Here is a 55263-nt window from a genome sequence, read left to right on the forward strand (position 1 = left end):
GCGCAGCACGAAGCGAGAGCACCGCGTGTGCCGCACGTGCGACGTGTGCCGCAACGCGCCGCGAAAGCACCGCGCGTGCCACAGGCGCAGCGTGTGCCGCAGGCACCACCTGTGCCACAACGCGTGCCGCAAGTGCGGCGCGAAGCGACAGCACCGTACGTACCAGAGGCACGACCTGTGCCGCACCGCGAAGCGCAAGCGCAGCGTGTGCCGTACGTGCGACGTGTGCCGCAATGCGCAGCGAAAGCACTGCGCGTGCCCCAAGCACTGCGCGTTGCGCAGGCGGAGCGCGTTGCGCAAGCGCAGCAGGTGCCGCAGCGCGCAGCGAGAGCGCCGCGCGTGGCACAGGTGCAGCGCGAAGCGAAAGCACTGCACGTGGCGCAAGCGCAGCGTGTGCCACACGCGCGACGTGTGCGCGCAGCGAAAGCACCGCACGTGCCGCAAGCGCAGCCCGTTGCACAGCCTGTGCCGCAGGCACCCCCTGTGCCGCACCGCGCAGCGAGAGCTCCGCACGTACCGCCCGCGTAGCGGCCTCTCATTTCGCGTCCCGGCGGTCGGCCGCCATGCCCGCGGCGTCGAGGAGGGCGCTGCCGACGATCAGGTCGGCGCCGCCGAAGCCGGGGTCGTCGAGGCGGGTGCCGTCGTCGACGGCGAAGAGCAGGCGTTCCTCGCCCTGGCGGTAGGCGGTGCCGACGGGCGGGCTGGCCGCGTGGACGGCGAGCAGGGCGACCAGGTAGGCGAGTTCCTCGCCGTCCTCGGCGAGTTCGGTGCCGCGGGCGCGGGCGTCGGCGAGCAGGCCGGAGAGTCGGCGGGGGGCGTCGGCGGGCAGGTCGAGCAGGTCGAGGGCGGTCTCCAGCTGGGCTTCGGAGAACCGGCTGTCGTCGGGGGTGGCGACCAGGTCGGGTTCGGGCAGTTCGGCGCCGAGGTGCTCGCGTTCGACGGGCGGGGTGAGCAGCAGGTCGACGAGGTCGCTGACCCGGACGGAGACGGGGGTGCGCAGTCCGGTGCCGCGGGCGAAGAACGCGTCGGTGGGCCGGGTGGCGTCCGCGAGCGGCAGGGTGAGGACGGGGGCGAGGAGTTGACCGTACAGGTCGATGCCGGTGCGGGCGGTGGGGGCGGAGAACGCCTGCCGGTCCTGTTCGGCGCGGAACAGCGGGCCGGCTTCCAGCAGGCGGGTCTGGAGCTGGGTGTGCCGGCGGATGCAGTCCTTGACGATGTCGACGAGTTCGGCGGCGCGCCGCTTGTGCTCGGCGTCGGTGCTCTCGTCGCGGGCCTTGCGGATGTTGGTGAGGATGGCGTTCTCGTGCCGGTACCGGTCGGCGATGTGGTCGAGCGCCTCGTCGATCAGGTCGGGGACGGTCTCCATCCAGTCCACCGCGCGGACGTTGCGGCGGGTGGCCTCCAGGGCGCGGCGCAGCGTCTCGGCGTACTGGACGGTGCGGTAGCGGGCCTGTTCGGCGGCGAGTTGGGCGTCGGCGAGGCGGCCGCGGCGGATCAGGACTTCGAGTTTGACCTCGGCGGCGATCTGAGCGCTCGTCACGTCGGTGTCGAGGGCGCCGACCAGGACGTTGACGGCCTCGTCGGTGGTGCGCAGGTAGACGCCGCCGTCCTGGCCGGGGACTTCCTCGATCAGTTTGAAGTCGTAGTCGCGGCGGGTGTATTCGCCGTCGGGGCCGAAGGTGCCGTAGACGGCGCGGAAGCCGCGGTCGACGCTGCCGACGTTGATGAGCGATTCGAGGACCCAGCGGGCCACCCGTTCGTGCTCGGTGACGGCGCGTGAGGGGTTCTGGGCGGCGATCCGGGGCTGGAGGCGGCTGAGGACTATGTCGCGGTCGGCGCCGGTGTCGAAGTCCATGTTGAGGGTGACCAGGTCGATGGCGGCGAGGCCGATCTCGGCCATCGTGTACGAGGCGTACTCGCCGGCCAGGTTGACCTTGCGGCTGTCGAGGTCGTGCAGCGGCGCGGTGCAGGCGAGCGCCTTGAGCCGGCGGGCGAGTCCCTCGTCGGCGGCCGGTCCGGGGGCGGGCCTGGTGGGCTGGTCTGCGATGGCGGTCACGGGGGACAAGATTAGGGCTTTCCGTGGACAGGTCCGAAACGCCCCCTTTGGGAGGAGCTGTTCCAGCGTGTTGAACACGTTCAAATTCAGGTCTAGAGTCCTTCTCGCGACACCGCGTGCCGTCTCCGGCACCCGCGTCATGAGGGGGGAGTCCCCATGTCCGACATCGCCACCGCCCCGAGCGGTTCCACCACCGCCGACCCCGGGCCCGCAGCCGCCGCCGACACCGCGCTCGTCCGACGCCGCATCAGGCGCTGGCTGTGGCTGTTCATCGTCTGCCTGGCGCTCAGCGGGCTGACCGCGTTCCCGTTGCAGACCGAGACCGGCCTGCTGGTGCGCTTCATGGACGCCAGCGGCCTCGACGGGGTGCTGCCGGCCCTGGACGCCTGGGTCGAGCGGGTCGGCGACGGCGTCGCCGACGGCTACGGCAACCACCCGTTCCTCGCCTACGGCACCGACTGGCTGGCCTTCGCGCACCTGGTGATCGCGGCCGCCTTCTGGGGCCCGCTGCGCGACCCGGTCCGCAACGTGTGGGTGATCCGCTGGGCGATGATCGCCTGCGGCGCCGTCATTCCGCTGGCGCTGATCTGCGGTCCGCTGCGCGGGATCCCGCTGTTCTGGCAATTCGTCGACATGTCGTTCGGTGTCTTCGGCGTCATTCCGCTGCTGGTGGTGCACCGGCTGATCCGTGCCCTGGAGTGGGACCAGGCCGTCCGCACCCACCACGACTTCGCCCGGGTCGTCCCCTCCCCCTGATCCGCCCCGCACGCGCGAAGGGCCACCCGCCGCACGCGCGAAGGGCCACCCGCTGCCTCGGCAGCCGGTGGCCCGTCCCGCTCCCGCTCCCGCGCGGGCGCCGTCAGCCCGCGGCGGCGGGCTCCGGCAGGCTCACCCGGCCGTCGTGCAGTTCGATCACCCGGTCGGCCTGGGCCATCAGGGTCTGGTCGTGGGTGGCGACCAGGGCGGTGACGCCCTGCGAGTGGACGACCGCACGCAGCAGCTCCATCACGGCCAGGCCGGTCTCCGAGTCGAGCTGGCCGGTGGGCTCGTCCGCGATGATCAGCGCGGGGTCGTTGGCCAGCGCCCGGGCGATCGCCACCCGCTGCTGCTGGCCGCCGGAGAGTTCGGTGGGCCGCTGCCCGGCGTGGTCGGCCAGCCCGACCAGGGCCAGCAGGGTGCGCACCCGCTCCTCGCGTTCGGCGGCGGGCAGCCGGCGCAGCCGCATCGGGACGCCGACGTTCTCGGCGGCGGTCAGCGTCGGCAGCAGGCCGAAGGACTGGAAGACGAAGCCGATCCGGTCCCGGCGCAGCGCGAGCCGGCCGTTCTCGTCGAGGCCGGCCAGGTCGGTGCCGTCCAGCGAGATCCGCCCGCTGGACGGCGAGTCGAGGCCGCCGACCAGGTTCAGCAGCGTGGTCTTGCCGGAGCCGGAGCGGCCCTTGAGGGCGGTGAGCTCGCCGCGCGCGGCGGTGAAGGAGACGCCGCGCAGTGCGTGCACGGTCCGCTCGCCGGTGCCGAAGCTGCGCCACAGCTCCTCGACCACCACCATCGGCGTGGACATGTCGGTCTCGGTCATCCCTGCGGCCCCCCGGGTGCGGTGCGGTGTGAAGGAAAGGGATCGATTCTGCTCACCCCAACTACGGTTCGCGCAAGCCCCTTCCGCTGCTCGATCAAATCTGACAGAGTCGTCCGCCATCCGGTACCGGCTGACCGGAATGGGGGGAACGGGGAACATGCTCGGCTTTGTCCTGCGTCGACTGCGCGGGCGGCTGCCGCTCGCCGCCGCGGTGCTCTTCACGGTGCTGATCGCCACAACGGCGCTGACCACACTGGTCGCCTTCAACCGCACGGTCGCCGAAGCGGGCCTGCGGCGCAACCTCGACGGCGGCAGCCGGCCGGTGGTGCAGCTGAGCGCCGACCACACCGTGGACACCCGGGCGGCGGACGACGCGAAGGCCGCCGCGCTCGGCGCCGAGCTGTTCGACGGGCTGCCGGTCACCACCCGCTCGCTCGCGCTGAGCCGCTCCTACGGGCTGCCCGGCGCGCAGAACGCCGCCAAGGAACCGGACCTGACGGTGCTGGCCGGGATCGACCACGAGCAGGTCCGGCTGACGGCCGGCCAGTGGCCGACCGCCGAGGGCTCCGCCGCCGGCCCCGGCACCGCCGGGACGGTCCGGGCGGCCGTGCCGAAGAGCACCCTGAGCCGGCTCGGCCTGGCCGAGGACGCGCTGCCCGCGCAGGTCACCCTCTCCGACCGGTTCGGCGGCCTCCCGCTGACGGTGCAGGTCACCGGCGTCTACCAGGTCGCCGACCGGGACGCCCCGTACTGGCGGCTCGACCCGCTGGGCGGCCGCGAGATCCAGGTCCAGGGCTTCACCACGTACGGGCCGATGCTGGTGGACGACGGCGTGTTCACCGCCGGCCTGCTGCCGCAGGGCCGCCGGGGCGCGCAGCTCACCGCCGACTTCTCCGCCGCCGACCCGGAGCGCGTCGAACGGGTCCGCGCCCGCGCCGACCGCCTGCCGGAACTCGCCAAGCGACTCAGCCCCGACCTCCAGCAGCAGACCGAACTGCCCGCCCTGCTCGGCGAGTTGAGCTCGGCGATGCTGGTCGCCCGGTCCAGTCTGCTGATCGGCGCACTGCAGCTCGCGGTGCTCGCCGGGGCCGCGCTGCTGCTGGTGGTGCACCTGGTCGCGGAGCGGCAGTCCGGGGAGAACGCGCTGCTCGTCTCGCGCGGCGCGACCCGCGGCCGGCTGGCCGCCTGGACGGCCGTCGAGGCGCTGCTGCTGGCGCTGCCCGCCGCCGTCCTCGCCCCGCTGCTGACCGGGCCGCTGCTGCGGCTGCTCACCTCGTACGGCCCGCTCGCCGGGCTGCCGCTGGCGCAGACCGACACCGCCGTGCGGTGGCCGGTGGCCGCGCTGTGCGCGCTGGCCTGCGTGGTGCTGGTCGCGCTGCCGCCGGTGCTGCGGCGCGGCGGCGAGCGGATGGTCTCCCGCCGGCAGGCCGTGGTCGGCACGGTGGCCCGCTCCGGCGCCGACCTGACGCTGCTCGTCCTCGCCGTGATCGCCTACCAGCAGTTGGACGCCCGCACCGGCGGCCTGTCGACGAACGCCTCCGGGCAGCTGGGCATCGACCCGGTGCTGGTCGCCGCCCCCACCCTGGCGCTGTGCGCCGGGACGCTGCTGGTGCTGCGGCTGCTGCCGTTCGCGGCCCGGGTCGGGGCCCTGCTGGCCGCCCGCGGCCGCGGCCTCGGTCCGGCGCTCGGCGGCTGGCAGCTGGCCCGCCGCCCGGGCCGGGCGAACGGCCCGGTGCTGCTGCTGGTGCTGGCCGTCGCCACCGGCGTGCTGGCGCTCGGCCAGCACGCGGCCTGGCGCGACTCGCAGCGCGACCAGGCCGACTTCGCCGCGGCGGGCGGCCTGCGCATCCAGGCCTCCGCGCTGCCCCCGATGGGCCAGGGCGGCCGGTACGCGGCACTGCCCGGCGGCGACCGGCTGCTGCCGGTGGCCGGGTTCGACCAGTGGCTGCCCGGCGACAAGAAGGGCCGGGTGATCCTCACCGACACCGCCCGCGCCGCCGCCGAACTGCGGGTGCGGCCCGACCTGTTCGACCAGCGGCCGGTCGGCGAGCTGTTCGCGCCGCTGGCCGACCCGCAGCCGGCCGGTCTGCCGCTGCCCGGCACGCCCGCCCGCATCGACCTCACCCTGGCCGTCCAGCTCGACGAGCCCGTCCGGGACCCGGCCATGCCCGCCTGGGCGGTGAGCCCGCCGACCGCCCCCGACCTGTGGCTGCAGCTGCGCGACCGCTTCGGGGCCGGCTACCGCGTCCTGGTGCAGGACCTGCCGACCAACGGCGAGCGGACCGTCTCGGTGAACCTGGACCGGCTGACCGCCGCCCCGCTCGGCTCGGTCGCCGCGCCGGTGACCCTGACCGGCATCGACCTCAGCTACGGCCGCAGCGCCGGCCAGACCTCCGGGCAGGTGACGATCCGCCGCCTCGCCGTCTCCGACACCGTCGCCGGAACGGCCGCGCCCGTCCCCGCGCCGGCCGGCTCCTGGACCGCCGCGCCCGGCTCCCCCGCCCAGGTGGCCCCCGGCCCCGACGGCGAGCACCTGGTGACCGTCGTCTACCACCCGGCCGCCGACGGCGCGGACCGGCGCGACGCCAAGCGCGCCCTGGTCTACCCGCCCGGCGGCGCCGTCTCCGGCCCGGAGGTCAAGGGCCTGGCGACCCGCGCCTACCTGACCGCCGCCGGCGCCCGGGTCGGCGACCTGATCAAGGTCCAGGTCGGCAACACCCCCCTGCCGGTCCGGATCACCGAACAGGTCACGGCACTGCCCGTGTACGGCGACAGCGCGCTGCTGCTCGACCTGCCCGGCACCGCCCGCTGGCTGAACGACCGGGGCGGCGACCTGCCGTACGTCTCCGAGTGGTGGCTGCCCGCCGCCGGGCCCGACGACCGCGCCCCGGCCGAGGCCGCCGCCGCGCTGCGCTCCGGGCCGGTCGCCCAGCAGCTGACGCTGCGCGAGGACGACGCCGCCGCCCGCTCGGGCGACCCGCTGAGCGCCGCCCCGCAGAGCGTGCTGGCCGCGCTGGCGCTGGCCGCCGCCGTCCTCGCCACCATCGGCTTCACCGCCGCCGCGGCCGCCTCCGCGAGCGAACGGGCCGCCGAGTCGGCGGTGCTGCTCGCGCTCGGCACGCCCCGACGGGTACTGCGCCGCACCGCCACCGCCGAACAGGTCGTGCTGGTCGGCATCGGCACCGGCGTCGGACTGCTGCTCGGGGCCGTGCTGGCCCACCTGGTGGTGCCGCTGGTGGTGCTGACCCCGGCGGCCCGACCGCCGATACCCGACGTCCTGGTGGGGCTGCCGCTCGGCCAGGTGCTGGCCCTGGCGGCCGGGACCGCCGCCCTGCCGCTGCTGTCCGCCGTCCTGGTCGGCGGCCGCCGCCGGGACGTCGCCGCCCGGCTCCGGTTCCAGGAGGAGAAATGAGCGCCCCCGCCCCTTGGGTCCGCACCCGGCTGCGCACCGGCCCGCTGGCCGCCCTGCTCACCGCCGCCCTGGCCTTCGCCGTGGTCTTCCTGTCCGCCGCCCTCCCCCTCGCCCAGGACCGGGGCGCGGACGCCGCACTGCGCGGCTTCCTGCACACGGCCGGCTCGACCGCCACCAGCGTGGAGGTCACCGCGGGCCTCCCGCTCGGCGGCGACCCCGCGGCGCAGCTGGACGACACCGAGGAGCGCATCCGCGCCACCGTCGACCCGGTGCTCCCGCTCGACCCGGGCGGCACGGTGTACGGACGCCGGGGCAGCATGGCGCGCTCGCTGGGCGACCCCGCCCTGGACCGGCCCGAAGGCGTCGAGCCCGAGTTCGCCGTGCAGTACCAGCACGGGGCCGAGCAGCACCTGCGGCTGACGTCCGGTCAGTGGCCCGGCGCCGTGCCGGCCGGCGACCCGATCCCGGTCGCGCTGTCGGAGGCCACCGCCAGGACCATCGGCGTCGAGGTCGGGAAGGTCTACGACGGCGGCAAGTCGGTGCTGGACCGCAACCCGCAGAGGCCGCGCCCGGACCGGATCAAGGTGGTCGGCCTGTACGCCGTCGACGACCGGGCGGACCCGTTCTGGGACCGGTTCGGCTGCGCGCTCATCGCGTGCATGAACCTCACTCCCCCCAAGGGCCCCGGTGACCGCCCGGAGCAGTACTGGTACGCCGTCGCGCTGACCGGGCCGCAGAGCGTGGCCCGGATCGGCGACTGGAGCCTCAACGTCGAGGACTACTGGCGGCTGCCGGTGCGGGTGGACGCGCTGCGCGCCGACCGCCTGAAGCAGACCTCCTTCGACCTGGCCACCGTCACCACCGGCCCGGTGGCCGTCAAGCTGACCACCGGCCTCGGCCGGCCCGGCGTGCGGGTCGTCTCGCCGCTGCGGACCCTGATCGACAACGCCTGGAAGCGGCAGGCCGCCATCGACGCGCTGGGCTACGTCGGCCCGGTCGGCGCGGCCGGGGTCGCCGCCGTGGTGCTCTGCCTCGCGGCGGCGCTGACCGCCGAGCGGCGCACCACCGAGCTGCGGCTGCTGCGGGCCCGCGGCGCCGCGATCGGCGGGATCTGGCAACGGCTGCTCGGCGAGGGCGCGTTGACGGTGCTGCCGGCCGCCGGGCTGGGCGCGCTGCTGGCCTTCGTCCTGCTGCCCACGCCGCGCTGGCTGCCCGCCACCGTCGCGGCCGCCTCGGTCGGGCTGCTCGCGCTGCTGGCCTTCCCGGTCCGCGCCGCGCTGATGCTCCGCGCGAAGGCCGGCGCCGCGCCGTCCGGCCGCCGCCGCCTGCTGGCCGAACTCGCCGTGCTGGTCGCCACCGTGGCGGCCGCCGCCCAGGTCGCCCGGCGCGGCGTGTCGCCCGCCGGCGAGGGGGTCGACCCGCTGCTGGTGACCGCGCCGCTGCTGTTCGCGCTGACCGGCGCGCTGCTGCTGGCCCGCCTCCAGCCCGCGCTGATCGGCGTGCTGGCCCGCTGGGCGGCGCGCCGCCCCGGCGCGATCGGCTTCCTCGGCCTGGCCCGGGCCGCCCGGGGCAGCGGCTCGCGCTCGCGCCCCTCGGTGCTGCCGCTGCTCGCCCTGGTGCTCGCGGTGACCTGCGGCGCGGTCGGCGCGACCGTGCTGGACACGGTGGCCGCCAAGCGCGCCACCGTCGCCCGGTACGCCATCGGCGGCGACGCCCTGGTCGGCGCCGGATCGACCAACACGCTGCCGGACTCCTTCCTCGCCGCCGCCGACCGGCTGCCGGGCGTGGACGTCTCGCTGCCGGTCTGGCTCACCGACGACGTGGTGCTGCTGGCCGACAACGGCGGCTCCGTCCGCGTCAACGTGGTGGTCGCCGACCCGGTCAAGTACGCGAAGGTCGCCGACGTCGCCGGGCGCGGCCGGTTCGACCCGGCGCCGCTGGCGGCCGCCGAACCCGGCAAGCCGGTGCCCGTCGTCGTCAGCAGCGACCTGCCGGAGGGCGAGTTCAGCCTGCGGCTGGCCGGCGGCGAGGCCGTCCGGGTGCGCACCGCGGGCGTCGCCGACGGCACCCCCGCCAAGAACGGCGCGAGCGGCACCACCGTGCTGCTGCCGCTCGGCTCGGTCACCGACCTGATGCCGCGCTTCGGCCGGCCCACCGAGTGGCTGGCCACCGGCGACGTCGACGACGCCCGGCTGCGCGCCCTGGCCGTCGAGCTGCTCGGGCCGGCCGCCGTCGGCACCCAGCCCGGCCACGTGGTGCGCACCCGCGCCGGGGAGGTCGCCGAGCTGGGCCGCGACCCGCTGCAGGCCTCCGCCGAACGCCGGTTCTGGGCGTCGGTCGGCGCCACCGCGCTGTTCGCGCTGCTGTCCGTGCTGCTCACCCTGTTCCGGGCCGGGCCGGAGCGCGCCGCGACGCTGGCCCGGCTGCGCACCATGGGCCTGCGGCCCCGGCAGGGCCTGGCGCTGATCCTCGCGGAGGCGCTGCCGCAGGCCCTGGTCGCCGCCCTCGGCGGCGCGTTGACGGCCGTCGCCTGCGTGCTGCTGATCGGCCCGGCCGTCGACATCGGACCGCTGGTCGGCGCCACGACCACCACCGGGCTGCGGCTGACCGCCGCACCGATCCTCCAACAGGCCCTCGGGCTGGCGCTGTTGGCCGCCCTCGCGGTGCTGGCCGAGACCGCCGTCACCGCCCGTCGGCAGATCACCACCGAGCTACGAGCGGGAGACAACCGATGAGCACTCCGCCCCCGAGCCTGGACGAGCTGCAACGCAAGGCACTGGCCGCCAGCGCGCCCCGCACCGTCTCGGCCGACCTGGCGATCAGCTGCGAGCGCCTGGTGCGGATCTTCTCCTCCGACGGGATCGAGGTCCAGGCGCTCCAGGGCCTGGACCTGACGGTCGACCGGGGCGACCTGGTGGCCCTGGTCGGCGCGTCCGGCAGCGGCAAGTCCACCCTGCTGAACGTCCTCGCCGGCCTGGACGCGCCCACCGCGGGCAGCGCCACCGTGGCCGGCTGCGACCTGCTCGCCATGACCGCCAAGGAGCGGCTGCGCTACCGCCGCGAGGTGGTCGGCTTCATCTGGCAGCAGACCGCCCGCAACCTGCTGCCGTTCCTGACCGCCGCGCAGAACGTCGCCCTGCCGATGCAGCTGCGCTCCGGCCACCGCGCCGCCCGGAAGCAGCGCGCCCGGGTCGACGAGCTGCTGGAGGCGCTGGACATCGGCGACCTGGGCGGGCGCCGCCCGTCCGAGCTCTCCGGCGGCCAGCAGCAGCGCGTCGCCATCGCGGTCGCGCTGGCCAACGACCCGGCGGTGCTGCTCGCGGACGAGCCCACCGGCGAGCTCGACTCGGAGACCGCCGTCGGCATCTTCGAGGCGTTCCGAACCGTCAACCGCGACCTCGGCACCACCGTCGTCGTGGTCACCCACGACCCGATGGTGGCCGGCGAGGTCCGCCGCACCGTCGCCATCCGCGACGGCCGCACCAGCAGCGAGGTGCTGCGCCGCACCGTCACCGACGAACACGGCCAGGAGACCGTCAGCGAGCGCGAGTACGTGATGCTCGACCGCACCGGCCGGGTCCAGCTGCCCGCCAAGTTCCTCGCCGCCCTCGGCATGGAGCACCGGGTCGCCGCCGACCTGGCGGCCGACCACATCGAGCTCCGCCCGGACGACACCGACTGACGCCTCAGCCGCCGGCCGGCGCCGCCAGCAGGCGGCGCAGCGCCGTCGGGGTGTGGCCGAGGTGGCGGCGGGCGGTGCGGGTGAGGTGCGCCTGGTCGGCGTAGCCGAGGTCGGCGGCGAGCGCGGCCAGGCCGGTCTCGCCGGCCTCCAGGCGGTCGAGGGCACTGGCCAGGCGGACGCGGTGGCGGTAGTGCGTGACGGAGACGCCGAGCTCGCGGGGGAAGGCCCGGCTGAGCCGGTACGGGGAGGCGCCCACCAGTTCGGCCAGTGCGAGCAGCGTGCCGGAGGCCGGGTGGTCGGCGGCGATCGCCTCGCGGGCGGCGGCGACCAGGGCCCGGTCCTTCGCGGCGGCGGGCCGCTCGTCCGCGCAGGGCGCCGGCCCGGTCGCCGTCCGGGTGACGGTGGCGGCCAGCAGGGCGAGCAACTGCTCGGTGAGCGCGTAGTCGACGTCGCCGTCGCGCGCGGCCCGCAGCGCCCGGCGGTGGGCCAGGTCGAGCGGCGGGTCGACGTAGAACGAGCCCTTCCGGGGCCGGTCGGCGTCCCCGGCGAGGGTGCGCCAGAGCGCGGGCGTGACGGTGATCGCCGTGCAGTGGTCGCCGCCCGCCGGGTGCGCGAAGGCCTCCTCCTCGCCGGGCGCCCCGAGGTAGCCGAGGCTCGGGTCGAGGTCGGCGGCCGTCCCGCCGGATCTGCGGCGGAAGCGGCCGCGGCGGACCAGCACCACCCGGTGGCCGCCGTGCACCTCGGGCGGTGACCAACGGGTGTGGTCGCTGCGGCAGGCGACGGCGCTGAGGTCGAAGTCGGGCCTGGATGCGACGGTTCGGACGGAGAGCACCGCCGCACGGTACCCGGCGGGTCCGACAACCGGCGGCCCTCGCAAGGATGTTCAAGACCCGGGCGGGCGGGGTGCGGCAGGCTCCTCTCCGAGGCCGCGAACGGCCTTTCCATTGTGAGGAGTTACCCGTGTCCGTTCTTACCCGACTCGCCTCCGTCGCGCTGGACTGCGCCGATCCGGTGGCGCTCGCCGCGTTCTACCAGCAGGCCACCGGCTGGCAGCTCACCGACAGCAGCGAGGAGTACGCCGCCCTCCAGGCCGGCCCCGACGGCCCCGGCCTGTCCTTCGTCCGCGTCCCCGACCACCGCGCCCCGCAGTGGCCCGAGGGCGACAAGCAGCAGCACCTCGACTTCACCGTCGCCGACCTCGCCACCGCCGTCCCCCACCTGCTCGCCCTCGGCGCCAAGCGGCCCGAGTTCCAGCCCGGCGGCGACGACTGGACGGTCCTCACCGACCCGGAGGGCCACCCGTTCTGCCTGATCCCGGCCGCCTGAGGCGAGTTCGAAGGCGCCGCGGACGCTGACCGGGCCGCTCTTCCCGGCGGGCGGGCGGCCCGGGTTGCTCGCCGTCGGGTGGCGTGAACCAGGACACCGCGAGTCCGGTCAGGCGGCGGCCTGCCGGAATCGGGGTGTCCTGGCGTGGTGGGGGCGTGGCGGCGGCCGGCGGGGGCGTCAGATCTCCGGTTCCCACGCGAACAGCCGGTCGAACAGCTCCGGGTCGCCGGTGAGCTTCAACTCCCGTACCGGGATGCGGCAGTAGAACATCAGCAGCAGGTCGCTCGCCGTGCCCTCGGCGCTCGCGGTGGGGGTGGCGTCCGCCGGGACGGGGACCAGGGTGGAGCCGGCAGCGGAGAGGGCGTTGCGCCAGGAGCGGCCCTCGGTGGCGTGGTAGTCGGCGGTGGACGGCTCGTGCGGCCAGGCCTCGGTGGTGGTGCAGATGGTGGCGAGGAACTCCGTCACGCCGTCGATCGCGATGTCGGTCGGTATCGGCTCGGCGAAGCCCGCGGCGAACTGCGCGTCCCAGGTGTGCATGGTGATCTCGTGCAGCTGGCGGCGGGCGACGGCGGCGCTGTTCAGCGGGCTCTGCGACTTGCCCCACCAGCCCCAGCAGGTGCGGTCGGGCCCGGCCTCGCGCAGCGCGTCGAGCAGCAGCTCGGCGGACTCGGCGAGCCAGCCGACCAGGGCCTCGCGCTCCTCGGGGGCGCTCGCCGGGCCGATCGGGTCCAGCTTGCGGGTGGCGGCCGGACCGGCGGCGACCGTCGCGGCCCAGGCGCGACGGCCCACGCCGATGTGCTCGGCGAGGTCGCGCAGCGTCCAGCCCGGGCAGGAGGGCACCGGCGCGTCGAGGTCGGGCGCGGCGGCGATCGCGGCGCGGAAGGCCGTCGCGCGGTCGTCGATCAGGCGCAGCAGCTCGTCGAAACCGGGGGCCGCGAAGTCAGAAGTGTGTTCCACGCCGGGAGTTGTACCAGCCGCGCCCGCCCGCCGACCAGTGGTTTTCTCCCGGGCGCGGGCGGTCACCAGCGCATCCGGACGTCCTCCGCCCAGCCCAGCAGCCCGTGCACCGCGACGCGGTGGCCCTCGTCGGTGCGGATGCTGCCCCGGTAGTGGCCGAAGCACTGGTCGGTGCGGTTGGCGAGCAGCCCGGCCTCGGTGCGCACCCGGCGGTCGTGGAACGGGGTGAAGGTGAGGTCGACCTGGTCGCTGCCGGGGGTGGTGATCCGCCAGGGGGCGAGCGGGTCGGCGGGGTCGTACGCCCAGTCGAGCTCGCTGCCGATCTTGCTGAGTCGGCCGTCCACGCAGAGCGCGTTCTCGGTGGAGCCGGTGCCGACCGTCCACTGCCCGCCGAACTGGAGCCCGACGACGTGCCCGTCGGTGCGGCCGGACGCGGCGCCCCAGTTCCAGCCGAGCGAGCGCGGCCAGCGGCCCCGGCCGTGGTCGAGCACGCCCCAGGCGTCCTCGTCGAACGCGTAGCTGCGGTCGCCGAGGCGGACGGTGCCGGTGGCGGGGCGGGCGGTGTGCTTGGAGGTGTACTGGAAGCGCTTCCCGTCCCAGGGGACCACCACGGACAGCGTCTCGTGCCCGTCCGGCAGCGCGACCAGCAGATCCACTTCGAGCGGCCGCAGGTCGGCGGTGAGGGCGCGGGCGGAGAGCCGGGTGCCGCCCTTCTCGTGACGGATCGCCACCCGGACCTGCCGGCGGCTCGGCCGCTCGGGCCCGACCACGACGTCCGCGCCGTGCGGCCCGCCGGAGCCGGCGACGCCCTCCGGCAGCGTGCCGCGCCGCAGCGGCGATCCGGGGGCGAGGGCGGTGCGTTCGTGGTCCTCCAGCACGCCGTGGGCGTCCCAGGCCAGGAAGTGCACCGCGTCGAGGGTGAGGAAGTCCAGGTCGCTGACGGTCAGCGCGACCAGGTGCGTGGGCGTGGTGACGCACCAGTACTCGAACCGCTTGGTCCGCCCCCATCCCCGCAGGTTGGCGCGGTGCAGCGGGGTCCGCGACCAGCCGACCGCGGCGGGGTCGAGCCGCCCGTCGGGCCGGCACAGATCGACGGGCTCGGTGATCTCACGCTCATGGGTCGCCATCCGCGCACCCTACTGCCCCGGACGTCGGCGGGCACAGGCTCGGCCCCGCGGCCCGACTCACGGGCGGCGGGGCCGAGTTGTACGCGGCGGGGCCGAGTGGCGTGCGGCGGGCTACTTCGCGGCCGCGCCCTCCGCGACGGCCGGCTCGGTGGGCACCGCCCTGAGGGTGGCGGCGCGGCGGACGCCGGGGATGGCGAGGGTGACCAGGCCGGCCAGCACGGCCGCCCCGGCGCCGATCAGGAAGGCGGTGCGGAAGCCGCTCTCCGACGGCAGTGCGTGGCCGTGGAAGTCGGTGGTCAGGTGCGCCAGCACCACGCCGATGACGGCCGAGGAGGTGGAGGTGCCGATGGAGCGCATCAGCGCGTTCAGGCCGTTGGCGGCGGCGGTCTCGGAGGCCGGGACGGCGCCCATGATCAGTGCGGGCATGGCCGCGTAGGCGAACGCGATGCCGCCGCTGATCAGGCAGGAGAACACCAGCACGCCCCAGGCGTGGCCCATCAGGGCGAGCGCGGCGAGGTAGCCGGCGGTGATGATCACGGCGCCGACCAGCAGCGAGACCTTGGGGCCCTTGGCGCGCGACAGCTTGGCGGAGATCGGCGACAGCAGCATCATCACCAGGCCGGCGGGGGCCATCCACAGGCCCGCCTGCACCATGGACTGGCCGAGGCCGTAGCCGGTGCTGGTGGGCAGCTGGAGCAGCTGCGGGGAGACCAGGCTCATCGCGTACATCGCGAAGCCGATCACCACGGAGGCCAGGTTGGTCATCAGCACCTGGCGGCGGGCGCTGGTGCGCAGGTCGACCAGCGGCTGTTCGGTGCGCAGCTCCCACCAGCCCCAGACCGGCAGGACGACGGCGGCGACGGCGAACATGCCGAGCGTGGAGCCGGAGGCCCAGCCCCAGTCGCCGCCCTTGGAGACGCCGAGCAGCAGGGCGACCAGGCCGATGGTGAGGCCGACGGTGCCGACCACGTCGAAGCGTCCGCCGGAGCGCACCGGCGATTCGGGGACGAGCACGACGACGGCGCCGGCGATCAGCACGCCGAGCGCGGCGGAGATCCAGAACAGCGCGTGCCAGTTGATGTTCTCGGCGATGACGGCCGACAGCGGCAGGCCGAACGCGCCGCCTATGCCGAGCGAGGAGCTCATCAGCGCCATCGAGGAACCGAGCTTCTGCGGCGGCAGTTCGTCGCGCATGATGCTGATGCCGAGCGGGATGACGCCGGCGCCGACGCCCTGCAGGGCGCGGCCGACGATCATCGGCGCGAGGGAGTCGCTGAGGCCGCAGACCATCGAGCCGACGACCAGCAGGGCGAGGCTGATCAGCAGCACCCTGCGCTTGCCGTACATGTCGCCGAGTCGGCCGAGCACCGGGGTGGCGACCGCGCCGGCCAGCAGGGTGGCGGTGATCGCCCAGGACGCGTTGGCGGCGGTGGTGTGGAGCAGCTGCGGCAGTTCGGGGATCAGCGGGACGACCAGGGTCTGCATCAGCGAGACCACGATGCCCGCGCCGGCGAGCACTCCGACGACGGGGCCGGTGCGTGCCTGACTCATGGGGTTCTTCTCTTCTCTGACTGGATATGCATGATGCACATAATGTGTACCATACATATTTACTGCTCGCGGGATATGCTGCCGAACAGTGACGCCCGGGACGGAGGAGCATGCGGCACACCGAGGAACTCGCCCTGATCGAGCGGGAGATCATGCTGCTCGGCCGCCATCAGGTGCTCACCGCGGCCCGCGTCTCCAGCGGCCCCGAGAGTCTCGACCGCAGCGCCTACACCCTGCTCAGCCGGATCGAGACCGAGGGCCCGCTCACCATCGGCCAGCTCGCCGAGGCGTTCGGCCTGGACACCTCCACCGTCAACCGGCAGACCGCCGCCATGCTGCGGGCGGGCCTGGTCGACCGCATCCCCGACCCGGACGGCGGGGTGGCCCGCAAGCTGCGCATCACCGAGGACGGGCTGCGCCGCCTGCACCACGACCGCGACTACTCGCTGCGCGGGCTGGCCAAGGTGGTCGACGACTGGTCGGCCGAGGACCTCGCCGCGTTCGCCGCGATACTGGAGCGCTTCAACCGCGACATCGAGAAGATCCAGGGCCGCCCCTGGCCGCGCGCCTGACGCCCGCCCGTCCGCACCGCGGCGCCCGAGCCCGCGCGTCAATTCGCGCCGCCGGACGCTCCCCCGACCGCGTTGCACCCCGCCGCCCCCCGAGCGGGCCGACCGGTGCGGCAGCGTCCGGGAACCGGCGGGTAAAACCTGTCACCGGGCACCCGGCAGCCGCCCCCGGGCGAAACGATCAGGCCCTACGATCGCCCCAGGAGCGGGTGCCCGGGGCCCCGGGTCGGACCGCGCGGGAAAGGGCGGACGAGGCGAAGTGGCCGAAACGGTGATTGATCTCAACGCGGACCTCGGCGAGGGCTTCGGCCGCTGGAGCCTCACCGACGACGAGGCCCTGCTCTCGGTGGTCACCAGCGCCAACGTCGCCTGCGGCTTCCACGCCGGCGACCCGTCCACCATGCGCCGGGTGTGCGCGCTGGCCGCCGAGCGCGGGGTGCGGATCGGCGCCCAGATCTCCTACCGCGACCTCGCCGGATTCGGCCGCCGCGCCATGGACGTCCCGCCGGAGGAGCTCGCCGACGAGGTCGCGTACCAGATCGGCGCCCTCCAGGTGTTCGCCCGCGCGGCCGGCTCCCGGGTGTCGTACGTGAAGCCGCACGGCGCCCTCTACAACCGGGTGGTGCACGACAACGAGCAGGCGGAGGCGGTGGTTTCGGGCGTCCTGCGCTCCGGCGCGATCAGCGACGGCCCGCTGCCGCTGCTCGGCCTGCCCGGCTCCCGGCTGCTGGCCGTCGCGGAGGGCGTGGGCCTGCCGGTCGTCACCGAGGCGTTCGCCGACCGCGCCTACACCTGGGCCGGCACCCTGGTGCCGCGCCGCGACCCCGACGCCGTGGTGCACGACCCGGAGACGGTCATCGCCCGCGCCGTCGGCATCGCCCGCGACGGCGTCGTCACCGCCGTCGGCGGCGAGCCGATCGCCGTCCGGGCCCGCTCGCTCTGCGTCCACGGCGACACCCCCGGCGCGGCCCAACTCGCCTGGCGGATCAGGGGCGCGCTGGCCTCGGCGGGCCTCCGGGTGGAGGCCTTCAGCTGACCGGCGGCCCGCCCCGGAAAATTTCTCGAACCGGTGCCGCCGCACGCGCCCGCAACGGCCCCTTCCCCGCCCTCCACGGCACCCGCACACACCCGCCACCACCACCCGCGAGCGTGGCGGCGACCCCCCTCGCAAACCCCGCGCGCCGGGGCCCACAAGCCTCCTCCGCATGGCCTCTGACCTGGTGTTTTCCCGGATTTCGCCTAGGGTTGGGGCACTGCCGGAGACGTCGGAGGGGACACCATGACGCACGCGTACGACGCCAGCTCGATCGAGGTGCTGGAGGGGTGGGAAGCGGTCCGCAAGCGGCCCGGGATGTACATCGGATCGACCGGCGAGCGCGGACTGCACCACCTGCTGGACGAGGTGGCCGATTCGGCGATGAACGAGGTGCTGGCCGGACGCGCCCGCCGGGTGGAGGTCGTCCTGCTGGCCGACGGAAGCGTGCGGGTCGACCACGACGGCACCTACCGGGAGGGCCTGGAGCGGCAGTTGACGGTCATGGCATCCCACTACTGGCTCCGCTGGGACCGCCACTCGATCGGCATGGGCGTCAGCCTGTTCGTGGTCAACGCGCTGTGCGACCGGCTGGTCGCCGAGGAGCGGCGCGACGGCGTGACGATCCGCCAGGAGTACGCCCGCGGCGAGCCGGTCGCCGCGCTGCACCCGACGGGCCCGGCGGAGGACACCGGGACGACGATCACCTTCCGTCCCGACCCGGAGATCTTCGAGACGGTCACGTTCGACCACGCCACGCTGGCCGAGCGCCTCCGCGAACTCGCCCTGCTGAACCGCGAATTGGACCTGACCCTGACCGACGCCCGGGGCGACGCCCCGCACACCGAGCGCTTCCACGCCCCGGACGGCGTCCGCGAGTTCCTCGCCCACCTCGGCGCCGACCCCGCGCAGGCCGTGGTCGTCGAGCGCGCGGACCACCGGATGGGCGGGACGATGGAGATCGCCCTCGCCCCGGCCGGCGACGCCGAACCAAAGCTGGCGCAGTTCGCCAACTCCCGCCCGACGCGCGGCGGGACGCACGTGGCGGGCTTCCGCGACGGCGTGACGGCGGCGCTCGGGGCCAACGCCCGGGTGACGGCGGTCGTCTCGGTGAAGCTGGACGCGCCGTCCTTCGAGGGCAGCGTCCGCGACGTCCTCGGCAACCCCGAGGTCCGGACCTGCGTCGCCGAGGCCGTCCGACAGGCCCTGGAGGCCCGGCACCCGTGACGCACCACGGCCGCCCCGCACGGAGCGGGGCGGCCGTTCCCGTGCCCGTGCCCGTGCGAGCCTCAGACCGCGGAGCGGGTGACCCGGCGGAAGGCGAACCACACCAGGACGGCGGAGGCCGCCAACAGCAGCCCGGTCTCGACCAGTTGCATCGGCAGCAGGTGCGAGAGCGGGTGGATGCGGCTCCACGCGGAGGTGGCGCCGTCGCACTCGGCGTACTGGCGCAGGCAGTCGGTGGACGAGATCCTGGTGCCGTCCGGGAACTGGAGGCCCGACTCGACCAGCCAGGCGCCCCGCTCCGGGCGCATCCCGGGCGCGTGGCCCGGGCCGACGGGCGACGTCACGGTCGTCAGCGGCACGAAGTGCACCCGGATGTTGCGCACCAGCAGCTCCGCCAGGGCGACCACCGCGCCGGTGGCCAGCACGGCCGGCACGGTGCGGCGCAGCAGCGCGCCCAGCGCGGCGCCGACGGCCAGCGCGAACAGCGACCAGGCGAGCGGCGCCAGGCCCAGCGAGGCGTAGCTGAAGCCCGGGAACGCCCCCGCGTAGGGCGACCAGCCGTTGCGCACGTCGCTGTTCCAGACCCAGCTGACCAGCGCCGACAGCACCCCGACGGACACCAGCACCAGCAGCGCGGGCGCCAGCAGCCGGGCCCGCAGCCAGCGGGCGGGGGCGACCGACTGGGCCAGCACCGTACGGATGGTGCCGCGCTCGTACTCCTCGGCGAGCAGCGGTGCGCCGAGGGTCATGCCGACCAGCAGCGGGACGCCGAACATGGCGGGTTGCAGCGCACCGGTGAACCAGGAAGTGAGTGTCTCGCCGAACGGGGTGTCCTCCCGGCAGCGGGGGTTCTGCCAGCCCCCGACCGTGGAGCACTCCATGCGATTCGCCCAGTCGTGCAGCGTGCTGAGCCGCCAGTGCGTGTACAGCAGGGCGATGCCGACGACCAGCAGCACGCCGCCGTACACGCGGGCGGTGAGGCGGGTCTGCCGCCAGGCAAGCCAGGCGGGTCCGCGCAGCCGCAGCCGCTCGGGCCGGGACGGGGCGGGCGCGGGGTCCGCGACGTGGTCGCGGGTCAGGTCGGCGGTGCTCATGCGGCGGCCTCGCTCGTGGTCGTGGGCGTCCGGTCGGTGGCGGGGTTGCGCAGGTAGGCGAGCAGCAGTTCCTCGAAGCGGGGGCGGCTCGCCTCCCACGGCCCGGGCACCGGCCCGGCCGTGCGCAGCAGCCCGGTGGCCTGCCGGCCGGAGACCCGCCACTCCACCGCCTCGCCGGGCGGCCGGGCGGTGTCGGCCAGGCCGGTCACCAGCCGGTGGCCGTCGAGGATCTCGTCGAGGTCGCCGGCCAGCCGGATCCGTCCGGACTGCACCAGCAGCAGGTGGTCGGCGACGCCCTCCAGTTCGGCCATGACGTGCGAGGAGATCACCACGGTGGTGCCGTTGGCCTCGACCTCGGACATCAGGATGCCGGTCAGCTCGTGCCGGGCCAGCGGGTCCATGTCGGCCAACGGCTCGTCCAGCAGCAGCAGTTCGGCGCGCTTGCCGAGTGCGAGGGCGAGCGCGACCCGGCTGCGCTGGCCGCCGGAGAGCGTGCCGACCCTGGCGCGCGGGTCCAACTCGGCGAGCTCGACGACGCGTTGGGCTGCCGCCCGGTCCCAGCCCGGGTTCAGCTCGGCGCCCATCCTGAGCGTGTCGTCGACGGTGAACGAGCGGTACAGCGGCTTGTCCTGGGTCACGTACGCGACCTTCGCGCGCTGCGCGGCGGTCACCTCGCCGGCGCCGGCGGCCCCCAGTACCCGCAACTCGCCCTCGGACGGGGCGAACAGGCGCGCGGCCAGGCCCAACAGGGTGCTCTTTCCGGCCCCGTTGGGGCCGACCAGTCCGCAGATCCGCCCGGCCGGCACGGTGAACGCGCAGTCGCGCAGCGCCCACTTCCCCCGCCGGTAGCTCTTGCCCAACTCCACTGCCTCAAGCGCGATTCGGCTGTCCGTCACGCGTCCCCACCCTCCGGTCGATTCCTTCACGTCGTTGCCGCTGCCTCAGGCCGGGCCGGCGTCGAAGCCCTGCTCCAGCACGTCCGCCATCAGTGCGGCGATGTCCTCGCGGTCCAGCCCGGCGCTCCTCGCCCGGCCCACCCAGGCGGTCAACTCGGCCCGCAGCGGCCCGTCCTGGGCGGCCTCGGGCCGGGCGAGCGAGCGGAGCACGAACGTCCCGAGCCCCGGGCGGGGCTCCACCAGCCCCTCGCGTTCGAGTTCACGGTAGGCCTTCAGCACGGTGTTGGGATTCACCGCCGTCCGTTCCACCACTTCCCGGGCGGTCGGGAGCTTGTCTCCGGGCTGGAGCACGCCGAGCCGCAACGCCTGCTTGGTCTGCTGCACGATCTGCTGGTAGGTCGGGACGCCGCCGCGCCGGTCCAGGCGGTACTCGATCACGCCGAAACCACCCTTTCACTAATTGATTAGTGAAAGGGTGGTGCAAGCCTGCCGGTCCGTCAAGTTCCCTGTTGGGAGCGGGTGTTCCGGCCGAATAAGCGGTTGCCGCCCACCGCGCCGGGGTGCTCTGCTCGCCCCCATGGACATCCGCCTGCGCACCGAACGGCTCACCCTGCGCCGCCTCTCCCCCGCCGACCTGCCCGCCGTCACCGCGCTCTGCGGCGACCCGGAGGTGATGCGGCACCTGGAGGACGGCCGCCCGCTGACGCCCGCGCAGGTCGCCGAGGAGGTGCTGCCGGCCCTGCTGCACGACTACCGGCGGCTGCCGGACGGGCTCGGCTGCTGGGCGCTGGCCACGCCCGAGCGGCCGTTCCTCGGCTGGGCCGCGCTGCGCCCCGCCCACTCGGTGGGGCTGGAGACCGGCCCGGACGGCGGGCTGGAACTCGGCTACCGACTGCTGCCCGCCGCCTGGGGCCGGGGCTACGCGACGGAGGCGGCCGCGGCACTGGTGCGCGTCGCGTTCGCCGAACTGGGCGCGCACCGGGTGGTGGGCACCACCATGGCGGTGAACTCCGCCTCCCGCCGGGTGCTGGAGCGGGCCGGACTGCGCCACGTCCGGACGTTCTTCGAGGACTGGCCGGACCCGATCCCGGGCTCCGAACACGGCGACGTGGTCTACGAGCTGACCCGCGCGCAGTGGACGGCGGGGCAGCACGGCTGAGCGTCCCGTCCCACCCGCGCCGCCAGTCCGACAAGCTGCGAATCGTCCGGTATGCCCGGTTGCGAAGTCCCCGACACCTGGTGCCCCTATCATGCGGCCCACACCGGACCGCGCCCCCGAGCCGCCGGGCCGCCCCACGAGCGAACAGGACTGACGCCATGCTGAACCACCGAGCGATATCCGCGGGGGTTGTCCGGTGATCGACTGGTTCCACGGCGCCGTCCTCGGCCTGCTCCAGGGCCTGACCGAGTTCCTGCCGGTCTCCTCCAGCGCCCACCTGCGGGTGTTCTCCGCCCTGCTCGGCTGGGACGACCCGGGCGCGGCCTTCACGGCCGTGACGCAGCTGGGCACCGAGTCCGCAGTGCTGATCTACTTCCGCCGCGACATCGGCGCGATCATCAAGGCCTGGACGCTGTCGCTGTTCAAGGCCGAGTGGCGGCGCGACCAGAACGCCAGGCTCGGCTGGTACGTGATCGTCGGCACGCTGCCGATCGGCATCATCGGCAAGCTGTTCCAGGACACCATCGAGACCACCCTGCGCGACCTGCGGCTGATCGGCACCACGCTGATCGTCTTCGGCCTGATCCTCGCCGTCGCCGACCGCTCCCGCGCGGTCCGCAACGCCCGCCCGATCAGCTCGCTGACCTTCCCGCACGCGCTGATCTACGGCGCCGCCCAGTCGCTGGCCCTGATCCCGGGCGTCTCCCGTTCCGGCGGCACCATCAGCGCGGGCCTGTTCCTCGGCTACAGCCGGGAGGCGGCCGCCCGCTACTCGTTCCTGCTCGCCATCCCGGCGGTGCTCGCCTCCGGCGGCCTCGAACTGCTCAAGATCGGCGAGGGCCCGGCCCCCGCCTGGGGCCCGACCATCCTGGCCACGCTGATCGCCTTCGCGGTCGGCTACGCGGCCATCGCCTGGTTCCTGAAGTACATCTCGCACAACAGCTTCATGCCGTTCGTGATCTACCGCGTCCTGCTCGGCATCACGATCATCGCCCTCGTCGCCACCGGCACCCTCACCCCCGACGCCGGCGCGGTGCACTGACCCCCCACCCCACCGCAGGGGCGGACGACCCGCCCGCCCCTGCGCGCCCCCGTCATTCCGGGTTCGCCCACTCCTCGCGGAGCACGCCGAACAGCACCCGGTCGTAGCGCCTGCCGTCCAGCAGCACGGCCTCCCGGCGGCGGCCCTCCTCGCGGAAGCCCAGGCGGACGAAGGCGCGCACGGCGCGCTCGTTGCCGCTCCAGGTGTCCAGCTCCACCCGGTGCAGCGGGAACGCGCGGAAGAGGTGGTCCGCCAGCACGCGCACCGCGTCGCTGCCGTGGCCGCTCCCCCAGAACTCCCGCTCGCCGATGGTGATGCCCAGCGTGGCCGAGCCGCCGAGCAGGTCCACCTCCCGGTAGTCGGCCATGCCGATCACCCGCCCGCCAGCCAGCTCCTCGACCGTCAGCATGGCCGACTCCCGGGGGTCCAGGCGCAGCATGGTGTCGAAGCCGCGGCCGATCGCCTCCGCCGTGACGGGGCCGAAGCCCGGGTCGCCGGCCGTGGCCCAGTGCACCACCTCGGGGTCGTTGCGCCACCGGAGATGGTGCTCCGCGTCCTCGGCGCGCAGCGCGCGCAGCCGTGTCAGTCTTCCTTCGAACATCGCGCCACCCTAACGGCCGTCCACCGGACCCGACATGCCATTTTCTTCCTTGCCATTCGATCATTTGTGCGATTGGATCCGGTGCCATGACGCTCGCTTGGAAACTGGTCGTGGACAGCGCCGACGCCTCCTCCCTCGCCGCATTCTGGGCCGCCGCCCTGGAGTACGAGGTCGAGAACCCCACCGCGCTGATCGACTCGCTGCTCGCCGCGGGCCGCCTGCCCGCCGCCGCCGTCCTCGAACTCCCCGACGGCCGCAAGGAGTTCCGCGGCTACGCGGCCGTCCGCCACCCCGAGGACCCGTTCGACCCGTTCAGCGGCACCGGCCAGGGCCGCCGCATCCTGTTCCAGAACGTGCCGGAGCCCAAGTCCGGCAAGAACCGCCTGCACCTCGACATCCACTCCGGCGGGCAGCTGGACGCCACCGTCGCCCGCCTGGAGTCCCTCGGCGCCACCCGCGTCCAGGAGCACGACCAGGGCCCGATCGGCCACTGGTGGATCATGCTCGACCCGGAGGGCAACGAGTTCTGCGTCGCCTGACGGCGGCTCGTCACGCCTCCGCCCGGCCGCCCGCCAACCGGTCCCCCAGCGGGGTGCGGTGGTAGAGGACGCGGCGGCCGAGGCGGGTGCGGTCGACCAGGCCGGTGTCGCGCAGGACGGCCAGGTGGCCGCCGACGGTGCCGACGGACTGGCCCATCAGGGCAGCGAGTTCGCTGGTGGTGGCCGGGACGTCCAAGTGGCGGAGGATCACCGTGCGGCCGGCGCCGATCAGCCGGGCCAGCGCCCGGTCGTCGCCGCCCACCGCCCCGCCGGGGACGCCCGTGCCGCGCGCCGGGTACACCAGCGCGTGCGGGCGGCCCGGCGCCTGGCACAGCCAGGAGCTGCGGTGGGCGCTGACCGGGACGAACAGCATCCCGTCCGGCCCGATCCGGTGGTCCGGCCCGGGCCGGTCGCTGAACCGGATGGCGTCGGCGCCGACCCACGCGCTGCGACGGCTCATCAGGTGCAGGGCGCGCGGCCAGCCGTGCGCGGCCAGCAGGCCGGCCCGGTGCGTGACGTCCCGCTGCAGGACGGCCCGCCGGGCGGGCCACTCGGCGGCCAGGTGGGTGTCCCAGACCGCCCGGAACAGCGCGGCGGCCCGCGCCCCGTGGCCGCGCCCGGTCAGCCAGTCCAGGTGCCGGTCGCCCTCCCAGCAGTGCGCCAGCGACAGCCGCAGGCTCTCCCCGACGGCCTCGTCCGGCACCCGCGCCACCTCGGCGAGCTCGGACTCCAGGGTGGTCTCCATCCCGCCGCCGGGCGGCAGCGTCAGATGGTCCGGCAGGTACTTGGTGGCCGAGACCAGCGCGACCAGCCCCCGCGCGTACGAATCCGCCCGCAGCCGGGCGTGGAACTCCACCCGGTGCCGGGCGTGCCACTCGGGATGCCAGGATTCGCCTGCGGGACGGGCGAGTTGGACGATCGTGGCCAGGGTCTCCGCGAACGGCGACAGCGCGAACCGGGAGCGCGACAGCGCCCGCGAGTCCAGCCTCAGCAGCACCACGGCAATCCCCGCCCCTCCCCCGGCTTTCGGCGCACGGCGAAACAATAGAGGCCCGGCGACGCGGGCCCGCACACTCCGCGGGTGCTTCCACCACTCCTTCACCACTCCGGCTTCCGCTGGTTCTTCACCGGCCGCGCGATCTCCCTGCTCGGCAGCGCGATGGCACCGGTGGCACTGGCGTTCGCGGTGCTCGACGGCTCCGGCCGGGCCGCCGACCTGGGCGTCGTGCTCGCCCTGCGGACCCTGCCGCTGCTGGCGTTCCTGCTGCTCGGCGGCGCGGTCGCCGACCGCCTGCCGCGCCGCACCGTCCTGCTCACCACCCACCTCGGGGCGGGCCTCACCCAGGGCCTGGTCGCCGGGCTGCTGCTCACCGGCCACTACGCGCTCGGGCCGGTCGCCGCCCTGGAGTTCCTCAACGGCCTGCTCACGGCGTTCATCTCCCCCGCCCTGGTCGGGGTACTGCCCGAACTCGTCCCGCGCGACCAACTGCGGCCCGCCAACGCCCTGTTGGGCATCGTCGGCAACGGCAGCAAGGTGTTCGGCCCCGCCCTGGCCGGGCTGCTGGTGGCGGGCGCGGGCCCCGGCTGGGCGGTGGCGGGCGACGCGCTGAGCTACCTGCCCGCCGCGCTCTGCCTGTCCCGGCTGCCCGCCGGCCGGATCGCCGCCCGGCGCACCGCCCTGCTGCCGCAGCTGCGCGCCGGCTGGGCGGCGTTCCGGGGCACCCGCTGGATCTGGTGGACCACCTGGTCGTACTGCGCCACCAACCTGCTGCTCACCGGCCCGTGGCAGATCCTCGGCCCGCAGCTGTCCGGCCCCGCGCTGTGGGGCGCCCTGCTCGCCGCCCGCGGCGCCGGCCTGCTGCTGGCCGGCGCCGCGCTCTACCGCCTCGCCCTGCCCCGGCTGCTCGCGGCCGGCCAACTCGCTGGCCTGGTACTGCCGTTGCCACTGCTCGCGCTCGGCCTGCACGCCCCCTTCCCCTGGGTCCTGGCCGCGGCCCTCGCCGCCGGGCTGGGCAGTGCCCTCGCCGCCACCGCCTGGGACACCTCGCTCCAGGAGCACCTGCCGTCCGCGGTGCTGTCCCGGGTCGCCGCGCACGCCGACGTCTTCTCCTACCTGGCCATCCCACTGGGCCAGTTGGCCTGCGGCCCGCTCGCCACGCACTACGGCCCGACCGCCGTCGCCACCATCGCCGCCCTCGCCCAGACCGCCCCCGCCCTGCTGCCCCTGCTCGCCCGGTCCGTCCGCACCCTGCCGCACGGCGCTGCCGCAGCATGACGTTCCGCCAGACGATCCGGAACCCCGTGCAGGCCTGCGGCCCGCTCGCCTCGCACGCCGACGTCTTCCCCCACCTGGCCGTCCCACTGGGCCAGTTGGCCTGCGGCCCGCTCGCCGCGCACTACGGCCCGACCGCCGTCGCCACCATCGCCGCCCTCGCCCAGACCGCACCCGCCCTGCTGCCCCTGCTCGCCCGGTCCGTCCGCACCCTGCCGCACGGCGCTGCCGCAGCATGACGTTCCGCCAGGCGATGCGGAACCCGGTGCGGGCCTGCGGCCCGCTCGCCGCGCACGCCGACGTCTTCTCCTACCTGGCCGTCCCACTGGGCCAGTTGGCCTGCGGCCCGCTCGCCGCGCACTACGGCCCGACCGCCGTCGCCACCATCGCCGCCCTCGCCCAGACCGCACCCGCCCTGCTGCCCCTGCTCGCCCGGCCCGTCCGCACCCTGCCGCACGGCGCTGCCGCAGCATGAGGAAAGGTCAGGCGATCCGGAAGCCGGTGCAGGCGATGGACCGGTAGTGCGTGGTGTCCGTGACGTGCAGGAACAGCACCGTCCAGTCGCCGGGCGCGTCGGCGAACCCGGTCGCGGGCAGCGAGCTGCCGTCCGCCGCCCAGCTCCGGAAGTCGTCCGGGTAGGTGAGGACGACGGGCTGCTCGCCGATCGCGACGGGACGGCTGGTGGCGACCGGCGGCGGACCAGCGGCGCCGGTCGGCGCCTTGAGCGCCACCGAGACGTAGTACGGCGCTCCCGTACCGGCGGCGGACTCCAGCCGGAGGTCCACCGTCGCCGGCCTGCCCGCCGCGGGGCGCCCGTCGCCCCCGGCGCCGATCCCGAACCGGAAGCCGGGGACCGCCTCCTCCCCCGGGTGGCCGCACGCCCCCTCCCGGCTCGACCACGCGTCGCCGTTCGCCCCGTCCAGCCGGACGTACGGCGGCGGGCCCCCCGGCGTGGGCTGGGAGGCGGCGGTCGGCACCCCGGCGCCCTGGCCCTTCGGCCCGCCGGCCGGCTCCTCGTCGAAGGCCCCGCCCGCCCACAGGATGCCGAACGTGGCGAGCACCGACGCCGCCACCCCGACCGCCGTCCCGGCCTTCCAACTCTCCTTCTCCCAGAGCGCCCTGAACGACGGCTCCGCCACCGGCACGGTCGTCGGGTACGGCAGCGGCCACCCGGCCACGGCCTGGTACGCCGGGTCCTCGGGCAGCACCGTCCGCACGGCGGAGCGCGCGACGACCTCCCGCAGGCCGGGCCGCGCGGCGGGGTCGGGGGCGAGGCAGGCGTCGAGCAGTTCGGCCAGCTCGTATTCGACGCCGAACAGGTCCGCGACCCGGCGGTCGATCTCCGTCGCGGCGCCGCTGCCGAACGGCGGGCGGCCGGTGGCCGCGTGGGCGACGGTCGCGCCGAGGGCGAAGACGTCGGCGGCGGGGGTGTTTCGGCCGCCCGCGAGCACCTCAGGCGCGGTGAACGCGGGCGTCCCGGGGGCGTGGGCGAGGCCGAAGTCGACGAGTTGCGGGCCCTGCGCGGACAGGACGACGTTCTGCGGTTTCAGGTCGCGGTGGGTGACCCCGTGGGCGTGCACGGCCGCCAGGCCCTCGGCCATCGCGGCGAGCAGCCCGAGGCAGGTCCGGGAGGGCAGTGGGCCCCGGTCGGCCACGGCCTGGGCGAGGGTCGGCCCGGCCACGTACTCGGTGGCCAGCCACAGCGGCGGGGAGTCGGCGTCGAGCGAGGCGTCGACCAGGTGGGCGATGTACGGGCCGCGCACCGAGCGGACGGTCTCCGCGTCGCGGCGCAACCGGGCGAGCACGTCCGGGTGTTCGAGGATCTCCGCCGTCAGCACCTTGATCGCCGCCAGCCGTCCGCCGGGCGATCTGCCCAGGTACACCTGGCCCAGGTCGCCGGCGCCGAGCCGGGCGAGGAGAGCATAGGGGCCGATGTGCGTCGGATCGTTCGGACACAGCTCCATGGACCAGACTCTCGCACTGCGGGCCCGCCCTCACCCGGCGAATCCGGAAAACTACCGTCGGTTGGAGCGGCGGCGCACCAGCAGGGCGATGACGGTGCCGAGCACGGCGACGGCGACCAGCCCGCCGAGCACGATCGTGGTGGTGCTCTCCTCGTCGTCGTCCGGCTTCCCGGCGGCGACCGCGTCGGCGGAGGCGCTGGGCGACGACGTGGCGGTGGCGGTGGCGGAGACCGACTGGGTGGCACCGGCACTCGGGCCGGACGGCCCGGGGGCGGGCACCGGGGTGGCTCCGGCGGCGGCCGGGCGCAGCGCCAGGGCGGGTGCGGGGTGCTCGGGCTTGGCGTCGCCCTGCGGGAGCTCGATCCACCGGTCGGTGCGGCCGTCCGCGTAGTCGACCAGGGTCTTGAACACCACTGGTCCGGCGGCGGGGAGTTGGCGGACCTTCACGCTGTACTCGGCGGGCGCGCCGGGCGCGAGGGCGGGCCCGGCGACCGTCCAGCCGTCGGCGGTGGGGGTGAGCTTCCAGCCGTCGGGGATCTTGTCGGGGGTGATGTCGGCGGGGGTGAGCCCGGCGGGCAGCGTGACCTTGACGTCGGTGATGCCCGCCGTGGAGGACTCGCCCTCGACGGAGAAGGCGACGGTGGCGTCGACGGCGAGCGCCTGCGCCGTCGAGGAGTTGACCTCGACGTGGGCGGCGGCGGTGCCGGCCGCTCCGAGGACCAGCCCGAGGCCGAGCAGGGTGGTCAGGGCGGGGCGGGACGCTCGCAGTCTCAGCATGGACATGACTCTAGCGGTCGCGGGCCGTCAGACGGCCGCGAACTGCCGCATGGACCTCGGCTTCCTCGGCGGGATCCGCCGCCAGCCGCCGCAGCCGCTCCAGGACCCGGGCGTCGCCGGTGGTGGTGACGTGGGTGGCGGCGAGCTCCCGGGTGGACTCCTCGCAGTCCCACAGGCACTCGACGGCCGGCCCCTCCCCGAAGTAGGGGTCGGTGACGGCCAGCGCCTGGGCGGCCCGGCCGCGCAGCTCCGAGGAGACCGCTTCGCCGTAGACATGCCGCAGCGCGGGCACGGCGGCGTGCGCACGCAGCCGGCCGATGCCGTCGACGAGGCTGCCGATCCCGGTGCCGGTGACGCCGTTCAGCGAGATCCACTGATGGAGTGCGGCGACCACCAGCGGGGCGTCGCAGGCCTCGCCGGCGTCGGCGAGGAGGCGGACGGCGGCCTGGCCGAGGGCGCTGTCGGCACTGCCGGTGGCCGGGTCGGCCCAGCGGCGGGCGTGCGCGAGCGCCTCGGGACCTCGCATCCGGCCGAGCAGTTCCAGCGCGGTGGCGACGATCCGGTGGTCCAGGTCCGCGGCGGCGGCCTCGATGTACCGGGCGGCGGCCGGGTCCCGTTGCTCCACCAGGTGCCGCAGCGCGGCGCAGCGGGCGCCGGCCGGGCCGCCGGCGGCGGCGTCGCGCAGCAGCGGCGCGTCCTCCGGCCGGACCACGGCGGTCAGGCAGCGGGCGGCCGCGGCGGCGCGCCGGGCGAGGGCGCCGGGCTCGGCGCTCTCGCCCTGGTCGGCCCAGGCGAGCACGTCGGCGGTGGACCAGCCGGGCGTCACGCCCTGGCGGTTGAGCTGCCGCTGCCACAGGTCGAAGGGTGACTGCTCGCTCGCGGTGGCGACCCTCGGGTGGTGCAGGGCCCACAGCCGCCAGACCCGCGGCTCGTACGCGGCGCGGATGGCTTCGCGCAGTTCGGCGTCGCCCTCCGGGTCGGCCGGGAAGCGGCTCAGGACGGCGGGAGCGAGGGCGAGCAGGGCCTCGTCGGTGTCGCGCAGGGCGAGTTCGTCGAGGGCCCAGGCCCAGTTGGTCCCGGTGGTGGTGTAGGCGCGCAGCAGGTCGAGGGCGTCGCGGCGGCCGTAGCCGGCGAGGTGGCCGAGCACGGCGAGGGCGAGGCCGGTGCGGGCCTCGTCGGTGTCGGTGGCGTCCTCGGGAGACGTGAGGTGGAGTTCGAGGCCGGTGAGGGGGGCCTCCAACTCCATGTAGAGCCGCGCGTAGTACAAGGAGCGGTTCTCGACCTGCCAGTCGGCGCGGGGGTCGTTGGTCACGCAGCTCTCGACGGCGGCGATCGCCTCGTCGCGGTCTGCGGCCAACGCATGCAGCTGCCCGTCCCCGCGGCCTCTCTGAAGGAGGCCGAGGAGGCTGGCGCTGGGCGCTATCACTGGCTCGAACATGAGGTCAGCATCCGTTGCGGCGGTCGTCGTGGCAACGGGATTTCCGTCGCCGGGGTCGGTTGGCACAGCTCAGGCGCCCGGGCGCCGGAATCACCGAAGGTTACCGCCTGGGGGGCCGGTCCGCACACAGGGCAACGGATTTCCGCAGGTGCGGCCGTATCGAGACGGGTCCGTCCGTACCGGATCGACCGGTTCCGGACGGCGGGCCGCTCGGACCGGCCCGGGGGTGCGCCGGCCGCTCGGACCGGCCCGCGGACGGGCCGGCCGCTCAGACCGGCCCGGGGGCCGGCGGGGCGGGCAGCGCGGTGCGGATCCGGTCGCGCAGCTCGGCGACCTCCGGCCGGCCCCGGTGGCGGGCGGCGAGCCGGTCCATCGCGCGCAGCCGGTCCCAGGTGCGCCGGGAGGAGGTCAGCTCGATCGAGTCGAGCACCCGGTGCGCCTGCGCGACGGCCGCCTCGGGCTCGCCGGCGATCCAGTGCGCGGAGGCCAGCGTGATCCGGTCGAGCAGCGCCGAGCGCTCCCGGCCGGTGCGCTGCCGCAGCCGGACGGCCTGCTCCGCGTGGTGCAGCGCCGCCGGGACGGCGCCGGCGTCGTGCTCGGCGAGGGTGCGGTGGGCCAGCGCCTGCATGCCGTGCAGCTCGGCCTCGTCGAACAGGGACATCCAGCCGGGGGCGGGCCGGCCGGCGTCGTCCCGGACGAAGTGCTCCTCCGCCTCGCCGAGCGCCCGGCGGGTGGCCTCGGAGCGGCCGAGCGAGGCCAGCGCCCAGGCCTCGACGGTGCACAGCATGGCCCGGGAGCGGGGCGGCGCGCCGTCGGCGGGGCGGGTGCCGGCGCGGGCCAGCCGCATCAGGTCGAGGGCCTCGTCGGCCCGGCCGAGGTGGAGCATCTGGCGGGCGGCGCGGGAGACCGCCTCGGCGGCCCGGGGGCGGTCGCCCGCCTCCCGGGCGGCCTGCGCGGCGATCGCGAAGTAGCGCTGCGCGGTGGGTTCCAGGCCGACGTCGTGGGACATCCAGCCGACCAGCACCGCGAGGTTGGCGGCCACCGCCCAGAGCCGGCGCTCCAGCGCGGCGGGGTGGCGGTGGGTGAGCAGCCCGCCGACCTCGTTGAGCTGGCCGACCACGGCCTTGCGCTGGAGTCCGCCGCCGCGCGAGGCGTCCCAGGCCCGGAAGACCTCCACCGAGCGCTCCAGGGCGGCGACCTCGTCGCTGCCGACCGGGCCCGGCTCGTACGCCCCGGTCAGCGGCCCGGCGCCGCCCCGGCTCTCCGGGGGCCGGGCGGCGGCCTCGGCGACCGCGCCGCCGGTCAGCCAGTCGTGCAGGTTGTCGGCGATCACCGCGCCGGCCGCGAGGGCCGCGGAGGCGCCGACCAGTCCGCGTCTGTTCAGCATCAGGTCCATTCCCGTGAACTCGGTGAGGACCGCGGCCGTCCGGTCCGGCGCCCCGGGTTCCGTCGGCGCTGCCGCCGTGCTGCCGGACCGGGCGGGTCGGTGCCGTTCGAGACCCAGGTCCTCGGTGGTGACGACACGGCCGAGCCGCTCCGTGAACACGGCGGCCAGCACCCTCGGCACCGGATCGCGCGGGATCTCGCCCTGTTCGATCCAGCGCCTGACCCGGGAGGTGTCGGTGGACAGCTGCTGCTCGCCCAGTGCCGCGCCCCGCCGGTTGACCAGCCGCGCCAACTCGCCCTTGGACCAGCCGGTCAGGGCGAAGTGGTCGGCCAGCCTGGTGTTCGGCCCCCTGCTCAACTACAGCCCCCAGGTGATCGGCTGGCCCCGACAGTAGTGGCACTGGCACATGCCGAGCGACCATTCGCCAGGGTTCGCCAGGGTGCGCTATGTGGTGTGCCAGTACCGATCGGGTGTCAGGTAGGTATGCGCCACCCCGACCTCGCGTCGGAACAGTCCCCGACCGGCCCGGATGTCGACCCGACGGCCCGTCAGGAGCCGTTCCGCAGCGTGTGGTCCAGGGGGTGGCGCGACCGGGTGGCGCGGGGGCGCCGGGCATGGCACGGACGGTCGGAGCGGACGCATTTCCCCAGGGTGCGGCCGGTTCGGCGGGCCGGTCTCCGTGCCCGGCGCCCCCGCTCCACCCGGCGGCCCGACGCCAGCACGTCCGGGCCCCGTGAAGCTTTGCCGCCGGTCAAGGAAGGACCCTCACCCGCCCATGTACTCCACAGCCAGCACCGGTACTCGCCCGTCCGCCCCGACCGGGGTGGACGTGGCGGCCGCGCGCCCGCCACGCTCCGGTCTGCGCCCCCCGACCGCCGGCGCGGGCCGTCCCGCACCGCGCACCGTGGAGCTGCGCGACCCGCGCGGGCGCACCACCCTGGTGACCCGTCCGCTGCCGGAGCAGGCCGGGCGGCTGGGCCGTCCGCTGCCCGGGCGGGGCGTGGAGGCGTTCGTGGACCGGGTGGATCCGGCCGCGCTGCAGACCCCGGCGGTGCGTGCGGTGCTCGCCAACGTCGCGCGGATATGTCCCGCGTTCCTGCCCCGGCAGGTGCTGCGCGAGGGCAGTCGGCACATCCTGGTCGCGGGCACCATCGGCCGCGCCCCGGTGGTGGCCAAGTGCCTGGCGCCGGGCGCGCTGCGCGGCCCGCAGGCGGCGCAGCTGATCGACCGCTTCCACCACGAGGTGGCGGTGTACCGGGCGTTCGTCCGGCACCGCCCGCCGGTGCGGCTGCCCCGGCTGGTGGCGGCGGACCACGACCGCTGCGTGCTGGTGCTGGAGCGGGTGCCGGGCCGTCCGGCGGCCCGCGAGCGGCACCCGGCGAACGCGCCGACGCCGGGCGAGGTGCGGGCGATCCTCGGCGCGGTGCGCACGCTGAACCTGTGGCGGCCGCCGACGGACGTGTTCGACCAGCCGCTGGACTACCAGCGCGAGATCGGCCGGTTCCATTCGCTGGGCCTGCTCACCGACCGGGACGCGGGCGATCTGCGGGCGCTGCTGCACGGCCTGTCCTCGGTGCCGCGCCAGCTCTGCCACGGCGACGCGCTGCTCGGCAACATGCTGCTGGCGCCGACCGGCCCGGTGCTGCTGGACTGGGAGCAGGCCGGCTGGTACCTGCCGGGCTACGACCTGGCGGTTCTGTGGAGCGTGCTGTCGGGAGACTCGGCGGCCCGTCGGCAGATCAGCCAACTCGCGCAGTCCGGCGGCACCTTGGCCCGAGACGCGTTCCTGGTCAACCTGACCCTGGTGCTGATGCGGGAACTGCGCATCCACGACCTGCCGGGCGCGGGCGAGGAGCAGCGGATCATGATCCGCCGGCTCTACGACGACGCCTCGCTGGCCCGCCGCGCGGTCCGCGCGGCGGTCGGCACCCGCTGACGCCGGCCCGGTCAGACCCGTCCGAGCAGGGCTTCGCCGAGGGCGTCCAGGACGGCGTCCTCGGCGGGCAGGTGGGTGCGCAGGGCGAGGGTGTCGCGCAGGTGGCGTTCCAGCGGGTGGCGGCGGTCGAGACCGGCGCTGCCGGTCAGGGCGAGCGCCTGCTGGACGGTCTCGGCGGCGGTGCGGGCCGTCAACAGCTGGACGGCGGGGGCGCGTTCGGCCGCCGCCGGGTCGGCGTCGGTGCGGGTGGCGAGGCCGTGCACGAGTTCCTCGGCGCCGGTGAGCCGGGCGTCGAGCTCGCCGAGCGGGCGGCGGTGCGTACCGCTGCCGCGCAGCCGGCCGGCGGACCAGTCGAGGGCGGCCCGGGCGGTGCCCAGCAGGACGGCGGCGAGGGCGAGTTGGCGCCAGGCGGCGGCGAGCGGGTCGGCGGCCGGGGCGGGCGTGCGGGGCAGCAGGGCGGCGTCGGTGCCGACCCGGGTGCCGTCCAGCAGGACGTCGTGTCCGGCGGCGGCGCGCAGGCCGAGCTGGTCGGCGGCGGGGTCGATCTCTAGTCCGGGGCTGTCGGCGCGGATCAGGAACAGGCCGCTGCGGGGCCGGGGTTCGTCGGTGCGGGCCTCGACGGCGAGCCAGGCCAGCGCTTCGGCGCCGGGACACTGCGCGGCCCGGCCGGTGAGCTCCCAGGCGTCGCCGCCCCGGCGGGCGGTGACGGCGATCGGCCGGTCGGGCCGGGCCCGCAGGGTGCCGACCAGGGCGGGGCCGCGGCGGGATTCGGTCAGCAGCCGCCGGTACAGCGCGGCCGGCCAGGGCGCGCTGCGGGCCTGTTCGGCGTGGTGCAGCAGGGTGTGCGCGGTGAGCAGCGCGACGGAGGCGTCGCCGCGGCCGAGCCGGGCCAACACCCGTACGGTGTCGGCGAGTCCGGCGCCCGGCCCGCCGTAGCGGCCGCCGACGGTGAGGGTGAGCAGTCCGGCTTCGTGGACGGCTTCGACGCCCTGGTAGGGGAAGGTCCCGTCGCGGTCGTGCTCGGCGGCGCGGGCGGCGAGCAGGTCGACCACCCGGGGCAGCCGGCCGAGCGCCCGTTCGAGGGCGGTGGCCGGCCGTTCGGCGACGGTGTCGGCGTTGACGGGGGTGTGCGCGGGGGTTCGGGGCATGGCGGCGGTCCTCCGGGCGGGCGCGGTCGGTCGGGCGGTTCCTGGACTCGGGGTCGGTCAGGAAGCCGGACAGGCCGCGCCGGCGGTGCGCCGGAGGTCCACGTGCAGGCGTCGGGTGAGCAGCAGCGGCCGGGGCATGCGCCTAGTCCTGCTGGAACATCTCCGCCGGAAGCGGCTTCAGGAGCTGGTAGAGGTCGTCCGAAATCGGTCGGTCCCAGGAGGCGATGGTGACCTGGACGTCGTCGCTGCGCCCGAACTGGGAGCAGTACAGGCGCCCTTCGCTGACCTTGACCTTCCGGACGATCAGCAGGTCGTCGCCGAGCATGACCGGGAAGTCCTCGGCGGAGACGAAGTCGACCGGCTCGTCGTTCTCCAGGGCGGCGAGCAGTTGGCGGACCTCGAAGGGCACGCCGTCCTCGCTGTCGCGGGCGGGCGAGCCCTGCGGGACGTTGCCGATCAGCATGGCCGGGCCGCGGCCGCCGAGCAGGTCGTAGCGCAGGAAAATGCCTTGGCAGGAGCCGTCCGGAGCGGACATGATCATGGCCCCGAAGAGACCGGGCCAGTCGCCCGGATCCATTGCCAGGACGTCGAAGTCCGGGCCGGCGGGCTGTCCGGAGCGACGGCGGAGAAATGACATGGGCCCATCGTACGTGCCCGGTGGGCCGGGGCCGGTGAGTGGGTCCGCGATCAGGCCGGGATCTACGCTCAGGGACCAATGTTGACTCTGAGCAACCGTCCGGGCTACGTTCGGTTCAGCACGACGGCCGCCCCGGGCGAGATCCATTGGGTGCGGCTTGTCGCAGCGTGCCTTGCGCGCATTCCCTCACTGCGCACGCGGTCGTGTTGAACTCACAAGCACCATTTGCTGATTCAATGGGTCTTCGCCGTTGCGGGAGCCTGCGGACGACACAGCAGGCGTTGAGCGGTGGACAGTCCGGTCGAATTGGCACACAAAGCCATATGGAACACCGAGCCAGGTCCGCGGGGCCCTTCTGCCGTCGCGTTCGCGGACCTTGCCCGGATCACCGCCGCGTGGGGGCGTGCGGAATCCGGGTTTCGGTCCTGTCGGGAAGTAGCTCTTCCCGGCCGGGCCTGCTCCCGTTGCGACGGTGGCCGCACTCTGTGCGGTCGAGGGTGGGAGGGCCCGTCATCGGCGCCGGTGACGGGCAGCACAAGCGGGCGCCGTGCCAGACCGCGTGGGGGCGGTCGGCACGGCGTCTGCCTGCTCTTACTCTCTGGCAGGCTTGTCGGACAGTCAACAAGTTTCGGCCCATCAGAACTCTTTTGTAACCTCGGCGTATGCCCGCTCGTCACCTTCTGGAGCGGTTTCGACAGGTGCGGAACAGGGCAGTCCGGGCGTACCGGTCACCGGTGGAACGGCCGAAATCCGTTCATGGACGGCCGAATTCGACCTCGGGGGGGCCGATTGCGCCCCGCCGCCCCCGAGTTGGGCCCGCGGTGTGCCGACGTCAGCCCTGCGCCTGCCGCTCGGGGTCGAATTCGCCGTCCCGGGCGCCGAGGACGAAGGCCCGCCATTCGGCGGGGGTGAAGATCAGCGCCGGCCCGTCCGGCTCCGCGCCGTTGCGCATCGCGATGTAGCCGTCGACGAAGGCGATCTGCACGCCGTTCGGGTCGTCGTTCGCGGACTGCCACTCGGCTCCGCTCACGTCCAGCTCGATCTTGCGCCGGTCCTCCGCCTGTGCCGCCACCGTGGTGCTCCCTCCGCTTGTCTGCTTCGAGCGGCCAGCCTAGCCAGCTCGGGCCTCCGGGTCGGCCGATCGGGCCGGGTCTGCCCCGCGGGTGGTCGAGATGGTCCGATCCGGCCGTGTCCGGCCGACACCTGTGCTAAAGGCGGGCCGATGAGGTCCGTTCGAGGTAGGGATGGGTGACGAGCAGTCAGCCACGCACCGGGGAGCAGCCGATGGACCAGCGGGACGGCAGCCGCGCCGACGTCATCCCGATCACCACCGCGCCGTCCGCCCCGTCCGCGGGGTCCGCCACCGGCACGCTGCCCGCTCCGACGCCGACGGTGCCCCGGCCGTCGCGGCCCGCCGGGCACGGCCGGGTGGGGGTGGTGCTGGTGTCGCACAGCCACGAGGTCGCGGACGCGGTGCGGGCGCTGGCCCTGGCGGTGGCCGAGTCGGAGGACCCGGCTCCGGTGGTCGCCACCGGCGGCTCGATCGCGGACGGCCTGGGCACCAGCGCGGTGCTGGTGGCGACGGCGGCCCGCCGGGTCGACCAGGGCCACGGGGTGGCGGTGCTGTGCGACCTGGACGGCGCGGTGGAGACGGTGCTGGCGCTGCTGGCCGACGCGGACGAGCACGGCCTGCCGTTCCCGGTGCGGTTCGCGGACGCGCCGTTCGTGGAGGGCGCGGTGGCCGCGGTGGCGACGGCGACGGCGGGCGGGGACCTGGCGGCGGTGCTGGACGCGGCGGAGGAGACCGGGCGTCGTCCGAAGCGTTGAGGGGTGTCTCGGCCGGTCGTCGTACGAGATGTGGCCGATGGGACGGTTTGGGCTCGAACGGGTGGGTTTTCGGTCCGCGGCGCGGGTGGCCGCGGCTAGAGTCTGGCGCATCGGCCCGGTGGGGGGATCCCCGGGCCCGGCGGAGGGGTGGTGTGCGCGATGCGAGTGGTGATCACCGGCGGGGCCGGGTTCATCGGGGCCAATCTGGCAAGGGAGTTGGCGTCCCGGCCGGAGGTGTCGGAGGTCCGGGTGGTGGACGACCTGTCCACCGGCAGCAAGGCCAACCTGGCGGGCGTGGACGCCGCCCTGTTCGAGGGCACGATCCTCGATCCGGCGCTGCTGGACGCGGCGTTCGCCGGGGCGGACGCGGTGGTCCACCTGGCGGCGCTGCCCTCGGTGCCGCGTTCGGTGGCGGCGCCGCTGGCCAGCCACCACGCGAACGCGACCGGCACCCTGGAGGTGCTGGAGGCGGCCCGCCGGGCCGGCGGGCTGTACGTGGCGGCGGCGTCCTCCTCCTCGGTGTACGGCGCCAATCGCGAACTGCCCAAGCGCGAGTCGATGCGCACCGCGCCGATGAGCCCCTACGCGGTGTCCAAGCTCGCCACCGAGGCGTACCTCGGCGCGTACCACCACTGCTACGGCCTGGGCGTGCTCCCGCTGCGCTTCTTCAACGTCTTCGGCCCGCTCCAGCCGGCCGGCCACGCCTACGCCGCCGTCGTCCCCGCGTTCCTGGACGCGGCGCTGCACGGCCGCCCGGTGTCGGTGCACGGGGACGGCCTCCAGAGCCGCGACTTCACCTACGTCGGCACGGTCGCGCAGGTGCTCGCCGAGGCGGTGCTGCGCCGGGTGGTCAGCGCCGAGCCGGTCAACCTGGCGTTCGGCACCCGCACCACCCTGCTGGAGCTGATCGACCTGCTCGGCGAGGCGCTCGGCGAGCCGGTCGCCGCCGCACACGTCGACCCGAGGCCGGGGGACGTGCGCGATTCGCAGGCCGACAACTCCCGCCTGCGCGAGCTGTTCCCCGACGTCCGGCCCGTCCCGCTGCCCGAGGGCCTGCGGCGCACCGCGGCCTGGTTCCGCACGATCTGACGCGAACCCCCGCCCCGGGGCGCGACCTCGCGCGCCCCGGGGGTGCGGCTACGCGCCGGCCGGGGCGAAGTGCGCCGCGCTGTTTCCGGCCAGCGCCAACGCGATCCGCTCCCGCACGGACGCGTCGAGGTCGGGCAGCGCGTCCGGGTGGAACCAGCCGACCTCCAGCGACTCGTCGTCGTTCACGCACGCCTCCCCCGCCAACGGGCGGCAGCGGAAGGTCAGTTCGAGGTACTGGCAGACGTCCCCGTTGGGGTACTCCACCACCGGCGAGACGGTCACCGAGACCAGCGCCTGCGGCTCCACCGTCACCCCGGTCTCCTCCAGGCACTCCCGGACCGCCGCATCGGCCGGCTGCTCCCCGGGATCGATGATCCCCCCGACCAGCGCCCACGCCCCGTTGTCCGCCCGCCGCCCGAGCAGCACCCGCCCGTCCTCGTCCACCACCACCATCGTCACGGCCGACAACCACAACGCCCGCTGCCCCACAAGCTCGCGCAGCTCCGCCAGAAACACCGGAATTCCCATGTCCCCGACCCTATGCGACGCTCTGGGGGCCGATGGCGCGCCCTCGGGCGCGGTCAGCCGGTCGCGGTGAACAGGCCGTTGAGCTCCGGGTGGTCGACGGCCCGCTCCAACGAGCGGTAGCCGCCGGCGCCGTACAGTTCGCGGGCCGCGTCCCGGGCCACGGCGTAGGCGGCCTGCGCCACCCCCGAGCCGAGGCTGACCCGGGCCACGCCCAGGGCGCCCAGCTCGCCCACCGGCAAACTGCCCGGCCCGGCCATGATGTTGAGGGGGACGGTCAGCGCCGCGGCCAGCTCCTCGATGACGTCCGGGTCGGTGACGCCCGGCACGAAGATCCCGTCCGCTCCGGCGTCGATGTAGGACCGCGCTCGCGCCAGCGTGTCCTCCAGCCGAGTGGCGGGGTCTCCCAGCCCGAACAGGTAGGTGTCGATCCGGGCGTTGACGAACAGGTCGACGCCCGCGCGCCGCGCCGCACCGCGGGCGGCCGCGAGCCGGCCGACCAGCGTGCCCGGCGGGCGGGTGCCGTCCTCGATGTTGACGCCCACCGCGCCGGCCTCCACCACCCGCGCCACCGTCTCCGCGACCTCGGCGGGGCTCTCCCCGTACCCGCCCTCGATGTCGACGGTCACGGGGACGGCGACCGCTGCCGCGATGCGGGCGACGACCTCCAGCACCGGACCCCGGGCGACCCGGTCCCCGTCCGGTGCGCCGAGGGACCACGCCACCCCGGCGCTGGTGGTGGCCACCGCGGGCGCGCCCGCGGCTTCCACGAGGCGCGCACTGGCGACGTCCCAGGCGTTCGCGAGCGCGAGCGGGCGGGCGGGGGTGTGCAGGGAACGGAACAGCGAGGACTTGTCTGCGGTGACCATGCCCCCGATCCCACCAGCGCGCGAGGCCGCTGTCCGGCGGAAATCGGACACGGCCGTGGGGTCTCGCCCTGCCCTCCGGGCGCCGGCTACCGGGTGGGCATGGGCCGGGCCGGGCAGCCGATGACGGTGGTGTGCGGGGGGACGTCGTGGGTGACGACGGCGCCGGCGCCGACGAAGGCGGCGGGGGCGACGGTGCGGCCCTGGAGGACGACGGCGTTGGAGCCCACGGTGGCGTCGTCGTGGAGGTGGACCGCGCCGGAGACGTTCGCGCCGGGGTAGACGGTGACGCGGGCGCCGAGGCGGGCGTCGTGGCCGACGGTGGCGTTGTAGTGGACCTGGCTGTGCGGGCCGAGGGTGACGCTGCTGGAGAGGTGGGCGCCGCCCATCACCAGGCAGCCGGGGGCGAGTTCGGTCTCGGGGGCGATGATCGCCCTGGGGTGCACCAGCGTGGTGGCCCGCCCGCCCGCCGCGTCCAGCAGCGCGGCCAGCCGGGCCCGTACGGCCGGGTCGGCGATGCCGATCAAGTACGGTGCGCCGGGCGGCAGTTCGGCGGGCTCGCGGACGGGCAGCCCGCGCACCTGCCGGCCCGCCGCCCGGTCGTCCAGGAATCCGGCGACCGGTACTCCCGCCGCGAGCGCGACGTCCAGCGCCTCCCGCCCGACTCCGCCCGCACCCGCGATCCACAGCATGCCGTCCCCACTTCCCGGTCGTCCCACCGCCGGACCCTACGGCAGAGCGGGCGGCCGCGGGGGTGGGCCGCTGCCGCCCGGCCGAATCGTTTCGCCTCGGCGCGTCAGCGGGGTACCTCCTCCCGGGCCGCCCGGGGGGCGGCCGCGGTGGCCTGACGCGGCAGCACCACGCGCGCGGCGGGTGCGGCGGCGGTCTCGGTGGGGATCGGGAAGCCGGGGTTGACGCCCCCGGCGGCGGTGATGCCGGTGGGGCGCAGCAGCATCCTGGCGGTGCCGGCGAGGATCCGCAGGTCGAGCAGCAGGGTGCGGTGTTCGATGTACCAGAGGTCGAGTTCGATGCGTTCGGGCCAGCTGATGGAGTTGCGGCCGCGGATCTGCGCCCAGCCGGTGAGGCCGGGGCGCAGCGCGAGCCGGCCGCGCTGGCGGGGCGAGTAGTGGACGACCTGTTCGGGCAGGGTGGGGCGGGGGCCGATGACGGCCATGTCGCCGCGGACGACGTTCCACAGTTGCGGGAGTTCGTCGAGGCTGGTGCGGCGCAGGAGTGCGCCGAGGCGGGTGATGCGCGGGGCGTCGGGTTCGTCCTCGTGGCGTTTGTCGCGCATGGTGCGGAACTTGAGGATGCGGAACTCCTGGCCGTGGCGGCCGGAGCGGGTCTGGCGGAAGATCACCGGTCCGCCCATGGTGGCGCGGATCAGGAGGGCGATCACCAGGCCGAGCGGGACGGCGATGATCCCGGCCAGTGCGGTGACCGCGAGGTCCCCCCCTCGCTTCATTTCTCCCCCAACTGGGTTGCTGCGTGGTGGTGTGGTGGGCCCCGTGCGGGGCGGGTCGCGGGCACGCCGGACGCGCCGGGCTGCGGGCGGGCGTGACGTGCCGCGGTGCTCAGGTGCGGGTGGTGCGAGGTGCGCTGAGGTGCTCGGGTGCCGGTGGTGCGGTGGCGCCGGTTCAGTCGGTGGTCCAGGGCAGGCCGCGTCGGCGGGCGACGGCGGCGTAGGTCTCCAGGGAGATCCGGGCGACGGTGCGCTGGTCGAACTGTTCGCGGGCGCGGCGGCGGGCGGCCGTGCCCAGGCGGTTCCGCAGGGCCGGCTCGGTGAGGAGCCGGTCGAGTGTGCCGGTCAGGGCGGCCGGGTCGGCCGCGGGGGTGAGCAGCAGGTGCTGGTCGTGGGTGCCGATCTCGCGGCAGCCGCGGATGTCGCTGAGCACCATGGGCAGGCCGCTGGCGGCGGCCTCCATGCCGGAGCGGGAGAAGCCTTCCCGGTGGGAGGGCAGCACAAAGATGTCGAGTGCGGCGTACAGCGCGGGCATGTCGTCGCGGCTGCCGAGGAATTCGACTCCGGCTTCGGCGGCGCGCAGCGCGTCGGGCTTGTCGGGGTCGTCGGGTCCGATCCAGACGAAGCGGGCTCGGCCGGCGAGTGCGCGGGCGGCTTCGGCGTATTCGCGGATGCCCTTCTCGGCGACCCGCCGGCCGACGCCGCCGACCAGCAACTCCTCGTCCCGTACGCCGAGTTGTCGGCGGACGGCGGTGCGCAGCGCGTCCCGTCGCGGTCCGGGTGCGGGGAAGCGGTCGAGGTCGACGCCGTTGCCAACGACCCGGGCGCGGTGGGCGGGGACGCCCCAGCGGGCGAGGGTGTGGTGGTCCTCGGCGTTCTGGTACAGCTCGGCGTGCGAGAACCGGGCGGCGAACGCTTCGGCGCCGAGCACCAGCAGGCGTTTGGCGAGCGGGTCGTGGGCCTGGGCCCAGAGTCCGTGGCAGGTGTTGACGACGACGGGCACCCGGGCGAGCCGGCCGAGGACGCGGCCGAGGACGCCGGTCTTCGGGTTGTGGGTGTGCAGCACGTCGGGGCGGATCTCGCGCAGCGCGGCGAGCAGTTCGCGGGCGGCGGCGAGGTCGGCGGCGGGCTGCCAGGCGCGGGTGAGCGAGGCCAGGGTGCGGTGCTCGACGCCGAGTTGTTCGATCTGCGGCCGGTGGGGGCCGGGGGCGCTGAGGCCGTAGGTGGTCAGGCCGTGTTCGACGTCCACGGCCAGTTCGGTGGCCAGCAGCAGGTGCAGCGACATGTCGACGGTGGTGAGGTGGGCGACCCGCAGCGGCCGTCCGCCCTCGCCGCGCAGGCGCCGGGGCGGGGGCTGCTCAGGCACGGGCGCCCACCGCCTTCGCGGTGGCGACGATCCGGGCGTAGGCGCGTTCGGGGATCAGCCGGCCGTACAGCTTGGCGCGGAAGAAGTCGATCGGGTCGGTGCGGCGGACGGGTACCCGGTGGAGCCGGACGGGGTCGCCGCCGGGCAGGTTGCGGCCGACCTGTCCGGTGGCGCTGGTGCGGAAGCGGGCCCGCAGCGCGTGCTCCATGTGCGGGACGGGCGTCCCCCAGGTGTAGGCGAAGTGGCGCGGGCGGGTGCCGAGGTGTTCCTCGACGTCGTCGCCGCAGGCGTCGAGTTCGCCGCTGGTGAGCAGCGCGGGCCGGGCGTGGCTGCGGGTGTGGTTGGCGACGGTGCACAGCCCGGAGGCGGCCATTTCGCGCAGCTGGTCCCAGGTCAGCCCGGTGGCGGGGGCGCCTTTGGCGGTGGAGCCCTCCCAGCGCATCGGTCCGCCGACCATGCCGCTGGCCAGGTAGACGGTGAACGGCAGGCCGCGTTCCTTGAGGATCGGCCAGGCGGTGTCGTAGGTGTCGGCGAAGCCGTCGTCGAAGGTGAGGACGGTGCTGGGGGTGCGCAGGCCGGCGTCGAGCCGGTCGGTGGCGGTGTCCAGCGGGACGACCCGGCCGGGCGGGAGTTCGGCGAGCAGGTCGGCCTGGGCGGTGAACTCGGCGGTGGCGAGGTCGAGTTCGTCGGTGGTGCCGCCGCCGATCCGGTGGTAGATGAGGACGGTGGCGCCCTCGCCGGGTGTCCGGCCGGCCGCGCGGGCCAGCTGCTGTTTGACCTTCGTCCTGATGCCTGTGGCCGTGCCTGTGCCGGTGTTCGTGCCGGTGGCGACGGTGCTCGCCATGACGTCCCCCTCGCGGTGCCCCCGCACCGGAAACCGTGATCACGGTGCCCCCGCACCGGACCCTGACTGCTCCCCCGGCCCGCGGCGTGCGCGGGCGATGCGTTTCACAGTAGGGGGAAGTGTGGTGCCACTGCCGCGGAAACGTGAAAGAAGTGCGGAGGTAGGCCGAAAATCAGCCCATCCGACCGGTGCTGCCCGTTTGATGAACGTTTCCGGTCACCCGACCGGATTCCGCCCCGGCCACCGCGGAACGCTCAGGACGCGGCGTCGCGCCCGGGCCGCAGCAGGGCCAGGCCGACCCGGGCGAGCAGCAGCACCCCGGTGGCCAGGCAGCCGGCCACCGCCATCACCCACGCGGGGCCGTCGCCGTCCGGGACGAGCACGGCGACCAGGATGCCGAGCACCACGCAGCCCGCGCCGACCAGGGACAGCAGCAACCGGTGGCGCCGCAGGGCGCAGCCGCCGAACACGTGGGACCAGCGCGTAGCGGGCCGGTCACTGGGGGTGTCTGCCATGCCCTCCACGGTAACCCGGCCCCGGGCGGCGGGCCACGGACCTTCGGCCCTGGTCAGCGGCCGCCCCGCCGTGCCACGGCCCCCCTTCGGGGCTCCCCGGCGGCGGGTTCCGGTCGGGCCCGGTCGGCCGTTCGGACGGGTTCCGGACGCCCGGCCGGAGCCGGATGCGAAATCTCGCCGTCCGCCGTACAACCATCCCGCCATGTCGATGGTCTCCACTACATTGAGCGATCCAGGAGCCGTCCGACGAGCGGGATTGGGAGTACCCGCCGCGGGCTAGATCACTCGGGAGCGGAGCCGCCGCGCCCGGGGTCGGAGGCCGGGCTCCGCCTGCCGACGGGACCGCCACGCCGCATGCCGGCGACCGAGGGGGGAACCGTGTCGTACGCCACCACCGCCGCCGCCGTCTGCGCTCCGTCCCAGCCTGCCGCCGTACCCGCCGCCGCCGCTCCGCAGCCGAGGCCGCAACCGTCCCGGGACCGCGGCAGCTGGCTGCGGTTCAGCCCGGCCCAGCCGCTGTTCCGGGCCCGGGCCGCGCAGCGGCTGGCCGTCCTCGCCTACCACGGCATCACCGATCCGCGGTCCTTCGGCGCCCAGCTGGACCGGCTCCGACGCCTGGCCACCCCGGTGTCCGTGCAGGACGTGGAGCGCTCGCTCGCCGAGGGCCGGCCGCTGCCGCCGCGCTCGGTGCTGGTGACCTTCGACGACCCGGACCGCACCGTGCTGCGGCACGCGCTGCCGGAGCTGGTGGCGCGCCGGATCCCGGCGGCCGCGTTCGTGATCGCCGAGGTGATCGGCACCGAGCAGCCGTTCTGGTGGCACGAGGCCGCGTTCCTGGCCCGCAACGGCGGCCGGGCCCGGCTGCTGCCGCGCGGCGGCGACCCGGCGCGGGTGCTGGCGCTGCTCAAGGCCCTGCCGGATCCGGACCGCCGGCGCAGCCTGGCCGAGCTGCGGGTCTCCACCACCCGCCGCCCGCCGGCCCAGGAGCAGCTGCGCCCGGAGGACCTGCGGGCGCTGCGCGAGGCGGACGTCACGGTGGGCAACCACACCCTGGGCCACCCGTCGCTGGCGCGCTGCGACGAGGCGACGGTGCAGGCCGAGATCGCGGGCGCGCACCGGGCGCTGACCCGCTGGCTGGGCGAGGCCCCGTCGGCGTTCGCCTACCCGGACGGCGGGTACGACGAGCGGGCGGACGCGGTGCTGCGCCGGCTCGGCTACCGGCTGGGCTTCCTCTCCGACCACCGCCTCGGGCCCCGGCTGCCCGCCCACCCGCTGCGGATCAGCCGCCTGCAGGTGGACTCCACCACCTCGACCCGCCGCTTCGACACCATCCTGTCGGGCCTGGAGCCCGCCGTTCAGCGGCTGCTGGGCGCCCAGGCGTAACGGTTCGCCCGGCCGTTGCCGGGCCGTTCGGGCCGGCCGGCCGCTCAGGCTGCTTCGGTGGGCCGGATGTTCCGCATCCGGCCCACCGCGTAGACGCAGCCGGCCAGCGCGAGGTCGGACAGCAGCATGAAGCCGATCGAGTAGCTGCCCTGGGCGCTGTAGATGGCGCCCATGACCAGCGGCGGGACGAACCCGCCGAGGCCGCCCATCGCACCGACGATGCCGGTCACGGAGCCGACCTGGGCGACCGGCGTGACCTGCGAGACCAGGGCGAACACCGAGCCGCTGGTGGTGCCGAGCCCGGCGGCCATCAGCAGGAAGGCGATCGTCCCGACCGGGCTGAGCGCCGGGTCGAAGGCCTGCACCACGGCGAAGGTCGCGGTCAGCGCGAGCGCCCAGCCGGTGACCACGGCCGGGTGGACCCGGTCCGACAGCCAGCCGCCGAACGGCCGGAAGGCGACGGTGACGAGCGCGAACCCGGCGGCCTTGGTGCCGGCGTCGGTCGCCGACAGGTGGTACCAGGTCTTCAGGTACGTCGGCAGGTAGACGCCGAACGCGACGATGCCGCCGAAGCCGATCGCGTACAGCGCCGACAGCTCCCAGGTCACCCGCAGCCGCCCGGCCCGGCCCAGCCGGGTGGCCAGTGAGGCGGTCGGCACGGCCCGGTCGGGGCGGTCGCGCAGCAGCAGCACGGCGAGCACGGTGTACCCGGCGAGCGCGGCCGCCATCACCAGGAACGGCAGGTCGTGGCCGTGCTTCCACAGCCGCGGCGTGAAGTAGCCGGACAGCGCCACACCGCCCATGCCCATGCCGAACACGCCGAGACCCAGCCCCCGCTTGCGCCGCGGGAACCAGGAGTTCACCAGCGGCACCCCGATCGCGAAGGTGGTGCCGCCCAGCCCGAGGAAGAACCCGACCACCAGCAGCGCCCCGTACGACTCCCGGGCCGGGATGATCAGCAGGACGGGGACGATGGTCAGCGCGGAGACCAGCGGGAACATCAGCCGCGCCCCGTACCGGTCGGTGAGCGCGCCCACCGGGACCCGGCCGAGCGAGCCGACGATCACCGGCACGGCGACCAGGAACGACTGCGCGAACGAGGACATGTGCAGGGTCTTGTCGAACTCGCCGGCCAGCGGGGCGATCAGGTTCCACGCCCAGAACGTCAGCGCGAAGCCCAGCGTCGCGACCACCAGGTTGGTGTACCCCGTCCCCGACACCCGCTCGTCCGGCCCGCTGCTCGATGTCGTCCGCTCTCCCATGGGGCCCAAGCGTGGGCACCCTCCGCACCGGCCGCACCCAACCCGGCCGCGCCACCGCCGCGCGTCAGCCGGACGGCGCAGGCCCCGGCCGGCCTCAGGTCGTGGCGGCCCACGTCGGGTCCTGGACGGCGGTCGCCCGGATCTGGGCGGCGTGCACCGGCAGCTCGTCGGCGGCCAGCCCGTCGAGCAGGCCGCCGACGGTCAGCGCGCCCTCGAACACCGGCCGGCCGTGCGAGAGCAGCAGAGCGGGCAGGGCCGCGTCCAGCTCCGCCGGCCCGAGCGAGGCCGCGAGCGCGCACAGCGCCTCGCCCTGCGCGGCCACCCGGCGGCGCAACTGCGGGCCGCCGCCGCTGCGGTCGATGACCCGGCCGATCGTCCAGGCGTCCTGGGAGATCCGGTTGTCGAAGGCGGCGGGCGAGCCGGCCGCGACGGCGGCCACCGCTGCCAGGGCGCCGGTGGTGACCAGCCCGAGGTGGGCCAGCACCTGTTCGGCGTCCCACTCCCCGGGCGGGACGGCGACCGGTTCGGCGGCGGCCGTCCGCTCGGCAGCGGCGATCACGTCCTGGTACGCGCGGTGGAGTGCGGCGGTGTCGTACCTCCGTGGCGCCCTTCAGTCGGCGGGAGTCTCGGCGGGGGCCATCTCCCACGGGGCCTGCGGCAGGGTCTCCCCGGTCTCCAGCAGCGACTTCAGGTTGGCCAGCACCGCCGGCCAGCCGTGCGAGATCGCCCGCAGGGCCGTGCGGTCGCGCAGCTTCTCGTGGGTGACGGTCAGGCGGACGATGTCCTCGTACGGCTCGATCAGGAAGGTGACGGTGGCCGCCTCCTCGTGGGCGGACAGGTCCGGCCGGTCCTCGAAGGTGATCACCAGGCGGGTCGGCGGCTCGGCCGCCAGCACCCGGCCGGTGACGTCGACCCTGCCGGAGCCGTCGGTGCGGCGGTGCTCCCAGGTGGAGCCGGCCTGCCAGTCGGAGACGTTGGCGTGGCCCCAGTAGCGGGCCGTCAGCTCGGCGTCGGTGAGCGCTTTCCACACCTGCTCCGGGGTGGCCCGGATGTAGGTGGCGTACACGTAGGTCGGGACAGTACCGGTCTCGGATGCGCTGCTCATGGCGTTCTCCTGCTCTGCCTGTCGTTTGATCGCGCCGAGGACGGCCAGCCGGGGCCGGTCGAAGTCGGCGATCCACCGCTGCTCGATCTCGTGGATCGGCCCGGGGTTGAGGTAGTGGAGCCGTTCCCGCCCCCGCCGGACCACGGTGACCAGCCGCGCGGCAACCAGCAGGTCCAGGTGCTGGGTCACCGACTGCCGGGCCATCGCCACCTCCTCGCACAGCTCCCGCAGCGTCTGCCCGTCCCGCACCCGCAGCCGGTCGAGCAACGCCCGGCGGGTCGGGTCGGCGAGGGCCTTGAACACCGCGTCCATCGGGGCGGCGGGGGTCGGTTCTGCGCTCACCCCTCCATCATGCAGGCAAATGCCTGCCTTTCGCAATCACCCGCCCGGCCCCGCCCGCGACGGCCCCGCCCGCGCCCGGTCGGGAGCCACGCCCCCGGGCCCGCGACCGGTCAAGAGGTAGAGTCGTTGCTCGTGAAGATCGCCCTCGTGGACTCCGGAATCGGACTGCTCGCCGCCACCGCCGCGCTGCGCCGCCTGCGGCCGGACGCGGATCTGGTCATCTCCTGCGACCCCGACGGCATGCCGTGGGGCCCCCGCACCCCCGAGGACATCACCGAGCACGCCCTCGCCTGCGCCCGCGCCGCCGCCGCGCTGGAGCCCGACGCGCTGGTGGTCGCCTGCAACACCGCGACGGTGCACGCGCTCGACCGGCTGCGCGCCGAGTTCGAGCCCGCGCTGCCGGTGATCGGCACCGTCCCCGCGATCAAGCCCGCCACCGCCGCGGGCGGCGTGGTCGCCATCTGGGCCACCCCCGCCACCACCGGCAGCGCCTACCAGCGCGGCCTGATCGCCGAGTTCGGCGCCGGCGCGAGCGAGGTCCACGAGGTGGCCTGCCCCGGCCTGGCCGAAGCCGTCGAGCACGCCGACGAGGACGCCATCGCCGCCGCCATCGCCTACGCCGCGGCCCGCACCCCCGCCGCCACCACGGACGTCGTCCTCGGCTGCACCCACTACGAGCTCGTCGACGACCGGATCGCCTCCGCGCTGGCCGTCCCCGCCCGCTTCCACGGCTCCGCCGACGCCGTCGCCGCCCAGGCGCTGCGCCGGATCGCCGCCCCCACCCCGGGCGCCGGCACCCTCACCGTCCTCCACTCCGGCCGCCCCGCCGCGCTCCAGGCCGCCGCCCTCAACTACCCGCAGGGCGAGATCCTGCTCGGCGCCCGGGTCTGACCTCCGCGGCCGACTGCTTCGCCGCACACACCGGAGCAGGGCCGCAGCACCGCTTCGCGAGCGGGCCGTCCCCGCGGCCGGGCGTCCGCACGGGGTGCCACGCCGACAGCCGCACCCCTCGCCCAGGCGCCTCGGCGCCGCCCGCCGCACATCGCCGACCACCCCCACCCCCGCGCACCGTCGCGTCTCGGCGTCCTCGCATCGCCGCTGGGGCAGACCGCCCACCACCACCCGCACCCCCAGCACCCTCCCGCCCCCGTACAACGCCACGCACCCGCCCCGCGCCCCGTCGTGCCTCGGCGTCGTCGCATCGCCGCTGGGGCAGACCGCCCACCACCACCCGCACCCCCAATCCCGCAGCACCCTCCCGCCTCACCCGCCCCGCACCCCGTCGTGCCTCGGCGTCGTCGCATCGTCGCTGGGGCAGACTGCCCGGGTGACCGTGCTGTGGTGGGTGTCCGTGGTGGCGCTGGTGGCCTGGGTGTGGCTGGCGGTGTGCCACGGCGGGTTCTGGCGGACCGATCAGCGATTGCCGCGCGGCGGTGCGGAGCCGTCGCGGTGGCCGGACGTGGTGGTGGTCGTCCCGGCGCGGGACGAGGCCGGGGTGCTGCCGGCGTCGCTGCCGTCGCTGCTCGCGCAGCGGTACCCGGGGCGGGCCAGGGTCGTCCTGGTGGACGACCACAGCACCGACGGAACGGCCGAGCTGGCGCGGGAGTTGGCGGCGGCGGCCCCGGGTCTGGAGCTGGCGGTGACCACTCCCCCGCCGCTCCCCGAGGGCTGGACGGGCAAGTTGTGGGCGCTGCGGCACGGCGTCGGGCACGCGGACGACGCCGAGTGGCTGCTGCTGACCGACGCCGACATCGCGCACCGGCCCGGCTCCCTGCGGGCCCTGGTCGCGGCGGGCGAGGCGCACGGGCTGGACCTGGTCTCGCAGATGGCCCGCCTGCGGGTGGCGTCCGGCTGGGAGCGGCTGATCGTCCCGGCGTTCGTGTACTTCTTCGCCCAGCTGTACCCGTTCCGCCGCTCCAACCGTCCCGGCTCCCGTACCGCCGCGGCGGCCGGCGGCTGCTCGCTGGTCCGGCGCGAGGCGCTCGAACGGGCGGGCGGGGTGGCGGCGATCCGCGGCGCGGTGATCGACGACGTGTCGCTGGCCCGGGCGGTCAAGCGCACCGGCGGCCGCACCTGGCTGGGCCTCGCCGACCGGGTCGACTCCGTCCGCCCCTACCCCGGGCTGGCGCCGCTGTGGCGGATGGTCTCGCGCAGTGCCTACGCCCAACTCCGTTACTCGCCACTGCTGTTGCTCGGTACGGTGCTCGGCCTGACGCTGGTCTACCTGGCGCCGCCGATCGCCGCCGCGACCGGCCTGCTGACGGGTTCCTGGTGGACCGCCGGGGCCGGGCTCGCCGCGTGGACGCTCATGGCCGCCACGTTCGCACCGATGCTCCGCTACTACGGCCGACCGGTGGCGGAGGCCCCGCTGCTGCCGTTCACCGCGCTGCTGTACCTGCTGATGACGGTCGACTCGGCCGTCCAGCACTGGCGCGGCCGGGGCTCGGCCTGGAAGGGACGGACGTACCCGCGCCCCGCCGACCGTACGGGCACGACGAGCTGATGAACCGCCAGGAGCGCGGGCGGATCGCCCACCGCGACCACCCCATCGCCGCCCCGCTGTCGGAGGAGTCGGCGCACCGCCTGCTGGCGCGCCAGCTGCGGCGCTGCCCGGACGGCCGGCTGCTCGACCTCGGCTGCGGCGAAGCGGCATGGCTGCTGGGGGCGTTGGCGCTCCGTCCGGCGCTGCGCGCGGTGGGCGTCGACACCGATCCGGCCGCACTGGAGGCCGGCCGCCGGTCCGCCGAGCAGGCGGGCGTCGCCGACCGGATCGAGCTGCACCGCACCGACGCGCGGGACTTCGAGGCGGACGAACCCTTCGACGCCGTCCTCTCCGTCGGCGCGGCCCACGCGTTCGGCGGTCTGCTGCCGACCCTCGAAGCCGTCCGCCCGCTCCTCGCCCCGCGCGGCACCCTGCTGCTCGGCGAGTCCTACTGGGACGGCCAACCCCCGGACCGCGCCCGGGAGTTCTTCGGCGACGACCTCACCGACCTGTCCGGTGTCCTCGGCGTCCTGCGCGCCGCCGACTGGTGGCCGATCGCCGGGCACACCTCCACCCGCGAGGAACTCGACACCTACGAGTGGTCCTGGACCGGCTCCCTCACCGACTGGGCCCTCGACCAGCCCCCGGGCCCCGAGCGCGAGCAGGCTCTCGCCACCGCCTCCGAGCACCGCGACCAGTGGCTGACCGAGTACCGCGACGGCTTCGGTTTCGTCACCCTCCTGCTGCGCCACGGCAGTTGACGCCTGCGGCCCGCTCAGACAGGTCCAGCATCATGTCCAGCGACCGCGAGCCGTCCGGTTCGGCGGACTCGCCGACCCGCCGGAAGCCGTTCTTCTCGTAGTAGCGAACGGCCCGGTGGTTGTCGGCGCGGACACCGCCCCACAGGATGATCCTCGACCTGCCGAGCTGCCGTGCGACGTCCAGGACAAGCGGGAGGACGAGCGTGCCGAGGCCCCGGTTCTGGCAGTCGTCGGCCAGGGTCAGGCCGAAGCGGCAGTCGGCGCCCTCGGCGAGGCGGAGGCCGGCCGCCCGGTAGCGCGCGAGGTCCGACGGCACCAGCGCCAGGCTGAACTCCAGCAGGCCGGCGATCCGGCGGGACGCCGCGTCCTCCAGCACCAGCCTGAGCTTGTCGTAGCGCGCGATCGCATCGCACAACTCCTGGGCGTGGGGCAGGTCGTAGCCGTCGAAGGTGCTGAACCGGCGGGTGCCGGCGGACAGCGCGCCGAGGAAGTCGGCCAGTCGCGCGGCGTCGGAGTGGTCCAGGGGGCGGAAGACGAAGGCCCGGCCGTCGCGGGTCGTCAGACGGCGTGTCAGCCGGTGCGGGCGGTCGGCGATCGCGGTCAGCGTGAGCACTCCGACCACCTCTCCGGAAGCGTCTTCTCCACGAAGCCGAACCTACCCCTGCCGGGCGGCCGACGGACCCTCCCCTTTCCCTGTTGAACCGGCCCGCCCGAGCCGTAGTCTGTCCCCCTGAATTGATCGACTCGACGGAGTGTCATGACCGGGGGCGGGGCTGTGGACGGGAGCGACCGAGCGTCGGCGGGCCGGTCCCGCTGGTCGCCGCGCACGCGACGGGCGACCGCGCTCGGACTGCTCGTCCTGGCGGTCCTGCTCCTCGCGCTGACCTACGCCGCGGACCGATCCGCCCGGCGCGGCGGACCGGTCGTGCTCATCGAGGGCTTCCACCACCCGCTGCCGTACGCCGCCGCAGTGGTGGTGCTGGTCGTCCTCGCCGTCGTGATCGGCGTCCGTTCCCGCGCGACCAGGACGTTCCTGCTGGTCCCGTTCCTCGGCTGCGCCGTGCTGGCCTCGCCCGTCGTGCTGCTCGTCTTCGGCAACACACCGGACAAGACCCTGGACCGGCCGGCTCCCGGCCGCTCCGACCGCAGCCTGGTGGTCCACGAGGGCGCCGCGATGATCGATCCGGTCTGGTGGGTCTCGGTGGACGCCGGCTCCGGCCTGACCGCACGACGGTGGCGGCTCGGCTACTTCAACGGCGACGACCCCGACAACGCCCTCGCCTCGGCCCAGTGGGACGGCCCCGACCGGATCAGGCTCACCACCGACGGCGGCGAGGTCTTCCTGGTCGCCCTCGACCCGAAGACCGGCCGGCCCGAGCACCAGCTACGGGTGGGCTGAGGGCGGCGGTCCCGGGCTGCCGGGGGCTCGCCGCCGCCGTCCGCGGAGGCGTCGGGCCGGCTGGGGGTCAGCGGGTGAGGAGGCGGCGGGCGGTGGGCTTGACGTACTCGTAGCGGGTCATCTGTTCGAGGTCGCGGAGCCAGGCGGTGCGGCCCGGGGGTTGGCGGAGGAGTTCGCGGTAGATCTCCTCGAAGGCGGTGGAGACGTGGTCGAGGGAGAACCGGCCGACCACCCAGTCGCGGCCCCAACTGCCGAGTTCGGCGCGGCGGTCGGGGGCGTCGGCGAGGACGCGGATCTGGGCGGCGAGGGCCTTGGCGTCGGCGGGGCCGTCGCCGTGGCCGTACATGCAGCGGGAGGCGTGGGGTTCGACCAGCGGGCCGGGTTCGTGGATAGCGGAGTAGCCGTCGGCGCCGTGGACGATGACGGGTTTGCCGAAGGCGAGGCCGCGCAGGGCGGAGCTGCCCATGCCGAGGACCAGGTCGGCGGCCTGGTACGCGGGGCGCGGGTCGGAGCGCTGGCCGGTGAGGACGATGGCCTCGCGGCCGAGTTCGGCGTTGAGGCGGGCGGCCTCGGCGCGCAGCGGCTCCTCGCTGGGGCCGCCGCCGACGACGGCGAGGACCAGGGACGGGTCGTCGAGCAGGCGGACGGCGTGCATGGTGCGCCGCACGCCGGCGTCCTTCTCCAGGCCGGAGACCAGGCGGGTGACGATGCACAGCAGCAACTGCCCGTCCGCGGCGCCGACTTCGGCGCGGAAGGCGGCGCCGGAGACCGCGCCGGGGGCGTCGAGGGCGGTGTTGACGGGGGGTTCGATCAGCCGCAGGTCGCGGTGGCCGAAGGCGCGGGCGTCCGGCAGCAGGGCGCCGAGCCCGAGGACCAGGGGCTGGTGGCGGGGCATGCCGCGCAGCATCCGGATGCCGTAGAAGGTGGTGACGATGGGCAGGCGGCCCTGCCGGCCGGGGCCGAAGTAGGCGTTGCGGGCGGCGCGGACCTCCCAGGCGTGGACGAGCTGCGAGCCGTGTTCGTCGGCGAGCCGGCCGAGCCGGGCGCGGATCACGGCGTGCGGGGTCTCGGGGTCGCCGGCCACGACCAGGTCGAGGTCGTGGGAGGCGGCGAGTTCGACGAGCGGGGCGGGGCCGTCGACGCCCTGGGCGAACAGCACGGGCTGGTGGCCCCGGTCGCGCAGGGTGCGGGCGATGTCGACGGCGTTGAGTTGGGCGCCGCCGAGGGCAAGGTTGTTGAGGTGGACCAGGACACGGACCGAACGCACGCTCACTCCTCCCACTGGTGCGGTACGAAGACCGGCGCGGCGAGCACGACCGCGCGCGGCGGGGTGTCCAGCATCGGGCCGAACACGTCGAACTGGCCGGCGGAGTGCCAGCTCATCAGGGTGCCGCCGTCGGTCTTGCCGATGGAGTAGACGCCGGTCCACAGGGTGTAGCGGCCGCGCGGCAGCGGCAGCCGGGGGATGACGCAGGCCACCCGGTGGTCGCCGCCGGTCAGCCGGATCTCGTGGCTGATCTGGAAGATCGGGCTGGAGGTGCCCTCGCTGACGCCCAGGTGCAGGGTGGCGTCGCCCCGGTAGTCGCCGCCGAGGGTGAGTTCGACGGTGACGCCCTCGTCGGTGTGCAGGGTCTCCGCCCCGTCCTCGCCGCGCACCTCGTGCTTGAGCAGCGCCAGCGGTTCGCCGACCCGGGCGCTCGCCTCGGACTGCGCCTCGATGGAGTCGCGGTAGCCGGCCAGCGCGTCCTTGATCCCGGCGTCCACCCGGACGGTGCCCTGTTCGAGCCAGACGCCGCGCCGGCAGATGGACTGCACGGCGGGCAGGTCGTGCGAGACGAAGACGATCGTGGTGCCCTGTTCGGCGACCTCGCGCATCCGGTCCAGGCAGCGCTGCTGGAAGACGGCGTCGCCGACCGCGAGCACCTCGTCGACCAGCAGGACGTGCGGCTCCAGGTAGGCGGCGACCGCGAAGCCGAGGCGCATCTGCATGCCGGAGGAGTAGAACTTCACCTGCCGGTCGATGGCGCCGCCGAGGCGGGCGAACTCGACGATGTCGTCGAAGCGTCCGGCGACCTCGCGGCGCTTGAGGCCGAGCAGCGCGCCGAACAGGTAGATGTTCTCCCGGCCGGTCAGGTCGGGGTGGATGCCGGCCCGGATCTCGATCAGCGCGCCGATCCGGCCGCGCACGTCGATGACGCCCGCGTACGGGTACATGACCCGGGTGAGCATCTTCAACAGGGTGGACTTTCCGGACCCGTTGGAGCCGATCAGGCCGACGGACTCGCCGGGTTCGATGTGCAGGTTGATGTCGCGCAGCGCCCAGCGCCACTCCTCGCCGCGGTCGCCGCGCAGGCGGCGGGCGGCCTGTTCGACCCGGTCGCGCAGCAGCATCCGCTGCTGGTCGGCGCGGAAGCGCTTCCAGACCTGCTGGGTGCGGATGGTGCCCAGAGGGTAGTCACGCGACATCGGCGATCCCCGTTTCCAGCTTCTTGAAGAACAGGTAGCCGCCGACCAGGAAGACCACCGAGCTGGCGGCCGCGATCAGCGTCATCCGCCCGTCCGGCGCCTCCCCGTACAGCAGGGCCTTCCGGTAGCCCTCGATGACCGCGCCGAGCGGGTTGACGCCGACGTA

The 55263-nt window shown here is 75.1% G+C and carries 54 protein-coding genes and 1 pseudogene (1 of these 55 cut by a window edge); 22 read left to right on the forward strand and 33 right to left on the reverse strand.

All coding sequences use genetic code 11. The features are described 5' to 3' along the window. Window positions 1-535 precede the first annotated feature (535 nt). Window positions 536-2056, reverse strand: a complete 1521-nt coding sequence (locus tag ACWEMJ_RS03975; protein ID WP_452135360.1) for a hypothetical protein — start codon at window positions 2054-2056, stop codon at window positions 536-538. Window positions 2057-2212: 156 nt separating this feature from the next. On the opposite strand from ACWEMJ_RS03975, the gene ACWEMJ_RS03980 reads away from it, so the two are divergent. Beyond that, entirely contained in the window at window positions 2213-2812 is a 600-nt protein-coding gene (locus ACWEMJ_RS03980) for a hypothetical protein (protein ID WP_452135361.1), read from the forward strand. Window positions 2813-2915: 103 nt separating this feature from the next. On the opposite strand, the gene ACWEMJ_RS03985 is transcribed toward ACWEMJ_RS03980, so the two are convergent. Next, a complete protein-coding gene (locus ACWEMJ_RS03985; protein WP_452135362.1) occupies window positions 2916-3629 on the reverse strand; it encodes an ABC transporter ATP-binding protein in 714 nt (237 codons plus the stop codon). 157 nt (window positions 3630-3786) lie between these two features. Here ACWEMJ_RS03985 and ACWEMJ_RS03990 point away from each other — a divergent pair, with 157 nt between their 5' ends. Genes ACWEMJ_RS03990 through ACWEMJ_RS04000 form a run of 3 tightly spaced genes read left to right on the forward strand, consistent with a single transcriptional unit; the run spans window position 3787 to window position 10723 of the window. Further along, window positions 3787-7041, forward strand: coding sequence for an FtsX-like permease family protein (locus tag ACWEMJ_RS03990; RefSeq protein ID WP_452135363.1), 3255 nt, complete (start codon window positions 3787-3789; stop codon window positions 7039-7041). Beyond that, window positions 7038-9776, forward strand: a complete 2739-nt coding sequence (locus ACWEMJ_RS03995; RefSeq protein WP_452135364.1) for a hypothetical protein — start codon at window positions 7038-7040, stop codon at window positions 9774-9776. The genes ACWEMJ_RS03990 and ACWEMJ_RS03995 overlap by 4 nt, the downstream gene beginning before the upstream one ends. Further along, window positions 9773-10723, forward strand: coding sequence for an ABC transporter ATP-binding protein (locus tag ACWEMJ_RS04000; protein WP_452135365.1), 951 nt, complete (start codon window positions 9773-9775; stop codon window positions 10721-10723). Before ACWEMJ_RS03995 ends, ACWEMJ_RS04000 begins: the two co-directional genes overlap by 4 nt. Window positions 10724-10727: 4 nt before the next feature. Here the strand turns inward: ACWEMJ_RS04000 and ACWEMJ_RS04005 are convergent, their stop codons facing one another. Further along, on the reverse strand, window positions 10728-11555 hold the full coding sequence (locus ACWEMJ_RS04005) for a helix-turn-helix domain-containing protein (RefSeq protein WP_452135366.1): 828 nt from the start codon (window positions 11553-11555) through the stop codon (window positions 10728-10730). 128 nt (window positions 11556-11683) lie between these two features. Here ACWEMJ_RS04005 and ACWEMJ_RS04010 point away from each other — a divergent pair, with 128 nt between their 5' ends. After that, on the forward strand, window positions 11684-12049 hold the full coding sequence (locus ACWEMJ_RS04010) for a VOC family protein (protein WP_452135367.1): 366 nt from the start codon (window positions 11684-11686) through the stop codon (window positions 12047-12049). A gap of 177 nt (window positions 12050-12226) precedes the next feature. On the opposite strand, the gene ACWEMJ_RS04015 is transcribed toward ACWEMJ_RS04010, so the two are convergent. From ACWEMJ_RS04015 to ACWEMJ_RS04025, 3 genes are all read right to left on the reverse strand, one after another. Further along, on the reverse strand, window positions 12227-13006 hold the full coding sequence (locus tag ACWEMJ_RS04015; RefSeq protein ID WP_452135368.1) for a maleylpyruvate isomerase family mycothiol-dependent enzyme: 780 nt from the start codon (window positions 13004-13006) through the stop codon (window positions 12227-12229). Between the two features lie 62 nt (window positions 13007-13068). Next, window positions 13069-14133, reverse strand: a complete 1065-nt coding sequence (locus tag ACWEMJ_RS04020) for a DUF2804 domain-containing protein (RefSeq protein WP_452135369.1) — start codon at window positions 14131-14133, stop codon at window positions 13069-13071. A 111-nt stretch (window positions 14134-14244) separates the two neighbouring features. After that, window positions 14245-15684, reverse strand: a complete 1440-nt coding sequence (locus tag ACWEMJ_RS04025; protein ID WP_452135370.1) for an MFS transporter — start codon at window positions 15682-15684, stop codon at window positions 14245-14247. A 110-nt stretch (window positions 15685-15794) separates the two neighbouring features. Between ACWEMJ_RS04025 and ACWEMJ_RS04030 the strand changes: the two genes are divergently transcribed. From ACWEMJ_RS04030 to ACWEMJ_RS04040, 3 genes are all read left to right on the forward strand, one after another. Next, a complete protein-coding gene (locus ACWEMJ_RS04030) occupies window positions 15795-16256 on the forward strand; it encodes a MarR family winged helix-turn-helix transcriptional regulator (protein ID WP_452135371.1) in 462 nt (153 codons plus the stop codon). Between the two features lie 268 nt (window positions 16257-16524). Beyond that, a complete protein-coding gene (locus ACWEMJ_RS04035) occupies window positions 16525-17289 on the forward strand; it encodes a LamB/YcsF family protein (RefSeq protein ID WP_452135372.1) in 765 nt (254 codons plus the stop codon). Window positions 17290-17532: 243 nt separating this feature from the next. After that, a complete protein-coding gene (locus tag ACWEMJ_RS04040; protein WP_452135373.1) occupies window positions 17533-18513 on the forward strand; it encodes a DNA gyrase subunit B in 981 nt (326 codons plus the stop codon). A 62-nt stretch (window positions 18514-18575) separates the two neighbouring features. Here the strand turns inward: ACWEMJ_RS04040 and ACWEMJ_RS04045 are convergent, their stop codons facing one another. From ACWEMJ_RS04045 to ACWEMJ_RS04055, 3 genes are read right to left on the reverse strand one after another with little or no spacing between them, the layout of a single operon-like run. Beyond that, window positions 18576-19607 (reverse strand): ABC transporter permease subunit, encoded by a 1032-nt coding sequence (locus tag ACWEMJ_RS04045; protein ID WP_452135374.1) that lies wholly within the window; start codon window positions 19605-19607, stop codon window positions 18576-18578. Beyond that, the gene (locus ACWEMJ_RS04050) at window positions 19604-20503 is read right to left on the reverse strand and encodes an ABC transporter ATP-binding protein (RefSeq protein WP_452135375.1); all 900 of its coding nucleotides are present in this window, start codon (window positions 20501-20503) and stop codon (window positions 19604-19606) included. The genes ACWEMJ_RS04045 and ACWEMJ_RS04050 overlap by 4 nt, the downstream gene beginning before the upstream one ends. Before the next feature lie 45 nt (window positions 20504-20548). Next, window positions 20549-20941 carry a GntR family transcriptional regulator gene (locus ACWEMJ_RS04055; RefSeq protein ID WP_452135376.1) on the reverse strand — a complete coding sequence of 131 codons (393 nt, stop codon included), beginning with the start codon at window positions 20939-20941 and terminating at the stop codon, window positions 20549-20551. A 139-nt stretch (window positions 20942-21080) separates the two neighbouring features. Here ACWEMJ_RS04055 and ACWEMJ_RS04060 point away from each other — a divergent pair, with 139 nt between their 5' ends. After that, window positions 21081-21662, forward strand: coding sequence for a GNAT family N-acetyltransferase (locus ACWEMJ_RS04060; RefSeq protein WP_452135377.1), 582 nt, complete (start codon window positions 21081-21083; stop codon window positions 21660-21662). A gap of 199 nt (window positions 21663-21861) precedes the next feature. After that, entirely contained in the window at window positions 21862-22704 is an 843-nt protein-coding gene (locus ACWEMJ_RS04065) for an undecaprenyl-diphosphate phosphatase (RefSeq protein ID WP_452135454.1), read from the forward strand. Between the two features lie 52 nt (window positions 22705-22756). Here ACWEMJ_RS04065 and ACWEMJ_RS04070 read toward each other — a convergent pair whose 3' ends face one another. Next, the gene (locus ACWEMJ_RS04070) at window positions 22757-23305 is read right to left on the reverse strand and encodes a GNAT family N-acetyltransferase (protein ID WP_452135378.1); all 549 of its coding nucleotides are present in this window, start codon (window positions 23303-23305) and stop codon (window positions 22757-22759) included. An 86-nt stretch (window positions 23306-23391) separates the two neighbouring features. On the opposite strand from ACWEMJ_RS04070, the gene ACWEMJ_RS04075 reads away from it, so the two are divergent. Further along, on the forward strand, window positions 23392-23844 hold the full coding sequence (locus ACWEMJ_RS04075) for a VOC family protein (RefSeq protein ID WP_452135379.1): 453 nt from the start codon (window positions 23392-23394) through the stop codon (window positions 23842-23844). 10 nt (window positions 23845-23854) lie between these two features. Here the strand turns inward: ACWEMJ_RS04075 and ACWEMJ_RS04080 are convergent, their stop codons facing one another. Beyond that, entirely contained in the window at window positions 23855-24844 is a 990-nt protein-coding gene (locus ACWEMJ_RS04080) for an ArsR/SmtB family transcription factor (protein WP_452135380.1), read from the reverse strand. Window positions 24845-24925: 81 nt separating this feature from the next. Between ACWEMJ_RS04080 and ACWEMJ_RS04085 the strand changes: the two genes are divergently transcribed. Genes ACWEMJ_RS04085 through ACWEMJ_RS04095 form a run of 3 tightly spaced genes read left to right on the forward strand, consistent with a single transcriptional unit; the run spans window position 24926 to window position 26591 of the window. Next, window positions 24926-26119 carry an MFS transporter gene (locus ACWEMJ_RS04085; protein WP_452135381.1) on the forward strand — a complete coding sequence of 398 codons (1194 nt, stop codon included), beginning with the start codon at window positions 24926-24928 and terminating at the stop codon, window positions 26117-26119. Then, window positions 26116-26355 carry a hypothetical protein gene (locus tag ACWEMJ_RS04090; protein WP_452135382.1) on the forward strand — a complete coding sequence of 80 codons (240 nt, stop codon included), beginning with the start codon at window positions 26116-26118 and terminating at the stop codon, window positions 26353-26355. Before ACWEMJ_RS04085 ends, ACWEMJ_RS04090 begins: the two co-directional genes overlap by 4 nt. Next, complete coding sequence (locus tag ACWEMJ_RS04095; RefSeq protein ID WP_452135383.1) at window positions 26352-26591, forward strand: hypothetical protein; 240 nt, start codon at window positions 26352-26354, stop codon at window positions 26589-26591. Before ACWEMJ_RS04090 ends, ACWEMJ_RS04095 begins: the two co-directional genes overlap by 4 nt. Window positions 26592-26598: 7 nt before the next feature. On the opposite strand, the gene ACWEMJ_RS04100 is transcribed toward ACWEMJ_RS04095, so the two are convergent. The 4 genes from ACWEMJ_RS04100 to ACWEMJ_RS04115 form a co-directional block, all read right to left on the reverse strand. Further along, window positions 26599-28080, reverse strand: a complete 1482-nt coding sequence (locus ACWEMJ_RS04100; protein WP_452135384.1) for a protein kinase domain-containing protein — start codon at window positions 28078-28080, stop codon at window positions 26599-26601. A gap of 51 nt (window positions 28081-28131) precedes the next feature. Further along, window positions 28132-28857: a DUF1775 domain-containing protein gene (locus tag ACWEMJ_RS04105; protein ID WP_452135385.1), complete on the reverse strand. Its 726-nt coding sequence runs from the start codon at window positions 28855-28857 to the stop codon at window positions 28132-28134. A gap of 10 nt (window positions 28858-28867) precedes the next feature. Beyond that, window positions 28868-30295: a HEAT repeat domain-containing protein gene (locus tag ACWEMJ_RS04110; protein WP_452135386.1), complete on the reverse strand. Its 1428-nt coding sequence runs from the start codon at window positions 30293-30295 to the stop codon at window positions 28868-28870. Between the two features lie 268 nt (window positions 30296-30563). Continuing rightward, window positions 30564-32039, reverse strand: coding sequence for a DNA-binding protein NsdB (locus tag ACWEMJ_RS04115; RefSeq protein ID WP_452135387.1), 1476 nt, complete (start codon window positions 32037-32039; stop codon window positions 30564-30566). 418 nt (window positions 32040-32457) lie between these two features. On the opposite strand from ACWEMJ_RS04115, the gene ACWEMJ_RS04120 reads away from it, so the two are divergent. Further along, window positions 32458-33618, forward strand: coding sequence for an aminoglycoside phosphotransferase family protein (locus ACWEMJ_RS04120; RefSeq protein WP_452135388.1), 1161 nt, complete (start codon window positions 32458-32460; stop codon window positions 33616-33618). 11 nt (window positions 33619-33629) lie between these two features. On the opposite strand, the gene ACWEMJ_RS04125 is transcribed toward ACWEMJ_RS04120, so the two are convergent. The 4 genes from ACWEMJ_RS04125 to ACWEMJ_RS04140 all read right to left on the reverse strand — a co-directional run bounded on the left by ACWEMJ_RS04125 (window position 33630) and on the right by ACWEMJ_RS04140 (window position 36475). After that, on the reverse strand, window positions 33630-34766 hold the full coding sequence (locus tag ACWEMJ_RS04125; RefSeq protein WP_452135389.1) for an acyl-CoA dehydrogenase family protein: 1137 nt from the start codon (window positions 34764-34766) through the stop codon (window positions 33630-33632). Window positions 34767-34823: 57 nt separating this feature from the next. Continuing rightward, on the reverse strand, window positions 34824-34904 hold the full coding sequence (locus ACWEMJ_RS04130; protein ID WP_341869173.1) for a putative leader peptide: 81 nt from the start codon (window positions 34902-34904) through the stop codon (window positions 34824-34826). A 4-nt stretch (window positions 34905-34908) separates the two neighbouring features. After that, entirely contained in the window at window positions 34909-35403 is a 495-nt protein-coding gene (locus ACWEMJ_RS04135) for a hypothetical protein (RefSeq protein ID WP_452135390.1), read from the reverse strand. Between the two features lie 832 nt (window positions 35404-36235). Then, on the reverse strand, window positions 36236-36475 hold the full coding sequence (locus ACWEMJ_RS04140) for a DUF397 domain-containing protein (protein WP_452135391.1): 240 nt from the start codon (window positions 36473-36475) through the stop codon (window positions 36236-36238). A gap of 176 nt (window positions 36476-36651) precedes the next feature. Between ACWEMJ_RS04140 and ACWEMJ_RS04145 the strand changes: the two genes are divergently transcribed. Beyond that, on the forward strand, window positions 36652-37230 hold the full coding sequence (locus ACWEMJ_RS04145; RefSeq protein ID WP_452135392.1) for a PTS-dependent dihydroxyacetone kinase phosphotransferase subunit DhaM: 579 nt from the start codon (window positions 36652-36654) through the stop codon (window positions 37228-37230). A gap of 159 nt (window positions 37231-37389) precedes the next feature. After that, window positions 37390-38319 (forward strand): NAD-dependent epimerase/dehydratase family protein, encoded by a 930-nt coding sequence (locus tag ACWEMJ_RS04150; protein ID WP_452135393.1) that lies wholly within the window; start codon window positions 37390-37392, stop codon window positions 38317-38319. 48 nt (window positions 38320-38367) lie between these two features. Here the strand turns inward: ACWEMJ_RS04150 and ACWEMJ_RS04155 are convergent, their stop codons facing one another. The 7 genes from ACWEMJ_RS04155 to ACWEMJ_RS04185 all read right to left on the reverse strand — a co-directional run bounded on the left by ACWEMJ_RS04155 (window position 38368) and on the right by ACWEMJ_RS04185 (window position 43897). After that, window positions 38368-38847: an NUDIX hydrolase gene (locus ACWEMJ_RS04155; protein ID WP_452135394.1), complete on the reverse strand. Its 480-nt coding sequence runs from the start codon at window positions 38845-38847 to the stop codon at window positions 38368-38370. Between the two features lie 53 nt (window positions 38848-38900). Then, window positions 38901-39713, reverse strand: a complete 813-nt coding sequence (locus ACWEMJ_RS04160; RefSeq protein WP_452135395.1) for an isocitrate lyase/PEP mutase family protein — start codon at window positions 39711-39713, stop codon at window positions 38901-38903. Between the two features lie 86 nt (window positions 39714-39799). Then, window positions 39800-40429, reverse strand: coding sequence for a NeuD/PglB/VioB family sugar acetyltransferase (locus ACWEMJ_RS04165; RefSeq protein ID WP_452135396.1), 630 nt, complete (start codon window positions 40427-40429; stop codon window positions 39800-39802). Window positions 40430-40506: 77 nt separating this feature from the next. Then, window positions 40507-41175: a sugar transferase gene (locus tag ACWEMJ_RS04170; RefSeq protein WP_452135397.1), complete on the reverse strand. Its 669-nt coding sequence runs from the start codon at window positions 41173-41175 to the stop codon at window positions 40507-40509. A 172-nt stretch (window positions 41176-41347) separates the two neighbouring features. Beyond that, a complete protein-coding gene (locus ACWEMJ_RS04175; RefSeq protein WP_452135398.1) occupies window positions 41348-42538 on the reverse strand; it encodes a glycosyltransferase in 1191 nt (396 codons plus the stop codon). Then, window positions 42531-43382, reverse strand: a complete 852-nt coding sequence (locus tag ACWEMJ_RS04180) for a polysaccharide deacetylase family protein (RefSeq protein ID WP_452135399.1) — start codon at window positions 43380-43382, stop codon at window positions 42531-42533. Before ACWEMJ_RS04180 ends, ACWEMJ_RS04175 begins: the two co-directional genes overlap by 8 nt. 254 nt (window positions 43383-43636) lie before the next feature. Then, window positions 43637-43897: a hypothetical protein gene (locus ACWEMJ_RS04185; protein ID WP_452135400.1), complete on the reverse strand. Its 261-nt coding sequence runs from the start codon at window positions 43895-43897 to the stop codon at window positions 43637-43639. A gap of 378 nt (window positions 43898-44275) precedes the next feature. On the opposite strand from ACWEMJ_RS04185, the gene ACWEMJ_RS04190 reads away from it, so the two are divergent. Continuing rightward, entirely contained in the window at window positions 44276-45280 is a 1005-nt protein-coding gene (locus ACWEMJ_RS04190; RefSeq protein ID WP_452135401.1) for a polysaccharide deacetylase family protein, read from the forward strand. A gap of 44 nt (window positions 45281-45324) precedes the next feature. Here the strand turns inward: ACWEMJ_RS04190 and ACWEMJ_RS04195 are convergent, their stop codons facing one another. The 3 genes and pseudogenes from ACWEMJ_RS04195 to ACWEMJ_RS04205 form a co-directional block, all read right to left on the reverse strand. Next, window positions 45325-46542 (reverse strand): MFS transporter, encoded by a 1218-nt coding sequence (locus tag ACWEMJ_RS04195; protein ID WP_452135402.1) that lies wholly within the window; start codon window positions 46540-46542, stop codon window positions 45325-45327. Between the two features lie 94 nt (window positions 46543-46636). Next, window positions 46637-47113: pseudogene (locus ACWEMJ_RS04200) on the reverse strand (hypothetical protein); the annotation flags it as partial. Window positions 47114-47152: 39 nt separating this feature from the next. After that, entirely contained in the window at window positions 47153-47959 is an 807-nt protein-coding gene (locus ACWEMJ_RS04205; protein ID WP_452135455.1) for an ArsR/SmtB family transcription factor, read from the reverse strand. 162 nt (window positions 47960-48121) lie between these two features. On the opposite strand from ACWEMJ_RS04205, the gene ACWEMJ_RS04210 reads away from it, so the two are divergent. The 3 genes from ACWEMJ_RS04210 to ACWEMJ_RS04220 all read left to right on the forward strand — a co-directional run bounded on the left by ACWEMJ_RS04210 (window position 48122) and on the right by ACWEMJ_RS04220 (window position 51232). Continuing rightward, complete coding sequence (locus ACWEMJ_RS04210; RefSeq protein ID WP_452135403.1) at window positions 48122-48880, forward strand: glutamate racemase; 759 nt, start codon at window positions 48122-48124, stop codon at window positions 48878-48880. Window positions 48881-49316: 436 nt separating this feature from the next. Beyond that, window positions 49317-50492 carry a glycosyltransferase gene (locus tag ACWEMJ_RS04215; protein WP_452135404.1) on the forward strand — a complete coding sequence of 392 codons (1176 nt, stop codon included), beginning with the start codon at window positions 49317-49319 and terminating at the stop codon, window positions 50490-50492. Next, on the forward strand, window positions 50492-51232 hold the full coding sequence (locus tag ACWEMJ_RS04220) for an SAM-dependent methyltransferase (RefSeq protein ID WP_452135405.1): 741 nt from the start codon (window positions 50492-50494) through the stop codon (window positions 51230-51232). Before ACWEMJ_RS04215 ends, ACWEMJ_RS04220 begins: the two co-directional genes overlap by 1 nt. Here the strand turns inward: ACWEMJ_RS04220 and ACWEMJ_RS04225 are convergent. Continuing rightward, entirely contained in the window at window positions 51204-51845 is a 642-nt protein-coding gene (locus ACWEMJ_RS04225; RefSeq protein ID WP_452135406.1) for a GNAT family N-acetyltransferase, read from the reverse strand. The genes ACWEMJ_RS04220 and ACWEMJ_RS04225 overlap by 29 nt on opposite strands. A gap of 162 nt (window positions 51846-52007) precedes the next feature. Between ACWEMJ_RS04225 and ACWEMJ_RS04230 the strand changes: the two genes are divergently transcribed. Further along, window positions 52008-52631, forward strand: a complete 624-nt coding sequence (locus ACWEMJ_RS04230; RefSeq protein ID WP_452135407.1) for a hypothetical protein — start codon at window positions 52008-52010, stop codon at window positions 52629-52631. A 67-nt stretch (window positions 52632-52698) separates the two neighbouring features. On the opposite strand, the gene ACWEMJ_RS04235 is transcribed toward ACWEMJ_RS04230, so the two are convergent. The 3 genes in view from ACWEMJ_RS04235 to ACWEMJ_RS04245 are tightly spaced (at most 2 nt apart) and all read right to left on the reverse strand, a layout consistent with a single transcriptional unit that may run on beyond the window. Beyond that, window positions 52699-53898, reverse strand: a complete 1200-nt coding sequence (locus ACWEMJ_RS04235) for a glycosyltransferase family 4 protein (protein WP_452135408.1) — start codon at window positions 53896-53898, stop codon at window positions 52699-52701. Between the two features lie 2 nt (window positions 53899-53900). Next, window positions 53901-55097 carry an ABC transporter ATP-binding protein gene (locus ACWEMJ_RS04240; protein WP_452135409.1) on the reverse strand — a complete coding sequence of 399 codons (1197 nt, stop codon included), beginning with the start codon at window positions 55095-55097 and terminating at the stop codon, window positions 53901-53903. Further along, a protein-coding gene (locus tag ACWEMJ_RS04245; RefSeq protein ID WP_452135410.1) for an ABC transporter permease crosses the window boundary here: on the reverse strand, window positions 55087-55263 show its final stretch. It continues 723 nt past the right edge of the window; the window shows 177 of its 900 coding nt (coding positions 724-900); the start codon falls outside the window, past its right edge — the gene reads right to left on this strand; its stop codon occupies window positions 55087-55089. Before ACWEMJ_RS04245 ends, ACWEMJ_RS04240 begins: the two co-directional genes overlap by 11 nt.

The organism is Kitasatospora sp. NPDC004531 (assembly GCF_053602195.1).

Bases quoted from the DNA above. Each gene is read 5' to 3' on its own strand.
- ACWEMJ_RS04170 (WP_452135397.1), bottom strand. From the start codon at position 41,175: ATGAAGCGAGGGGGGGACCTCGCGGTCACCGCACTGGCCGGGATCATC.
- ACWEMJ_RS04100 (WP_452135384.1), bottom strand. From the start codon at position 28,080: ATGGAGCTGTGTCCGAACGATCCGACGCACATCGGCCCCTATGCTCTC.
- ACWEMJ_RS03990 (WP_452135363.1), top strand. From the start codon at position 3,787: ATGCTCGGCTTTGTCCTGCGTCGACTGCGCGGGCGGCTGCCGCTCGCC.
- ACWEMJ_RS04045 (WP_452135374.1), bottom strand. From the start codon at position 19,607: ATGAGCACCGCCGACCTGACCCGCGACCACGTCGCGGACCCCGCGCCC.
- ACWEMJ_RS04095 (WP_452135383.1), top strand. From the start codon at position 26,352: ATGACGTTCCGCCAGGCGATGCGGAACCCGGTGCGGGCCTGCGGCCCG.
- ACWEMJ_RS04025 (WP_452135370.1), bottom strand. From the start codon at position 15,684: ATGAGTCAGGCACGCACCGGCCCCGTCGTCGGAGTGCTCGCCGGCGCG.
- ACWEMJ_RS04155 (WP_452135394.1), bottom strand. From the start codon at position 38,847: ATGGGAATTCCGGTGTTTCTGGCGGAGCTGCGCGAGCTTGTGGGGCAG.
- ACWEMJ_RS04240 (WP_452135409.1), bottom strand. From the start codon at position 55,097: ATGTCGCGTGACTACCCTCTGGGCACCATCCGCACCCAGCAGGTCTGG.
- ACWEMJ_RS03985 (WP_452135362.1), bottom strand. From the start codon at position 3,629: ATGACCGAGACCGACATGTCCACGCCGATGGTGGTGGTCGAGGAGCTG.
- ACWEMJ_RS04020 (WP_452135369.1), bottom strand. From the start codon at position 14,133: ATGGCGACCCATGAGCGTGAGATCACCGAGCCCGTCGATCTGTGCCGG.
- ACWEMJ_RS04205 (WP_452135455.1), bottom strand. From the start codon at position 47,959: ATGGACGCGGTGTTCAAGGCCCTCGCCGACCCGACCCGCCGGGCGTTG.
- ACWEMJ_RS04160 (WP_452135395.1), bottom strand. From the start codon at position 39,713: ATGGTCACCGCAGACAAGTCCTCGCTGTTCCGTTCCCTGCACACCCCC.
- ACWEMJ_RS04090 (WP_452135382.1), top strand. From the start codon at position 26,116: ATGACGTTCCGCCAGACGATCCGGAACCCCGTGCAGGCCTGCGGCCCG.
- ACWEMJ_RS04070 (WP_452135378.1), bottom strand. From the start codon at position 23,305: ATGTTCGAAGGAAGACTGACACGGCTGCGCGCGCTGCGCGCCGAGGAC.
- ACWEMJ_RS04110 (WP_452135386.1), bottom strand. From the start codon at position 30,295: ATGTTCGAGCCAGTGATAGCGCCCAGCGCCAGCCTCCTCGGCCTCCTT.
- ACWEMJ_RS04130 (WP_341869173.1), bottom strand. From the start codon at position 34,904: ATGCCCCGGCCGCTGCTGCTCACCCGACGCCTGCACGTGGACCTCCGG.
- ACWEMJ_RS04150 (WP_452135393.1), top strand. From the start codon at position 37,390: ATGCGAGTGGTGATCACCGGCGGGGCCGGGTTCATCGGGGCCAATCTG.
- ACWEMJ_RS04120 (WP_452135388.1), top strand. From the start codon at position 32,458: ATGTACTCCACAGCCAGCACCGGTACTCGCCCGTCCGCCCCGACCGGG.
- ACWEMJ_RS03980 (WP_452135361.1), top strand. From the start codon at position 2,213: ATGTCCGACATCGCCACCGCCCCGAGCGGTTCCACCACCGCCGACCCC.
- ACWEMJ_RS04220 (WP_452135405.1), top strand. From the start codon at position 50,492: ATGAACCGCCAGGAGCGCGGGCGGATCGCCCACCGCGACCACCCCATC.
- ACWEMJ_RS04000 (WP_452135365.1), top strand. From the start codon at position 9,773: ATGAGCACTCCGCCCCCGAGCCTGGACGAGCTGCAACGCAAGGCACTG.
- ACWEMJ_RS04195 (WP_452135402.1), bottom strand. From the start codon at position 46,542: ATGGGAGAGCGGACGACATCGAGCAGCGGGCCGGACGAGCGGGTGTCG.
- ACWEMJ_RS04060 (WP_452135377.1), top strand. From the start codon at position 21,081: ATGGACATCCGCCTGCGCACCGAACGGCTCACCCTGCGCCGCCTCTCC.
- ACWEMJ_RS04075 (WP_452135379.1), top strand. From the start codon at position 23,392: ATGACGCTCGCTTGGAAACTGGTCGTGGACAGCGCCGACGCCTCCTCC.
- ACWEMJ_RS04125 (WP_452135389.1), bottom strand. From the start codon at position 34,766: ATGCCCCGAACCCCCGCGCACACCCCCGTCAACGCCGACACCGTCGCC.
- ACWEMJ_RS04030 (WP_452135371.1), top strand. From the start codon at position 15,795: ATGCGGCACACCGAGGAACTCGCCCTGATCGAGCGGGAGATCATGCTG.
- ACWEMJ_RS03995 (WP_452135364.1), top strand. From the start codon at position 7,038: ATGAGCGCCCCCGCCCCTTGGGTCCGCACCCGGCTGCGCACCGGCCCG.
- ACWEMJ_RS04180 (WP_452135399.1), bottom strand. From the start codon at position 43,382: ATGGCGAGCACCGTCGCCACCGGCACGAACACCGGCACAGGCACGGCC.
- ACWEMJ_RS04185 (WP_452135400.1), bottom strand. From the start codon at position 43,897: ATGGCAGACACCCCCAGTGACCGGCCCGCTACGCGCTGGTCCCACGTG.
- ACWEMJ_RS04135 (WP_452135390.1), bottom strand. From the start codon at position 35,403: ATGTCATTTCTCCGCCGTCGCTCCGGACAGCCCGCCGGCCCGGACTTC.
- ACWEMJ_RS04040 (WP_452135373.1), top strand. From the start codon at position 17,533: ATGACGCACGCGTACGACGCCAGCTCGATCGAGGTGCTGGAGGGGTGG.
- ACWEMJ_RS04105 (WP_452135385.1), bottom strand. From the start codon at position 28,857: ATGCTGAGACTGCGAGCGTCCCGCCCCGCCCTGACCACCCTGCTCGGC.